Below are 47,538 nucleotides of genomic sequence, written 5' to 3' on the forward strand. Positions count from 1 at the left end.
AAAGCAGGCCCGATCCAAGTGCGGCCTTGATTTGCTCAGGGGTCATTTCGTGCGGGCCCTCCCTCAAACTCGACAAGACCTACTAAGCAAGTCATCACACGCATGTCAATATGTCATAATACAAGTCATCATATGAGATATCGAGATTTCCCTCGACCGCTGACCGAAGAAGAACTGCGTTGACGCCCAAAGCCGCGCGACTCTCAAACGAACGAGCGAACACCTGCCCCGATGAACGTTGCAATATAGATATATTATGTGTTAGCGGTCATCATATGACTTGCAGGTTAACACTCGCCGATAGCGTTGGCGCCAGCATGAGGGAGGACAGGCGATGGAACGACTTCTGATCACCGGCGCAGCGGGCCAGTTGGGCCGCGTCATGCGCCAAATGCTGGCCCCGATGGCAAGGACAATCCGCCTGTCAGACCGCGCACCGCTCGGTCCGCCGGGTGAAAACGAGGAATGCGTTCAGTGCGACCTGGCAGACCGCGGCGCCGTCGACGAGCTTGTCGCCGGCTGTGACGCGATCGTGCATCTGGGCGGCATCTCGGTCGAGCGCCCCTTCTCGGAAATCCTCGACGGCAACATTCTCGGCCTCTACAATCTCTATGAGGCGGCGCGCGCCAACAACAAGCCGCGCATCCTCTTTGCCAGCACCAACCACACGATCGGCTACTATCCGCAAGGCGAACGGCTCGGCCCGAACGTGCCCTATCGGCCCGACGGGCTCTACGGCGTATCGAAGTGCTTCGGCGAAGCGCTGGCGCGCATGTATTTCGAGAAGTTCGGCCAGGAGACTGCCCTGGTCCGCATCGGCTCCTGCCTGCCCGAGCCCGTCAACTACCGCATGCTCTCCACCTGGCTTTCCCATCAAGACTTCGTATCGCTCGTCGAGGCCGTCTTCCGTGTGCCGGTTCTCGGTTGCCCGGTCATCTGGGGCGCATCGGCCAACGACGCCGGCTGGTGGGACAATTCGCATGTTTCCTGGCTCGGCTGGCGCCCGAAGGACAATGCCGAGGTGTTCCGTCAGAAGATCGCTGAAAACACCCCCAAACCGCAGCCAGGGGATAGTCTCGTGCGTTATCAGGGCGGCGCCTTCGTCGATGATCCGATTTATTGAGATATCGCCCCTGGTTCCGGCGCATTGCAGCCAGCCATGGATTGCGCCCTCGATCGGCAATGGCGTATCCAGACACACAACATCCAAGTCGCAGAAACGGCCAAACCCATGAGCAACGTCACCGCCCCCGACACACCCGCCCCTCAAGGCAAGACGCTGGTGGCCAAGGTGACGGACGCCCTCAGCGGCCAGATTGGCACCGGGCATTACAAGCCGGGGGACCGCCTGCCTTCGGAAGCGCAGCTGACCCAGGAGTTCGGCGTGAGCCGCACAGTCGTGCGCGAAGCGATCGCGGCACTGCGCTCCGGCGGGCTTGTCGAAGCGCGGCACGGCATCGGCGTTTTCGTGCTGGAACCTGCACCTTCGACCCCTCTGCCGTTCCACGGCATCGATCTTGCACGCGTCTCCTCGCTGATTGAGATGCTGGAATTGCGAACCGCCGTCGAGGGTGATGCCGCAGCGCTTGCCGCCCTTCGCCGCTCACCGGCCCAGGAAGAAAAGATCGCCGAAGCCTTCGACAGCTTCTGTGCCAGTGCAGCGGAGGGACGGCCAACGGCGGAGGCCGATTTCAACTTCCATCTGGCAATCGCCCAGGCGACCAACAACCCGCGCTTCAGCGAGTTCCTCCAGATGCTGGGCACGGCGCTCATCCCCCGACGCGCGGTTTCAGAGAGCGGCGAGGAAACCGTTCTGGCGTCGGCGGAACTGTCGCGATTGATCGCGGAGCACGAGGCCATCCTCATCGCCATCCAGGATGGCGACGAAGACGGGGCACGCAGCGCCATGCGCCAGCACCTCAAGAACAGCCAGGTGCGCTACCGTTCGATGTTGCGCGCGGCCCGCTGAAGGAACCGGCCACGAGCCTGCTCAGGCGCGGCCAAGCCTGCGTATGTTGCCGACGAGTTCGCCAGCCAGACGAAGCGCCGCCGCCGTCGCACCGGCCATCTGCGGCATGATCAGCCATTCCAGCGTCCAGGCGGCTCCGGAGCGTTCCTGCTCGTGGACCAGCGCATGGTGCATGCCCGAAAGCTGGGTCGCGTTGAACCGCGCGAGCGCCACCAGAACTTCGGCTGCCACCGGGTTCTGCTTGTGCGGCATGGCCGACGAGCCGCCGCCGCCCGCAAGTTCGATCTCGTCGCCCTGCTGCGCCATCAAGGCGACGTCCTGACCGAACTTGCCGAGGCTGCCTGTGATCAGTGACAGCGCGTTGGCGAAATCCGCCACCTCCGAGCGCTGGCTATGCCATTGCGGAAAGTCGGCAAGGTCGAGTTCTTCGGCAAGCGTCGCGCGCACGTCGTCCGCGCGGTCCCCGAGCTTCTCCAGCGTGCCGGCGGCACCGCCGAACTGAACGGCGAAGAGATCGCGGTCCATGGCTTCCAGCCGGTCCTTGTGATCGAGCAGCGGCTCGATCCAGCTGCGCAGCCGGTCCGACACGGTGATCGGGATCGCCGCCTGCATGCGGGTGCGCCCCATAAGGATGCGCTCGCCCCATTCGTTGTCGCACTCCTCGAGCACCGTGACGATGCTGCCGAGCCGGACGGCGAAAAGCTCGGCGACCGCCTTCATCCGCAGCATCAGACTGGTGTCGATGACATCCTGGCTGGTGGCGCCATAATGCACATGGTCCGCCGCCTCGCCGCCGACGATCGCCCGCAACTGCCGCACAAGTTCCGGAACCACCACCCCATCGGCCGCCACCGCCCGCCGCAGCGCGCTGACATCGGGCGAGAAGGCACGGCAGGCCTCGGTGATCCGATCGGCAGCCTTGGCCGGGATGATGCCGTGCACGGCCTCGGCCCGCGCGAGCGCCGCCTCGAAGGCAAGCATCGCATGGATATCGGCGGAGGCCGAGAACTCGGCGGCAACCGCCTCATCCCCCAGCAACCCGGAGAGATAAGGGTGGTCGAAGGCGGAATAGGTCATGATTTCCCCGTTTCTGGTCGCGGATGCGGCTCGCCGAACGAAATGCCACCTGCTGCCCGAAGCGCCAACCGTGCGGCACTCCGTGTCCAGGCGTGACATTCCTGTTCAGATGTCGAGGAAGACGGTTTCCTTCTCACCCTGCAGGTGAATGTCGAAGACATAATTAGGCGCCGTTCCGGTCGCGACAAGCGTGGCGACGCGATGGCGATGCTCGATGCGCGCAAGCAGCGGGTCGGCGGCGTTGGCTTCCGCCTCGTCCGGGAAGTACATGCGGGTGTGAAGCCCCACATTGATGCCGCGCGCCACGATCCAGAAGGTGATGTGCGGTGCCATCTGCCGGTCGTGGCTGTAGGGAACCTGCCCAGGCTTGATCGTCTCGAAGGAAAAGACCCCGTCGTCGGCACCCGTTGAACAGCGCCCCCAGCCGGTGAAGTTGGCGTCCGCAGAACCGCGTATCTCGGTCGGAGAATTGTAGAGCCCGGTGGCGTCCGCCTGCCAGATCTCCACGAGCGCGTCCTTCAGCGGCGCGCCGGCGCCGTCGAAGACCCGTCCGGTGATGGTGATGCGCTCGCCACGCGTCTCGCCGTTCACCATCCGCGATCCGAGGTCGGCCTCGTAGACGCCGCCAATGCCGCAAAAGTTCGGGGTGAGTCCAATATGCACATAGGGACCGGCCGTCTGCGAGGGCGTTTCCTTGAGGTAGCCGAGTTGCTGGACCATCAGTTGCCCTCCATCCTGTTCTCGAACAGTGTCGAGCGGCGTCCCCGCAGCACGATGTCGAACTTGTAGGCACGCGCGTCGAAGGGGATCGTGTTTGCCCAGTCGAGCGGAGCGATCAATTGTTCGACCGCCTGGCGGTCCGGGATGGTGTTGACGATCGGACACTTCCAGATCATCGGATCGCCCTCGAAATACATCTGGGTGATCAGCCGCTGCGCGAAGCCGTGGCCGAAGACCGAGAAATGGATATGCGCCGGGCGCCAGTCGTTGACGCCGTTCGGCCAGGGATAGGGACCGGGCTTGATCGTACGGAAAGCGTAGCCCCCTTCCGCATCGGTGATCGTGCGGCCACATCCGCCGAAATTCGGATCGAGCGGCGCGAGATAGCTCTCCTTCTTGTGGCGATAGCGGCCGCCGGCATTGGCCTGCCAGAATTCGAGCAGCGCCCCGGGCACGGCGCGGCCGCGCTCGTCGAGCACCCGGCCATGCACGATGATGCGCTCGCCAATGGCGCTCTCGCCCGGCTTGGCAAAGTTGTGGATGAGGTCGTTGTCGAGTTCGCCGATGATCGAATGCCCGAAGACCGGGCCGGTGATCTCCGAAATCGTGCCGTCGAGCGAAAGCAGCGCCTTCTGCGGCGAGCGCAGCACCGAGGTCTTGTAGCCCGGCGTCAGCGCCGGTGCGTGCCATGCACGGTCGCGCGGGAAAAAGGCGCCCGTCTCCGGTCTTCCGTTGGTTCTGTCGGACATCGCTTCCTCCCGTCAGGCCGCCGTGCCGGCATCGATCTCGGCAAAGACCTGCTTGGCGATCTTGATCGCATGATTGGCCGCCGGCACGCCGGCATAGATCGCCACGTGCAGCAGAGCCTCGCAGATATCCTCGCGGGTGGCACCGGTATTGGCGGTCGCGCGCACATGCATGGCCACCTCGTCGTCCTGGCCGAGGGCGGCGAGGAGCGCGATCGTCACGATCGAGCGCTCGCGCTTCGTCCAGGTCGGCCGCGACCAGACATGCCCCCACGCCGCTTCGGTGATCAGTTCCTGGAAGGGGCGGTCGAATTCGGTGGAAACCGACTGCGTCCGATCCACGTGATTGTCGCCGAGCACGGCACGGCGTGTGGCCATGCCCTGGCGATAGCGGTCGGAGGGCGCAGAAGCGTCACTCATGGGTCCTGTCTCCATGCATTGCAATTTCGAAGAAGGCGCGAAGCACCGCAGTCAAGGCTTCCGGGTTTTCGACGCAGGGAATGTGACCGGCATCGCGGATGACTTCGTAGCGCGCGCCGGGAATGAGGCGGGCGGTGGCCAGCACCACATCCGGCGGCGTCGAGCCGTCCTGATCGCCGACAACGCAAAGCGTCGGCACGGCGATGCGCGCAGCCGCCTCGGTATAGTCGGCATCACGGATAGCGGCACAGGTGGCGACGTAACCGGTCACCGGCTGACGGACGAGCATGTTGCGGTAGCCGGAAAGGGCAGTGTTTTCCGGGCGACGAAAGGCGGGCGTGAACCAGCGCTCGAGCACGCTGTCGGCAATCGCCTCGATGCCCTTCTCCTCGACCGCTGCGATGCGCGCCGCCCAGCTCTCGGCCGTACCGATCTTGTGCGCCGTGTCGCAAAGGACGAGCGCCCGCACCAGATCCGGTCGCCGCTGGTAGAGCGACTGCGCAATCAGGCCGCCGACCGAAAGGCCGCAGATGATCGCCTGTTTGACCGAGAGCATGTCGAGCAGGCCGGCCAGGTCGTTGGCATGATCCTCGATCGCGTAAGGGGCCGGGCCGATATCCGAGAGACCGTGGCCGCGTTTGTCGTAGAGGACGATGGCGTAATCGCCGGCCAGCCGGACGATGACGTCGCGCCAGATGCGAAAATCCGTGCCGAGCGAATTGGCGAAAACCAGCACCGGACGGTCGCCGGTGGCGCCGATCACCTGATAGTGGATCGTGATGTCGTTGATGCGGGCAAACTGCACGGGCTCTCTCCTCCGCCACCAAATTGGATATTTAATCTGGTTAGGTAAAATGATATTTCATGGCATTTCATTAACTTGAGGGTTATGAATTCCATGATCGACGCCCGGGTCAAGTTTCGCCATCTACAGACATTTGTCGAGGTCTCCCGGCAGAAGAGCGTGATGAAGGCGGCCGAGCTGCTGCATGTCAGCCAGCCGGCCGTGACCAAGACGATCCGCGAACTCGAAGAGGTGCTTGGCGTCGCGGTCTTCGAGCGCGACGGGCGCGGCATCAAGATAACGCGCTACGGCGAGGTGTTCCTGCGCCACGCCGGTGCGGCGCTGACGGCGCTTCGGCAGGGGCTCGATTCCGTCTCGCAGGAACGGTCCGGCGACGGCGTTCCGGTCCGCATCGGAGCGCTGCCGACCGTCTCGACGCGGATCATGCCGCATGCCATGACGCTGTTTCTCAAGGAGGAGACCGGCGCCCGCATCAAGATCGTCACAGGCGAGAACGCAGTCCTCCTCGAACAGCTGCGCGTCGGCGATCTCGATCTGGTCGTCGGACGGCTTGCGGCACCGGAAAAGATGACCGGCTTTTCCTTCGAGCATCTCTACTCGGAACAGGTGGTCTTTGCCGTCAGGGCCGGACATCCGCTGCTTGCCGGCGCCCATTCCACCTTTGCGCGGCTCGCCGACTTCCCGGTCCTGATGCCGACACGCGCCTCGATCATCCGCCCCTTCGTCGAGCGCTTCCTGATCACAAATGGCATTGCCAGTCTGCCGAACCAGATCGAGACCGTGTCCGACGCCTTCGGCCGGGCCTTCGTGCGGGCGAGCGATGCGATCTGGATCATCTCCGCCGGCGTCGTCGCCGCCGATGTCGACGATGGCACGATCGCAATCCTGCCGATCGACACAAGTGAAACGAAAGGTCCTGTTGGCCTGACCATGCGCGCCGACGCGGTGCCGCCGCTCGCCCTCTCGCTTCTGATGCAGACCATTCGCGAGGCGGCAACCGCCGTCTCGGCCAAGCTCTAGGCGAGTGGTCGATCGGCGCTGCGCGGCAGGCGACGGCGAACCCGTCGCCTATCGATCGAACCGGCCGACCACACGCTTGCCATTATCTCGCAACGGCAACCGCTCCTACATTCATAATCCGGCTGTTGCTCAACAGACCAGCCGCCTGCACCAGCGGATAGCCGGCGGCTGCGATATCGGAATTGATCCGGTGGAGGTCGCGCACGAGGTCGATGAAGAGGGCATTGTCTCTCGCACCGGCCGCCGTCTCCGCATGCTCGCCGCCAAGATGCCGCCGGACGATTTCATCTTCGAGTTCGCGAAAACGGTCCTTTTGGGCCGCGAGCCGCGATGCGGCCGCAACATCCCTGGACGAGAGAGCCGCCGGCAGCAGTCTCAACGAGGCCACGATCACCTCCGAGAGCGCCTCGATCGCCGCGCGCTGGCTCGCCGAAAACTGGATGTCCTGTTTTATCTTTGCCCGAATGCGATCGGCGAGGCTCAGCTTGATGACGTCGCCCGCATGTTCGAGATTGCTCGCAAACAGCATGATCTCATGGGCCCTGCTCGTCTCTCCGGCCGGCAGCCCATCCTGGGTCAATTGTCCGAGATAGGCGTGCACCGACGCCATGTAGTTGCCGAGCCGCGCATCGACGGGCAACAGTTCCTTCAGGTTTTCGAGCCTGCCGGCCTGCAGGGACGTCAGCGCCATCCGGAACATGCGCTCCAGCAATTCGCTCATGCGGATCGTTTCGGTCGTCGCATTGCTGAGCGCGATTGCCGGCGTCTCCAGCGACATGCTGTCGAGATAGCGCGGGGACGCCAGGGGATCGGCGACGGTCGGCGCTGGTGGAACCAGCCGCTCCACAAGGCTGACGACGAAAGACGACAACGGCAGGAACACGGTCGCAACCAGAAGGTTGAAGGTGACGTGAAGGCCGACGGCGACGTGCAACGGATCGGTGGGTAGGCGGCCGGCAATATCCACGATCTGCCGCGCGAAGGGCAGCAGCGAAACGGCCAGAACACCGCGGCAGAAGAGATTGGCGATCGGCAGTTTGCGGGCGGGTGGCGGCTGGTCGAGCGTGGCACTGACCGCCGGAAGACCGCCGCCGAAATTGATCCCGAGGATGAGCGGGACGGCGCCGGCGACTTCGAGGCTGCCGTTCATCAGCAGCGAGGCGACGAGCAGGATGACGGCAAGCGTCGAATGAAACAGCCAGGCAAGCATCGCCCCGACGAAGAAACCGAGCACCGGTTCCGTCGCAACCGCCTGCAGGACGTCGTGGAAGAGCGTGGCTTCGCGCAAGGGCGCCGTCGCCGACACGATTACCTTCAGGGCCATCAGCATCAGGCCGAGGCCCATCAGGATGCGGCCGGCGTTTCGCGGCCGGAATTCATCGGACACGCTGAATGCGACATAGCCCGTCAGGAGAAACAGCGGAGCGAGCACGCCCGCCAGCGACGAGCCGGAGGCAAAGAGGCCGGAGACGAGCGCCGAGCCGATATCCGCCCCGAGCAGCACGGCAAGCCCGGTCTGGGCCGAGATTGCACCGGCCCCCGCGAGCCCGGCAACGATCAGCGCCATCGCCGTGGCGCTGCCGAGCACGGCGGTCGCAAGGACCCCGCCGCCGAAGGCGGTAAGCCGGTTCGACAGGCGCTGTTCGACAAAGCGCTGCAGCCGGTCGCCCCAACCGCGCATGACGCCGGTACGCACCATGCGAACGCCCCACAGAAGCAACGCCACGCCACCCAGAAGTTCCAGGATAACCAATGTTCCGGAGTTCATCTCATGCCCCTCGCCGCAAGTCTCAGTCGGCGACGAAATCGTCGGGTGCGACAGATCCGATGTTGTAGCCCTCGAGCTGCGCGGTCATGCTGCCGCGCCGCGGGAAATGCAGGATGGTCGCCGTCCCCGGCGTCACCGGAACGACGCGTGAGGGCGGAAGGTCGAGGAACTCGTGGCAGGCCGCGCGCACGACGCCGCCATGGGCAACGACGAGCAGGTCCCCTTCGGTGCGTGACATCCAGTCATGCACACCTTCGGCCACGCGGCCACGGAAAGCGCCCCAGGTTTCGCCGTTGGCCGGCGTGAAGGTGCCGGCGCGCCAGGCGGCATATTCCTCCGGCCGCTCGGCGATCAGGTCCGGCTTGCGCCGTCCCGTCCATTCGCCCATGTCCAATTCGCGGAAGCGCTCGTCAGTTGGCGCGTCCGGGTGACCGATGAGGGCGACCGTCTGCCGGGTGCGACCGAGGTCCGAGGCGATGATGCGAACCGGCTTCAACGCCTTGGCGTAAGGGCGAAAGCGCCTGACCTGCGCGACCCCGCGCTCGGACAGAAGCGAGTTGTCCTGTCCCTGAAGGCGTTGTTCGGCGTTCCACTGGGTCTCGCCGTGGCGCATGAGGATGAGCCTCATTGTTGGATCCTTTCTCCGGTGGCGGCGAAAACCGCATCGGGTGTGCGAATGAAGGAAAGGGGGATCGGCTCCCCCGGCGTGGCGGTGAAGTAGCTGTCGGCCATGGCGGTGATGCGCAGGTCGCCGACCATCGCGGTCACCATGGTTCGGCCCGCGATCGGGGCCGCTTCGGCAAACCGGGCCGTAAGCGACGGCGCTCCGGCGACCGCGCCGACGCTCACGTCTTCGGCGCGGTAGAGCAATTGCGCATCGTCGCGGCCGGCGGCCAGGGAAGCCGGCGCGAGCACCATATCGCCGAAGACGAGACCGTCGCCGGCGCGGTGCACCGGTATAAGGTTTGCCGGCGGCGTGCCGAGGAAGGTCGCAACGAAGGTGGTCTGCGGGTTGCGCAGGAGATCGATCGGTTTGCCGAACTGTTCGACGCGACCGTTGTTGAGCACGGCGACATGGGTCGCCATGGTCATCGCCTCGACCTGGTCGTGGGTGACGTAAACCGATGTCGCCCCGGTCGCCCGGTGAATGCGCATCAGTTCGCTGCGCATCTCGATACGCAGCTTGGCGTCGAGGTTCGACAGCGGCTCGTCGAACAGGAGGATGCTCGGTTGCGGCGCGATCGTGCGGGCGATCGCCACGCGCTGCTGCTGGCCGCCGGAGATCTCGGCTGGATACCGTTCGGCCAGCATGTCGATGCCGAGAAGCGCAAGCACTTCCCGCACACGCTGCTCGCGCTTGTCGCGCGGCCATCTGGCGACCTTCAGCGGCCAGGCGATATTGCCGGCGACCGTCATGTGCGGCCAGAGCGCATAGCTCTGGAACACGAGCCCGGCGTTGCGCTTGCCGGCGTCGGCAATGACGCCGCCCGCGCCGCTCGACACGGTTTGCCCGACGAAGGCGATTTCGCCCTCGCTCGGGCTTTCAAGCCCGGCCAGCATGCGCAGAAGGGTCGACTTGCCGCAGCCGGAGGGGCCGACGAGCACGAGGAAGGAACCCGCGGGTACCGAGATATTGACGTCCTTGACGGCGGCAAAGGCGCCAAAGCGTTTGACGAGACTGCGGATCTTGATGGCGTCCGCGGTGCCGGTTGCTAAGGCATTCATGGTGCTTTCCATTTCTGGACACGGTTCTGCAGGCTGTGGGCCACGAAGGAGGCAGCCAGGCAGACGACAAGGATGACGAGGGTGATGGCATTGGCGAACTGCATGAAGCCTTCCGCGGCATAGCGATAGGCGACCATGCTCAGCACCGGCGAGGTGGCGGTGAACAGCAGCACGACCAGCGAGAGGTCCCGCACCATCTTGACGAAGACGAGGATCGCGCCGGCAAAGAGGCCCCGGATCGCGAGCGGAAAGATGATCGCGAACAGGCGACGGAACAGTCCCGCACCCGTCAGCCTTGCACTTTCCTCGATGTCGGCGGAGATCTGGCCGAGCACTGAGCGTCCCGACTGCACGGCAAAGGGCAGATTGTGCGCCGATGCGGCAATGACGAGCAGCGCGAAGGTGCCGTAGAGCGAAGGCAGCGGCCCGATCGGCGCGCCGAACAGCGCGATATAGGCGGCGGCAAAGGCGATGCTCGGCACCAGGAGCGGCAGGAAGGCGAGCTGGCTCAGCAGCGTCGCGAGCAGGCTGCCGCGGCGCTGCACGATGGTATAGGCAAGCGCCAGACCGAGCAGCATCGTGGTGAAGGCGACGACCAGCCCGAGACGGATCGTGTTCCAGATCGCGTCGATCAGCACCGGATTGCGAAAGATACCCGCCTGTCCCTGCGCCATCTCGCCACCGCCCTCGCCGATCCAGAAGTGCAGCGTCCAGTTGGAAAAGAGCGCGCCGCTCTGCGGTGCCAGGCTCGATGCGGCCAGCACGAGGACCGGCAGCACCGTGGTCAGAAGCCCGATGACGACGGCGATGGCAAAGAGTGGCCAGCGCCAGGCGCCGAGCGGGAAGCGCTTGGTGCGCCCACCTTTGCCCGTCACGGTGATGAAGGCCTTGCGACCGGAGACGATACGATCGGAGAGCCAGAGAAACAGCGCCGAGACAGCGATGAGCAGCAGCGCAAGCACGAAGCCGCGTTCGTTCTGCCCGGTCTCGATCATCCCGAAGAGACGGGTAGAAAGCGTCTGCATGCGCACGGGCAGGCCGAGCAAGGCGGGGGCTGCGAAATTGGCGACGGCGCCGGCGAAGGTCAGCGACGCGGCGGCAATCAAGGCCGGCGTCACCACCGGCAGGATGATGCCGAAGAAGATGCGCGGGCGCTTGGCGCCGGCCATCTGGCCTGCCTCGACGAGATCGGCGCCGACCGAGCTCAAGGCGGCGGCGATGATCGTATAGGCGAGCGAATAATAGTGCGCGATCAGCACGATCGCCGTCGGGATCAGACCCCAGGCGAGCCAGTCGGGAATGGCAAGGCCGCTGGTCTCGAAGAATCCGGCCGAACCGCCGAGACGCGAATTGCGAAACAGCGTGCCCCAGGCAAGGGCTGCGGCAAAGCTCGGGATCATGTAGGGCAGCGACGCCATCAGGCCGAGGAAACGGCGGCCCGGGACGTCTGTCAGCACCACGAGCCAGGCAAGGAAGCCGCCGATGAGCAGGCAGCCGGCGCCGACGCTGAAGCCGAGGATCATGGTGTTGAGAAGCGGTCGCCACCAGAGATTGGCCGAGAGCGGGCTGGCAAGCACCGCCTTCCAGGCCGCGATGCCCTCGGGCGTCAGCGTGGTGAAGAGGATGCGCAAGAGCGGAGCGACGACCAGGATCGCGACGATGGCGACAAGAAGTGCCGGCAAGAGGAAGCCCGATCGGAGCAGCCGGCTGCCCGATGGTGCGGATATCGATAGGGATGTCATGTCAGGGCCTCGGCGTCTGTCGGCACGCCCGGTGTAGAGCATGCCGACAGACGGTTTCCGTTACTGGAGCGTGATGATCAGGTCGGCGATGCGTCCGCGCGCGGCGGCCGTCTTTGCCGGATCGATCGTCCAGGCCTTCAAGTCATCGAGCTTCACCGAGTCCGGATGGTGGGCGATGGTCTTGCGGGTCGCGTAGTCGCCGGGGACGTTGAAGGGCTCGAAGCCCGCCCCGCCGGTCGGCGTATCGTCGCCGAACATGAAGTCGATCAGCAACCGCGCGGCCGCCGGATGAGGCGCCTTGTCGGCGACCGTCAGCACCGCCGGAAACAGGATGCCGTTGGCCGGCTCGACATTGTTGGCGATCTGCAGCGCCCAGCCTTCTTTTTCGTTGTCACGACGGTCGGAATAGGTGCCGAAACCGACCGGTGGGTTCTTGGCGTTGACGTCACCCACCGACTTGTTGAGCACGTCGCTGTTGGGAACCAGGATCAGGTCGTTGGCGAAGAGGTCCTTGATGAACTGTTCACCGGCGCCCTGAAGATCGCCTTCGACGTCGATATCCTTGCCGAAATGCGCCTTGTAGGCGGCTGCCATCTCGTCCGGATGCAGCGCGATCTCGGTGAGGAGGTCGAGCAGTTCGCCACGCTGGCTCGGATCAACCATCAGCACCCTTCCCTGCCACTCCGGCTGTGTGAGTTGCCAGAGATTGCTGACGGGCGAACCGTCAGGAAAGGCCTTCTCGTTGTACATCAGCACCTTGGTCGAGAGGCGCTGCGTCAAAAGCGGCGCCTTATAGCGGTCCTCCAGTTCGTTCGCGACCCGCGGCGGCACGTAGTTCACGATCCGCTTTCCCTCCAGAAGCTTGGTGAACACGACAGGCGTATCGGCGATATAGAGCACGTCGACCGCATGCACGCCGGCCTGCTGTTCCGCTTCGATGCGGGCGATCTGCTTGGTGGAACTCATGTCGAGGCCGATGAGGTCGATGCCCGGATAGGCTTCCTCGAAGGCCTTTTCGATCTTGGCGATGCGGCTCGACAGCGAGAAGACGGTGACGCTTCCCTCCTTCTGTGCGAGCGGCAGCAGTTGCTGCGGCGTCAGGCCGTCGAGATCGGACGCCATCACCAAGGTTGGTAATGCGAAACATGCGGCAAGCGCGGCACTGGTCAGTTTTTTCAGCATTTCGTTCTCCTCCCTTTGTAGTTCCCCGCTAGAGCATCCGGCCTTCAAGTGGGATCACCTTCTGGCGTAAAGATGCACTAGAATCAAAGCATTAGTGTCCTTCGTGCGTATGAACGCGCAGCGCTCTAGTCGAAGTCGTTGAATAACTCCGACAGCTTCTCCAGCCTGCCGATCACCTGCCCCTGATGACGGCCGGCGATCGTGAGCACGATGGCGTTGACGATCGCAAACGGGATCGTCGGTGTCTGAAATTCGCTGCCCGAGCGCCCCCTCGGCGCTGCGAGCATCAGATCGGCGGCGGGCTCCATCAGCGGCCCGACCAGATCGGAAACGAGGATCGATTGCGCACCGACCCGCGTCGCGTGGCGCACCAGCGGACCGTAGCTTTGCGGCTGTTTGCGAAAGGCAAGCGCCACCACGAGGTCGCCCGCCTCCATGCCGACCAGGCGCTCGGCGATGTCCCGGCCGCGGCCCGTCAGCTGGATCGTGGTCATGCCGAAGCGGTCGAGGCGACGCTGCAGGAAACCGGCAACCGATTGCGCGTGCCCCTGCCCGAAGATGAAGACCCGGCGCGCCGAAAAGATCATGTCGGCGGCCCTGTCGATATCCGCCTGCTCGACCGAGCGGGCGAGCGTTTCGAGCGCGCTGATCTCGGCTGCGATCAGATCGGTCAGGTAGTCGCCATGCTCGACCTTCGAGACCGAGCGGCGCATGCGGTTGGCCGCGTCCTGATCGTCCAGCACCTCGCGCTGCAATTGCGCGCGGAGATCCGGAAAGCCCTTGTAGCCGAGCTTCTGCGCCAGCCGCGTGGCGGTCGCCTCATGCACGGAGGCGCGCTGGGAAAGCTGCGGGCCCGACAGGAACGCGGCCTCCGCCCGATTTTCCAGCATGGTCGTGATCAGCTTCTGATCCGCATCGGTAAGCCGCCTGGAATGCGTCTTAATGCGATCGAGTATCGTCATGACGTCCCCGCAAGTTCATTTGCAGGATCCATCGTTCCTGCAATTTTCCGTGCCGTCAATAATGACGGTGCAAGAATCTTTGCAAGGGGCTGCAATGGCCGATACGGCCTGGTTGCGGATGGGCTCCCCGCCCTGCAGGCCACCCGCCACAGGCCCCGACGAACCTACCTTCGCGCGCTTCGGGAAAGCGCATCTGCAATCTTTGCGGTTACCCGACAGATTCTTTGCAAAGCACCGCAAACCGACGCCGCCTGCCGTGGTTGCGCCGGGATGGCATGGGTCCTCGAACGATTGCTCCTCCGATTTCGGCGCCCTCTCCACGCAACCCACACACGGCCTCAACGAATCCTGTGCCTGCCGGTTGCACCGCTGATTGCAGAGAAACTCCGAGAACCACCATGAGCGATCCCCAAACGACAGACCTAGCCGTCGGCCCAATCCCGGGCAGCCGTCCCAAGAAAAGGGAATGGGCGATCGGAGGCTTCAACTGGCTTCTGACGAAGCACATGTTTCTGGCGGTGACAGCCACCATTGGTGTGCTGACGTCGGGATCGTTCATTTACATGTACGTCCTCTACCTGATGCACTCGGACGCGGTCCTCGAACCGGTCACCCTGGTGGAGCTTCTGGTGATGGCCGCGGTGCTCGCCGTCAGCCTCATCATCGCTGCGATCATCGGCGGTCGCCTCAGCCACCGGATCGTGAACGCGCTGGTGCTCATCCGCGATGCCGCAAAGGCGATTGCAATGGGAAACTTTTCTACCCGTGTGCCGGTTCGATCGCGACGACTGGGGGAGGTCGACGACGTGATCGACCATTTCAATCGCATGGCCGAGCTGCTGGAGAGCGCGGAGAAGGAGTTGCAGTACCAGAACAACGCCATCGCCCATGAACTGCGAACGCCGCTAACGGTGCTGCGCGGCCGCCTGCAAGGCATGCGCGATGGCCTCTTCGAACCAACCACCAAACTTTACGATGGCTTGATCGGCCAGATCGATCACCTGACCAGCATCGTCGAGGATCTTCGCATCCTGGCGCTCTCGAATGTGGGGCGGCTGGAGCTCCGCCTGGAGCCGGGCGACATGGGCGAGGAGGTCGAGACGGCCGTCGCCGCGATGCTCGGCGAGTTCGACAAGGCGGGGATGCCGGTATCGCTCGACCTCAGCCGGGCGCCGATGACGCTTGATCGCGCCAAGGTTCGACAGGCCCTGCTGGCGATCATGCACAATGCCACCCGCTATGCACCCGGCAGCCGGCTCTCCATCGTGGCGAAGATGAGGGGTTCGGAAGCCATCTTCCAATGCCAGGATAGGGGGGCCGGCATGTCCGATCTCGACATCGAGCACGCGTTTGATCGGTTCTGGCGCGCAGACGATTCCCGATCGCGTGCGAGCGGCGGCAGCGGCCTCGGCCTCTCGGTCGTTCGTGCGATCGCCGAAGCCCATGGCGGTTCGACCAGCGCGAAGCGAAACGAGTTCGGCGGCATGACCTTTGAAATCGCCTTGCCGACCGACTGCGGGAGCAAAGGCGCGCAAAGCGTACTCTCTCCATGAAACCCGGATGAACTCTGCGCGGAACCTGCAAGCAGATGAGGCAAACCGATCGCATTGAACGGGCCGGACCGGTCCGCGACAATAAAGGAAACGATCGATGACACTCAACTTCAAGACGGCCGCGCTTGCTCTGGGCGTTGCCGCAGCCGCTTCGACGGCGCAGGCCGCTGATTTCAGCAATTCGGGCGTCGACTTTGCCAATGTGGATCGTTGGACGGGGACCTATGCGGGTGGCCACATCGGCACCGGCTCCTCGAACCAGAAGGGCAGCAAGAACAAGATCAACGGCGGCGTCCAGGTCGGCTACAACCAGCAGTTCGGCCAGTTCGTGGTGGGCGGCGAGATCGAGGCGGCGCGCGCCGGTGGCCTGCAGTATCAGGTCGGCAAGGGCGGCGCCTTGCAGCAAACCTGGAGCGGCACCGCCCGCGCCAAGGCCGGCTACGCACTCGACAACGTCCTGCTCTACGGCACGGTCGGCGTCACCACCGCGCGCTTCGAGGGCAAGGGCACCGTGACCTCCGGCGATCGCTGGCACACGGGCTGGACCTATGGCGCCGGCGCCGAGATGGGGTTCACCGAAAACATCTCCGGCAAGGTCGAGTATAGCCAGACCCGCTTCAACGGCGTGGACTCCACGATCGGTGGCGTGAAGGGCTCGAACAATCTGGTCAATCACGCGATCAAGACGGGCCTGAATTTCCGTTTCTGATCTCGAATACGACCGGTTCTACCGTCCCCCTAGCACCGGTCGGGCGAGCTGCAACACCTCGCCAACCGGCGGCGCCTGCACCGGCGCCGCCACAATCAAAATCGGGCATGTCCCCCGAATGTCGGCCGAACCCGCCCCGGGCGAGCCAACGCCGAACGAGCCGCATCGGCGCCTTCGATCTCGGGCGCTCGCGAGCGCGTTTCAGGCGCCCTCGCCGACGAAGCTGCAGCCCAGTCTTTCCAGTTCTCGGTCAACCCAGGACCGGTCGATCTCGCCGAGCACCGTCGCATTCATCTGCTTGGCCTCGGCCTCGTGCTTGGCGCGGGTCGCCTTGAGAACCGTGTCGGCATCGGCCCTGGGTATGCACACGACGCCGTCGAAATCTCCCAGAATGAGGTCGCCCGGATTGATCACCATCCCGGCGATCGAGATCTGGAAGCCGATTTCGCCGGGACCGGTGCGGTAGGGTCCCCGGTGCGTCACGCCGATTGCGTAAAGCGGCAGGTCCTGGGCGCGAATGGCCTCGGCGTCGCGGATCGCGCCGTTGAGGACGAAGCCCGCGACCCCACGTTTTACCGCATGGGCCAGCATCAACTCGCCCATCAGCGCATTGGTGGTATCGCCGCCGGCATCGACGACGATGACGTCGCCGGGCTCGGCGATATCGATCGCCTTGTGCAGCATCAGGTTGTCGCCGGGGCAGGTCTTGACCGTGAGCGCCGGGCCGCAAAGCACGCCCCCGCCATGCATTGGGCGCAGCCGGTCGCCGCCGGCGACCAGCCGGGACATGCTGTCGGACACGTTGGCGACAGGCAAGGCGCGGAACGCCTCGATATAGGAGGGATCGACACGTTCCATGTCGTTCTTCACTCGGAAACCGATTGGCATATTTTGTTCTCTCCTCGGAACGGTTAGGCTGGCTGTTTGCGCAGGCCGAGGCTCTGCGGCGTTGCTAGGCTGAAGGCGTCGGGCGCTTCGCCGCCGAGCACGCTGATGATGTGCCGCGCGGCGATTTCCGCCATGGCCTTCGACGAGCCCTTGGTCACGCCGCCGATATGCGGCGTGGCGAGCAGGTCGGGCGCCGCCCACAACGGATTGTCGGCAGCCGGCGGTTCCGTGGCGAAGCTGTCGAGGGCGGCACCCGCGATGCGCTTGTCGCGCAAGGCGATGGCAAGCGCTGCCTCGTCGATGAGGCCGCCGCGCGCCGTGTTGACGATGAACGACGTCGGCTTCATCAACGAAAGGCGACGGGCGTCGATCAGGTGGCGCGTGTCGGCCGTCAGCGGGCAATGCAGGCTGACGATATCGGCACGGCGGACGAGGTCGTCCACGTCGCTGACGGTTTCGATGTTCGCCTCGGCGAGCCCCGCCGCCGCATGCGGATCGTAGACGATCACGTCCATGCCGAGCGCGCGGGCCATCGCAGCCGTCTCGCGTCCGATCGCGCCATAACCGACGAGCCCCATCACCGTGCCGATGATATCCCGCCCCATGAAGGTCGGCTTCGGCCAGCGGCCGTCCTTGACCGCTGCCGTCAGCGGGCCGATCTCCTTGAGCAAGGCGAGCGAAAGGGCGATCGCGTGTTCGGCGACCGCGCGTGCGTTCGACCCCATGGAACGCAATACCGGCACGCCCCGGTCAGCCGCCGCCTGGATGTCGACATTGTCGACGCCGACGCCATGCTTGACGATGACCTTCAGCTTCGGCGAGGCGGCGATCACCGCCTCGTTGATCTGGCCCTGGCGAACCATGATCGCGTCGATGCCGAGTTCGGCGGCACGCGCGGCGACGATGTCGGAGGCATCGTAAGGCGGCGAGAAGAAGACGTCGCAGTCATGCGCGTTGAGCAATTCGACCGCACTCTCGGCGATCGAATTGTGGGTCACGAGAATGCGCCATTTGCGGCGCTCCCCCATGGCGCTGGAAGGATTTGACACTGTTTTCTCCAATAGGCTTCCCCACGCTGGGGGTGCGGTCAATGTGAGGCGCGCGTCAGCAAGGCGCGGGCGCGCGTGACGATCGGCAGGTCGACAAACTTGCCCTCGAAGACAAAGGCACCGACGCCGTCCGCTGCGGCCGCATCTGCAGCCTCGATGAGGCGCCGGGCGCGGTCGATCTCGGCCTCGGACGGTGAAAAGCCGTCGTTCAGCAGGGCAACGACACTCGGGTGGATGCAGGTCGCGCCATCGAAGCCGAAGTCCTTGGCCTCCCTGATGGCTGCAGTCAGTGCCACCTTGTCGGCATAGTCGGCCGTGCTGCGCAGCAAGCCGAAGGACATGATCCCCGCCGCCTTAGCCGCATAATGGATCAGGAGCTTCGGAAGACGCAGAACCTCCGGCGTCGGCTGTGCCGCCATCGATGTGGCGAGGTCCTCGCCACCGGCCGAAAGTGCAAAGACCCGCGGCCCTGCCGCGATGGACGCGACATTCTGCAATCCGATCGGATCCTCGATCAGCGGCACAAAGCGCATCGGGCTGCGCTGCTTCGCGGTTTCGATCGGCGTTAGATGGCGGTCGAGCCGGTGCAGAAGCTCGGGCGAGGACACCTTCGGCACGTAGAGCGCGTCGGCGCCGGCTTCGCAGGCTGCCGCTGCGTCCGCGAGCATCGCGGCCTCGTCATGGGTGTTGATCCGGACGATGACGATGGCGCCGCGCTGCCCGACCATCGGCAGGTTCTTGCCGAGCGCCGCCCTTGCGGATTCCTTTTCGCTCGGCGCGACGGCGTCTTCGAGATCGACGATGATCGCATCGGCACCGCGTTCGTGCGCCTTTTCAAGGAACCGGGGCGAACTGCCGGGGACGTAAAGGAGCGAGCGCAGCCTCATTCGGTTCGTCCTCCCATGATCAGATCGATCTCGTCGGTCAACAGACCGGCTTCCGCGAGCACGTCACGCGTGTTTTCGCCAAGCGACGGCGCCGGATTGCGCCAGACGCCGGGCGTTCCCGACATCCGCGGCAGGATGTTGTGCATGGGCAAAGAACCGAAATCGCGATCCTCGACCTCGGTGAAAACCTCGCGCTCGACGAAGTGCGGATCGGAAAAGGCATCGGCGATGTTGTAGACGGGACCGACGGTCGCTCCCGCCTCCCGCATCACGTCGAGCGCGTCATCGCGATCGCGCGTCGCGAACCAGGCCCCCACCGCCTCGTCGACCAGCGGCCGGTTGAAAACCCGGTCGGTGTTGGTGGCAAAGCGCGGATCGTCGATCATGTCGGCCCGACCGATGATCTCGAAGATCCGCTTCGCCACGGCCTGGGTCGAGCCGGACAAGGCGACGAACTTGCCGTCCGCGCAGCGATAGACGTTCCTCGGCGAGGTCGTGTTCGAACCGCTGCCGACACGCTCCTTGATCTTGCCGGTGGTCTTGTAGATCGCCGCCTCAGGCCCAAGCACCGAGAACATCGGCTCAAGCAGGGAAAGATCAATGACCTGGCCGCGGGCAATGCCTCGCTCGCGGGCCAGAAGCGCCGTGCTGACGGCGGACGCGCCGTAGATGCCGGCGATCATATCGGCAAGCGCCAGCGGCGGCAGCACCGGCTCGCGATCCGGAAATCCGGTGCGCGCCGCAAAGCCGCTCATCGCTTCCACCAGCGTGCCGAAACCGGGAAGCTCCGCATAGGGACCGGTCTGGCCGAAGCCGGAAATGCGCACGATGATCAGATCGGGATTGCGCGCCAGAAGCTTCTCGGGCGCCAGTCCCATCTCTTCGAGCGTGCCCGGCCGAAAGTTCTCGATGAAGACATCGACCGTGTCGAGCAGCTTGAACAGCGCGTCCATCGCCGCCGGTTCGCGAAGGTTGAGCATCGCCGACCGCTTGTTGCGGCCGTAGGTCTTCCAGTAGAGCGAGCTTCCGCCGTCGCGCCAGTCGCGCAACGGATCGCCGGCCGGCGGCTCGACCTTGATAACGTCTGCGCCGAAATCGCCGAGCTGAAGCGACAGCATGTTTCCGGCAACGAGGCGGGACAGGTCAACGACACGAATGCCGTGGAGCGGCCCCTTTGCATCTGCATCGAAGCGCTTCGGTTCCCTGGTCATAGGATGATCCGTCCTCATGCGTCAGGCCTGCGGGCGGGATTGCGCGGAAAACAGGGTCGAGGCCTCCGGCGGCACATAGACAAAGACCTGGCTGTCGGCGATCTCCCGGCTCGTCTGCACGCGGAAGGTGCTGCCGGCGCCAACAAGCTCATACTGATAGACGGATCCGAGATAGGCGCCGCCCTGCACCGTCGCCTGCACGACGTTGTCGCCGGCGCCGCCGACGATCTGCAGGCGTTCCGGACGGACTGCCACGACCACCTTCTCGCCCGTGCCGCCGCCTGTACCGGCATTGGCGCGGATGACCGTTTGATCGTCCAGGCGGACGCTGGCAGCCCCGCCGCTGCCGCCAACCACGGTTCCGCTCAGGAAGTTCGAGGAACCGATGAAGTCCGCGACAAAGGCGTCGGCTGGCGTCTCATAAATCTCCTTCGGCGTACCGAGCTGCCGGATACGGCCGGTGTCCATGACCGCGATGCGGTCGGACACGGCAAGCGCCTCGGCCTGGTCGTGCGTGACGTAGACGGTCGTGACGCCAAGCCGTTCCTGCAGTTCGCGCAGCCAGACGCGCGCCCGCTCGCGCAGCTTGGCATCGAGGTTGGAGAGCGGTTCGTCGAGAAGCAGGAGGCCGGGGCGGTAGACCAGGGCACGCGCAAGCGCGACGCGCTGCTGTTGTCCGCCCGAAAGCTCAAACGGGTAGCGCTCGGCAAAGCGCGCCATCTCGACCAGTTCGAGCGCTTCCTTGATCCGCTCGTCCTGCTCGGCGCGCCCGATCTTTCGCAGTTTCAGCGGATAGGCGAGGTTCTGGGCGACCGACATATGCGGCCACAGCGCATAGCTCTGGAAAACGAGGCCGATGTTGCGCTGCTCGGGCGGCACGACCGTTCCGGTTTTGCCGTCGAAAAGCACGCGCTCGCCCATCCGGATTGCGCCGGAGGTTGCGTGATTGAGCCCGGAGATCGCAAACAGCGTGGTCGATTTTCCGCAGCCGGAAGGTCCTAGCAGCGTCAGGAACTCTCCCTTCGGGATCGTCAGCGAAACGTTGCTGACGGCCTTGTAGGAGCCGTAGCTGATGGAGAGGTCGTCGAGGATGAGATCAGCCATAGATCTTGGCTCCCAGTAGACGGCGCGCCATGAAGACGAACAAGGCCGTGATGATGACTTGGATGGTGGCCAGCGCGGAGACGGGTCCGTTGTCGCCCTGGGCGTAGAGCTGGAGCATGGTCGAGCCGATGATCTCGGATCCCGGCTGGTAGAGGAAAACCGCGGTGACGTATTCCTTGAAGAAGTGGATGAAGAGCAGCGCGAAGCTTGAAAACAGCGCCGGCTTCAGCAGCGGCAGGACGATGCGGGTAACGGTCGTCCACCAGTCGCCGCCGGAAATGCGGGACGCCCGGTCGAGTTCCTCGCCGATCTGCGACAGCGCCGGGGCGATCGCACCGAAACCGATCGGAATGTAGCGCACGACGAAGGCGGCGATGAGGATCCAGATCGTACCGCGGATCATGTCGAGGCCGGGAACCCAGATCACCGCATAGAAGAAGCCGAGACCGGCAATGATGCCCGGCAACGAGCGTGGGAACAGGGCCACATATTCCAGGGCACGGCGGAAGCGGTACTCGGAGCGCTTGGCCACGAGAGCGATCAGAACCACGCAGGCCGTGCCGATGATGCCGCCGAGGAACGAGATGACCACCGAATTGAGGATGGCCCTGATGTAGCCGGGCTGGCTGAAGATCAGCTCGAAATTGGCAAAGGTCAGCAGCTTCCAGAACGGAACCAGCGGCGTGAGGAAACTGACGCTCGCCCGCATGAAGATGCCAGCAAAGACGGCGACGATGGTGAAGAGCACGTAGGCGGCGACCGCCGCGAACGCGACCCATCGCCATTTCCCGAGGTCGACGAGCGACGGGCGCGAGGCCTTGCCGCGCACCGTCACGAAGCGGCCGCTGTCCTTCATCAGGCGGCCCTGCAGCCAGACGAGCAGGCCGACGATCACGAGCAGCATCACGGCGCCCGCGCCGACGATGCCGTAGTCGGATTGCACGGCGGCGTTGATGCCCTGGTCGTAGAGGAAGGTCGTCACCGTATGGATGCCGCTCGGGCCGCCGAAGACGAGCGGGATCGCCAGCATCTCGATGCCGATGACAAAATTCAGGACTGCGGAGTAGACCATAGCCGGGCGCATCATCGGAACGGTGATGTTAAGCAGCGCCTTCATCGGGCTGGCGCCTGCCGAACGGGCAGCGTCCTCGAGCTGCGCATCGGCCTTGGTGACGGCACCGATGCACATGAGATAGGCAAGCGGCGCCTGGCTGAGGCCAGCAACGATGCTCATGCCGGTCAGGCTGTAGAGGTTCCATGGGGTAAGCCCGGTCCCCGCCTTGACCGCAAGAGTGATGTAGCCGGACGGGCCGTACATCGTGAACCAACCGAAGGCCATCACGAGGTTGCTGACGAACAGCGGCCAGATCAGGATCTCTCCGATCCACTTGCGGCCGGGCAGATTGGTGCGACCGACGATGACCGCCATCACCGAACCGAACAGCTGCGCCACCACCATCGTCACGACGGCGAAGAAGAGCGTGTTGAGCACGATCTTGCCCATGCCGGCCTCGGTGAAGAGGCGAACGAAATTGCCGGCGGTCAGCGCGGCATCGGGCTTGTAGAGCGGCTGGTCCAGGAAGGCCTGGAGGATGATGGGCGCAATCGGCCCGATCACGAGGATCGTGGTCAGGATACTCACGGTCCAGAAGATTGCGGTCGATCGGTCACGCCCGGCGTGCGCTGGCGACCCTGCTGCGAGTTCGGTCATGGCAATAGTCCTCGAAGGCCGTCCGCATGCGCGAAAGACGGGCGTCAGGCTTCGTATTGTTAAGAAAAGGGGACAGGCCGCCGACCGGTATCGGTTCGCTCGACGGCCCTGCCCGTGGCCGTTAGTTGCCAGCCATCGCAGCGGTCCACTTAGTGGCAAAGCCCGCCGCGTCGTCGATCAGCGCCCGGTCGAAACCGACGGCGATGAGATTTTCCATGCCGACCTTCTCGGCGATCGCCTGGTAGGTGTAGCGAACCTCGGCTTCATCGACGTCTTCGCGATAGGGGGTCAGCCCGCCCTTGCCGATCTGGGTCTGGCCGTTGCGGCTGAGCAGATAGTCGACGAACAGTTTTGCCGAATTCGGGTTGGCGGCTTCGTTCGGAATGCCGAGGCCGCGCAGCATGACCGGGGTGCCGTCGTCCGGGAAGGCAAAGCCGAGGATCTCGCCACCGGGCTGTTCCAGGCGCGGGAAAATCGTGATGCCCGAGACGGCGATGCCGACGAGATATTCGCCCGTGGCAATCTTCTCGTTCATCGGGCCGCCGGAGACTTCGCCGCGGATCATCGGTCCGATCTGGCGCAGTTCCTTCCAGCCTTCGTCACCCTTGACCTGTAGGGTCTTCCACCAGGCGGCGAGGCCGAAGGAATTGCGCGCCGCGTCATAGGTGGTGATCTTGCCGTCGAAGCTTGCCTTGTCGGCGGCCGCCGCCTTGACGAGCGACGAGAAGCCGGTCGGGCGCTGGCCTTCGGGAAGCAGGGCGGCATTGTAGGTGATGACGAGCGGATCCGCCGACATCACGAAGATGCCCGGATAGGGATTGGCGAAACCTGGCAGGCGCTCGATTTCCGGGCTCGGATAGTCGAGCATGCGGCCCTCGGTGCCGTAGCGTGCCCAGCGGTCGTTGGCGCCCGACACCAGGACATCGGCGGTGCGCGCGCCGCTGCCGGCCTCGGCCTCCCAGCGCGTGTGCACCGTGCCGGATCCAAGGTCCAGCGTCTCGACCTTGATCCACGGATAGAGTTCGTTGAAGCCCTTGATTACCGGCTGCCAGTTGTTGTCGGCCATGTTGGAATAGACGACGAGCCCGGCTTCCTTGCGCGATGCGTCGACGAGCTGGGCGTAGTCGGCCGGGTAATAGTCCGGCAGCTTCGGCTCCTGCGCGTAAGCGCCGGTCGAGAACGCTGCCGATGCCGCGACGAGCCAGCCGGCCAGTTCTCTTTTCATATAGGTCATTACTTCCTCCCGTGGGTTTTCCCGTTCTTCATCACGCGGCGCGAAAGCTCCTCACTTGCGCGGCGCGCAGCCTCGACCGTCGCCTTGGTGACGCGTTCGAGATTGTTGGCGATCCGCTCGCGCGGACCTGAAATATTGACGACGGCAAGGATGCGGCCCTCCGGATCGACGATCGGCGCGGCCACACCGGCAGCACCCTCGACACGTCCGTAGAGATTGGCGACATGGCCGTCGCTGCGCGCGGCACTGACGCGCTCGGCGATTGCGTCCGGATCGTCCTCGCGTGCGACGTCGCCGCGCAGATAGGCTTCGAGGTCGCCGTCGTTCAGCCCGGAAAGCAGCATGAGACCGCTGGCGACGTAGTGCGCAACGCGCGGCGCAGCGATGTCGCGGTCGTAGCGGATCTCCCGCATCGGCAGGATCTTGTTGAGGTAGCGGACCTGGCGGTCATCGGTGAGAACGGCGATGAAGCCCGTCTCTTCGATCGCACCGACCGTCTCGCGAAGGATGGGCTCGGCCACCCGCAGGATCGTGCCCCAGCCATTGTTGTCCGCCGACGGCTCGCCGGGCAGGCGGATCAGCAGATAGCGACCATCGGCCTGCCGGGTGACGTACCCGCCCTCAACCAGCGTCCTCAAAAGAAGCAGCGTGCTGCTCTTCGGCAGTTCAAGCGCCTGAACGACCTCCGCCAGGGTGGAGGCCTCGCCACGCGATGCGAGCCACTCGATCAGATCAAGGATTCTTTCCGCGCCGCGACCGCTCATTCAAATTTCCTCTTGTTCAATATATTGAACGTGTGCTATATTGTGAATGCTACGGAAGCGACTCGCCTTTGTCAAGGCGCTCGCCGGCGTCATCCCGTTTCGTGAACATGTGAGGCTGCCAGGACGCCGTCCCCGAACCCGCGGCCATCCGACCCGATCTCACGGCCCAATGCCGCAAACGCGTCTCACCGGGGCGGCATGCCGCGTTGGAACTCGCAACCCACGCGCGGAAAGATCGCGGTCACCGGCAGGTGGACCGAGCAGCATGCAAGGACGTGGCTGAGTGGAGAGGATGAAGCAGGGGGCGGAACCGGGAGCCGCCCGTTGCGCGGGACACCGGCATCATGAAACGCCTCTAGCGGCGGCCGCGTGCCAGAATGCTGACGATCGCCTCTGCTGTCTGTTCTGCTGTCAAAGAAGTGGTATCGAGCGTTTCGAGCCCAAGGCTCCGGTACTCGGCAGCGTCCGAAAGCGCAGAGCCGATTGCCGCATCTTCCTCGCCGCGATGCGTGAGCCTTCTCGTCCGCTCGCTGTCGCTACAATCAAGCAGGAGCCATTGGCCGTCGGGCCAACCCGAAAGTTCATCCGGCGTACAGACGCCAAGCAGGATGACACGGGCGGGATCCGCGATCTCGACCGCCCTCCTGACGAGCGCCGCATAGGGCGACCATGTCGCCTCGGTCTCGCTGATATCGCAGCCGGCAAGCAACCCGGCCGGCTCCATCAACGCGTCCCAATCTACGATCACCGACTGGGGAAGCAGGTGGCGCAAATGCGCGACGACGGCCGTTTTGCCGGATCCCGGCGCGCCGAGGACATACCGCATCTTGCCTTCTCTCATGGCCATTTCGCCGCCTCGGGTCGTCGGCGGCTGCGCGCAAGGCGCACCGTTCCGTACCCGCTGCGCTCCGCACCAGGGAGTTGCAGATATAGTCACCCGAACACGGCGATCAACGCCCGGCGCAGCTGTCGGCTGCCGCCGGGCGGTCAATGTCGCGGTCATTCATCCCCCCCCATGGGGCCACTGAAGTCCGAGAACTTCAACGCCCCAAGCGCAACCGAACGAACGCTCGCCTAAAGGACCGGATTGGCGGCGAGCGCAGATCGGGTGGGTTACTCCTCGATGTCGACCTTGTCGAAGCGATGCGAGCCCAGGGGCTCCATCACGTAGTTCTTCACCTTCTTCGACATCGGCAGCACGACGGTGGAATGGGCGATCGGAACCCAGGGCGCCTGATCGCTGATGATCGCCTGGGCCTCTTCGTAGAGCTTCGTCCGCTCGCCCTGGTCCGCACTGGTCCGCGCCTTTTGGAAGATCTCGTCGAGCGGCTTGTAGCACCAGTTGGCATTGTTGGCGCCGCCGACGCCGGCGCAGCTGAAGAAGTAGCTGAGCAGGTTGTCCGGATCGCCGTTGTCGCTGGTGCCGCCGAGAATGACTGCGCCATCACGCGCCTCGTCGCGCACCTTCTTCAGGTACTCGCCCCATTCATAGGAGACGATCTCGACGCCGATGCCGACCTTGGCGAGGTCCGACTGCATCAGTTCCGCGGCGCGCCGGGCGTTCGGCATATAAGGGCGGCTGACCGGCATCGCCCAGATCTTCATCTTCAGATCCTTGACGCCGGCCTCGTCGAGAAGCTTCTTTGCCGCCTCCGGATCGTAGCTGTAGCCCTCGATCGAGCCGTTATAGCCCCACATCGTCGGCGGCAGCACGCTCTTGGCGACCTGTCCCATGCCCTGGTAGACGGAATCGACGATCGCCTTGCGGTCGATCGCCATGTTGATGGCGCGGCGCACCTCCAGCTTGTCGAACGGCGCGACCAGCGTGTTCATCGCCAGATAGGAAACGTTGAGCCCCGGCTGCTCCATGACGTTGAGATCAGGATTTTCCTTCAGCTTGGCGATATCGGCCGGCGCCGGATATGGAGCGATGTGGCATTCGCCCGCCTGAAGCTTCTGCATACGGGTGGTCGGATCGGTGGTGATCGCGAAGATGAGGTTGTCGATCTTCGGCGCACCGTCCCAATAGTCGGCATTTGCGACAAAGCGGATCGCCGCGTCCTGCTGGTAGTCGACGAAGCGGAACGGTCCGGTGCCGACCGGCTTGCGGTCGAGATCCTGGCGCCGCCCCTCCGCCGCCAGCTTGTCGGCATATTCCTTCGACACGATCGAGCCGAAGTTCAGCGCGAGTTTCGACGGCAGCGACGCATCCGGCTGATTCAGCACGAACTTGACGGTGTTGTCATCGACCTTGACGATCTCCTTGATCGCCGCCGGCATCTCCATCGCGTTGAACATTTCCCAGTTCGCGCCGGCGAAATAGCTGTGCCACGGATCGTCCTTGTCCATCTGGCGGTTGAAGGTGAACAGCACGTCGTCGGCATTGAAATCGCGCGTCGGCGTGAAATCGTCCGTCGTCTGGAACTTCACCCCCGTGCGCAGCTTCAGCGTATATTCGAGATTGTCGGCGGAAATGGTCCAGCTTTCGGCAAGGCCTGGGACGACATTGGTGGTGCCGGGCTCGAATTCTGTGAGGCGGTCATAGACCGTCTCGGCCGACGCGTCCCAGGTGCTGTTAGCCGAGTACAGTGCCGCGTCGAAGCCTTCCGGCGCACCTTCCGAGCAATAGACAAGCGTTTTTGCCATGGCCGGCGTCAGTGCCGCGCCCGAAAGCATGGTTGCTGCAAAGAGCGAGACAAGGGTGCTGCGCGTCCGCGCGAATTTCATGTTCATTGGTCTGTCCTCCCTAAAGGAATGGAATGCGATGTGCCGGCAGTTGCGCCGGAAAGATCAGTCGGCCTTGCCGGCGGTGGTGCCGAGGCCGCGGCCGGGCGTCCAGACCGGGTCCGGCTTGGTCCAGAGCACGTCGTTGCGGATCAGCTTCACCAGCTCGCTCGCCTGCAGGTCGAGGAAGCGTTCGCCCTTCTCGGCGGTCGCGCTGCGCGGATCGCCCCAGGTGCCGGTGACCGGCGCGCGCTCGGAGAACGAGTAGAAACGCGACACGTCGGCCGGCACGTCGACAGGGTGCTGCTGGTTGCCGAAGGCCTGGCCGAACATCTCGGTCTTCACCGCGTCCGGCACGATCGCCAGCATGACCGAGGCCTCGCCTTCGCAGGCATGGTGGGCGCCGGTGTCGACCTCGAAGATCTTTGACGCATCCTCGGGCGCCAGCATCCAGGGCGTCGTGGCGACGATCGGCATGGCGAACTCGACCGCCAGTTCGCGCACGGCGACGGCGAGCGGGTCCATGTTGCCGCCGTGACCGTTGACGATGAACAGGCGCTGGAAACCGAGCGTCTTCAGCGAACGGACGATGCAGCGGATGAGGCGGCTCAGCGTATCGTAGTCGAGCGTGATCGTGCCGCCGAAGGGCAGATGATGTTCGCTCATGCCGGTCCACAAGCCCGGAAGAACGGCGACCGGAATGTCATCGGCAACCAGCCGGGCGGCGCGGATCGCAGCTGCGGACGCGCTCGCCGTGTCGGTGATGACGGGCAGGTGTGGGCCGTGCTGCTCCAGCGAGCCGATCGGCAGGATCGCAAGCGCGCCCGGCTTGCCGGCAATTTCGCGCAGGCTCGGCGCGGTCATGCGCGCCCATTCAACTTCCTTGGTCATGTCAGGCCTCTTTCATGTCTTCAAAGCAAAATCTGTTCGCCGCCACGCCAACGGCATGCGCCTATGTCTGGCGTCCCCTGGCATCGACCCGCAGCGTCACCGCCCGCCCATCGGAGTGCCGCAGGGTGGCGGTGTCGAATTGCGCGACGACGGCGCAGGAATGATTGGGAAAGATGCGGACGCGGCTGCCGATTGCGGGCGCCATGTCGGTGAAACGGACAAAGCCGTGCTCCCCGGAAAGGCGGCGGGCGATCGCAAGGCTCTTGTGGGTCTTGATATGAGGGCGCAACGTGACACCTGAGGCAGCGGCCCGCGCCTGCCTGCCGCGCAGATTGCGCATCAGCCGATCTTTATCAATTTCGACAAAGGGCGTCGGCAGGTCGGCGGGGTCCGGACGACGAAAGGCGTCGAGCAGCGTTGGGTCAGTCAATCTCATCTCCGGCAAGCGGCGGGATCGCAAAAGGGCAGCCCCGATTGGCAAGCGCCGCCCGAAGGCGGCGGCTACAAATTTGCACAGTCGGAAATATCAAGCAAATTATTTTTCCTATAAGAAAATTATATCTCTCAAACTATCGCAACTGCGCATCAAATGAGACAGACGGCCCCGCACCGCGCCGCAGGTTACGGCCGGTAGGCGCGGATCTCGCATGTGTTCTACGCCTCTACGTCTGCGCCAGGTGACACCTGACATGGCGAGCGCTCTCGCTCAGGCGCCGCAGCACCTGGCTGGCCTCACAGCCGCCGCCGATCCGGTCGCACCTCTGCTTGTAGAAGCAGCCCTCCGGCAGATTGCGGTTGTTGGGAAGCTCGCCGGCGCGCACCTGGGCAATGTCCGGCAGCGGGCTTTCGAAACTCGGAGCCGCGGCCAGAAGCGTCTGGGTGTAGGGGTGACGAGGATTGCGCAACACCGCGTCGGCCGGGCCGGATTCGACGATCTGGCCGAGATACATCACCGCGACATCGTCGCAGAAGTGCCGCACCAGCGCGACGTCATGTGAAATCAGGAGATAGGTGAGCCCGCGCTCGCGCTGCAGCTTCAAAAGCAGGTTGATGATCTGCGCCTGCACCGAGACATCGAGCGCCGATGTCGGCTCGTCGAGCACCATCAGCTCCGGGTCCGTGCTGATCGCGCGGGCAATGGCGATGCGCTGGCGTTGGCCGCCTGAAAACTCGTGCGGCAGGCGGTCGAGATGTTCCGGACGGAGCCCGACGGCAACGGCCAGCTCCTCCGCCTTCTCATGCAGTTCGGCCCTGCTGTGCCCACCGCGGATATGCAGCGGCTCGCTGATCAGCCGCCAGACCGGCAGGCGCCGATCGAGCGAGGATTGCGGGTCCTGAAAGACGATCTGCATCTTCTGTCGAAGGGCGCGCTTCTGTTTGCCCTGGGCTTTCTGAAAATCCTCGCCGTCGATCGCCACCCTGCCCTCTTCGTAAGGCGCAAGCCCGATGATCGCCTGGGCGAGCGTACTCTTGCCGCATCCGGACTCGCCGACGATGCCGAGGCTCTTGCCGGCGCGGACCTCAAGCGTCACGCCATTGACCGCATGCACGTAAGACGTGGGCCTGCCGAGCCAGTTGCGGGAGGCCGGGAAGCGGACATGCAGGTCGGAGACCTCGAGCACCGGTCGGGCCATGGTACCAACGCCTTCGATCATTGCCGGCCTCCCCGTTCTACAAGTTCCGTCGCGCCACCGCGGCGCCAGCAGGCCACCTGCTGGCCGCCGGGCCCCGCCAGTTGCGGAGACTGGGATCGACATTGGTCGACCGCTTCCTTGCATCGCGGCTGGAAGTAGCAGCCGGCCGGTGGGCTGAGGAGGTTCGGCACGACACCGGGGATCGCTTCGAGTTCCTGCTTCGGCGCCACCCGCTCCGGCAAGCAGCGCAACAGCGCCTGGGTATAGGGGTGCTGCGGCGTCTCGAGCACGGTCCGCGTCGCGCCATGCTCGACGATCCGCCCGGCATACATCACGTAAAGCCTGTCGCAGAGCTGCGAGACGACGGCGACATTGTGCGAGATGAAGATGACCGAAGTGCCTGTGCGGCGCGCCCGGTTCTGGATCAGCCGCAGGATCACCGCCTGGACGGTGACGTCGAGCGCCGTCGTCGGCTCGTCCGCAATAATGAGACCGGGATTGCAAGAGAAGGCCATGGCGATCAGCACCCGTTGCCGCATGCCGCCGGAGAGCTCGAACGGGTAAAGATTCATGACCCGCTCAGGCTCGCCGATCAGCATGTCGGCCAGAATATCCCGAGCGACGCGCCTCGCCTCTGCCAGGCCTATCTCCTCGTGGCGTATGATGACGTCGGTGAGTTGTTTGCCGATCCGGATCGTCGGATTGAGGGCGTTCATCGGCTCCTGGAAGATGGTGGAAACCACCTTGCCGCGCAGGTCCTGCAACTGATCGTCGTCCATGGAAAGCGTGCTGTGGCCAAAGAGCCTGACGGTGCCACCGGTGATGCGGTAGCGCCCCCTAGGCAGAAGCCCTGTCGCGGCCATGGTCGTCACCGACTTGCCGCAGCCGGATTCGCCGACAATGCCGACGATCTCGGCCTTGCCCACGTTGATCGTGACGTCGTCGAGCGCCTTGATGGCACCGCTGAAGGTTGGAAACTCCAGCGACAGATTGTTGATGGCCAGCGCCTGGCCGCGTGGTTCTGCCGTTCCGGTCATCATCATCTGCCCCTCAAGCGCGGGTCGAGCATGTCGCGAATGCCGTCGCCGACGAGATTGCACCCCATAGCCGTGATCAGGATGGCAAGGCCCGGGAAGGTCGCGTACCACCATTGATCGAGCATGTAGCTGCGACCGCTGCTGACCAGCGCACCCCATTCGGCGGTGGGCGGCTGGGCGCCAAGGCCGATAAAGCTGAGGGCGGCCGCGATCAGCACGACGCCGCCAAGATCGAGCGTTGCCTGGACGATGATCGGCGACATCGCGTTCGGCAGGATATGCCAGCGCAGGATGTAGAAAGGCGAGGCGCCGAAGGTGCGCGCCGCTTTCACGAAGACCTGCTCGCGCAGCGAAAGCGTCTGGCCGCGGGCCAGGCGCACATAAGCGGGGATGCGTACGATCGCGACCGCGAGCATGGAATTGAACAGGCTCGGACCAAGGGCTGCGGCCAGCGCCATGGCGAGCACTAGCGCCGGCAGGGCGAGAACGACGTCCATCAGCCGCATGATGGCGGTGTCGACCCGGCCGCCGACGACGCCAGAGAAGCAGCCGATCAGCACTCCGACCGACATCGAGATCAGGACGATCATGAAGGCGGCGCCACAGGACGCCCGCGCCCCGTAGATCACCCGCGAGAACAGGTCGCGGCCGACCTCGTCCGTGCCGAACCAGTGGACAGCACTCGGCGGCAACAGGCGCGCCGTCAGCGACACCTTGTCCGGATTGTAGGGTGCTATGACGGGTGCGGCGATGATCATCACGAGGACGAGCAGGATGATCGCGACGCCCACCAGCGTCAGCGGGCTGCGGCGGCTGAGGTACCAGAGATAACGCAGCCGCTCGGAGAAGGGCTTGGCCCTGCGGATCGCTGCGTTCGACGCAACAGGCTCTGTCGGCATGACGGCGGACATGATCAGACCTCCCTGATCTGCGGGTCGGCGAGCATGTAGGCGAGATCGACCAGGAGGTTGATCAGCACATAGCCGATGGATGCGACGATGGTGAAACCCATGATGGCGGGGAAATCGAGCGTCTGGATCGAGGTCACAACATAGGTTCCCATGCCCGGCCAGGCGAAGATCGTCTCGGTCAGCACCGCGCCATAGAGAAGATCGCCGAGCGCGAGCCCCAGCAGAGTGATCGAGGGGATGAGCGCGTTTCTGAGCGCATAGTTGAAAATGATCATGCCCTTGCGCAGCCCGCTGGCGCGGGCGGTGCGGATATAATCCTCCTGCAGCACGTCGAGCATCGAGGCGCGGATCTGGCGGGTGATCACGCCCATATTGGCAAAGGCCAGCACGAAGCCCGGCAGGATGATGTGGTAAAGCGCGCTGCGGAATGCGTCGAAACGGCCCTGCAACAGCGAGTCGATCAGCAGGAAGCCGGTGATGCGCTCAGGCGCCACTATGCCCATGGCCAGGCGCCCACTGCCGGGCAGGATCTGGAATTTCGCATAGAACACATAGATCAGGATCAGGCCGAACCAGAAGACTGGCATCGAGATGCCGCAGACCGAGACCGTGCGTGCCACCTGATCAATTGGACCATCCTTGTAGACGGCCGAGAGCACACCGAGCGGCACGCCGAGACAGATCGCGATGAAAAGCGCGACCACGCCGAGCTCCAGCGTCGCCGGCAGGAAGGTGCGGATATCGGCGGCAACCGGGCGGTTGGTCCTGAGCGACGTGCCGAGATCACCCTGCAGCAGATTGCCGATATAGATGGTGAACTGTTCAACGACCGGCCGGTCGAGACCCAGGTTGCGCCGGACATTTTCAAGTGTCTCGGCGCTTGCCCGGTCGCCAGCGATCATGCGCGCCGGATCGCCGGGAATGAGATGCGAGATCGTGAACGTGATGACCGCAACCCCGAGCACGACGAAGAGCAAGAGGATCAGGCGCGGAAGAATGATGCGGGTGATTGCCATGGACGTCAGCCCTTCCGGCACGGGAACCCCGGCCTAGCTTGGGAAACGGTGAACTCCTGCCGCCGTCGCCCTGAGGCCAGCGGCAGGTTTTCCGGGAAACGAGGTCAGCCAAGCGCAGCTTGACCGTTCCTCCTCATTCCGTTTTCGACATCGTTCCGAAGTTGTAGACCTGGATCAGCATCGGATTGTAGACATAGCCCTTCACCGCGGCGCGGCGGGCGAAGATGTCATTCTTCTCCATGATGTAGAGGTACGGCGCGTCGTCAGTCGAAAGCTTCTGCGCCTCGATGTAGAGAGCCTTGCGCTTTGCTTCGTCGACGATCGAAGCTGCCTCTTGGACGAGACCCGTCACCTTGCTGTTGTTGTAGAAGGAACGGTTGCCCGGACCGCCCATCTTACCGGCGTCGAACCAGTAGTTCATGAACATGTAGGGGTCGGCGAAATCAGGCGTCCAGGCGCCGGGCGCCATGTCGAACTTGCCGTTGGCGACCAACTCGCGCTTCGTCGTGTCGGCGACCGCCTGCAGATCGAGCTTGACGCCGATTTCTGCGAGAGAGGCTTGCAATGCGAGACCGACCGGCTCCCAGGCAGGATCGGCCTGAGAGAAGGTATAGGTCAAATGGATGTCGCCCTTGCCGGATTCGGCAAGCAACGCCTTGGCCTTCTCGATGTCGTAGCTGTACTGGAAACCCTGCGGATCATGGCCCCACATGCCGCTCGGTACCGCGCCGCGCATCTGCTTGGCCTGACCGAGCATGATGCCGTCAATGATCCCCTGATAATCAACCGCGTAGGAGATCGCCTGGCGCACCTTGGCGTCGTCAAGCGGCGGCTGGCGATTGTTCATGTAGATGTAGTTCACATACATGCTGGGATTGCTCTCGACGACGACGGAGGCATCCTTCTGCAGCGCTTCTGCCTGATCGAGCGGGATCTGTTCGATGATGTCGGCATCACCGTTGGTCAGTTGCAGGCGACGGGCAGAGACGTCGCCGACGATGCGGATGACGACTTGCTTCAGTGCCGGCTGGCTGCCCGAGTAGTGTTCGTTGCGGTCGAGCACGATGCTCTGGTTGCGCTCCCAGGAGGCGATGCGATAGGGCCCGCTGCCGGCCGAATGTTCGGCAAGCCAGGCCTTCGCCATGTCGCCGTCCTTCTCATGCTCCATCACCTTGGGATTGACGATCGCAGCGCCGGAGACGGCAAGCGTCGAGATGAAAGGCGCAAACGGCGCGGTCAGGTGAAATCTCACGGTCTGCGGGTCGACGACTTCGACCTCCTTCAGCACCGGGAACGCATCGGACGGGCCAGCCTTCAGCTTCATCAGCCGATCGAAGCTGAACTTTACGGCCGCGGCATCGACCGGCGAGCCGTCATCGAACTTGTGGCCCGCCGCGATCTTGAAGGTCCAGACGAGGCCGGCATCGTCGGCAGTCCAGCTTTCGGCGAGTTCCGGGCCGACTTCGGTCGACCCGCTCTTGTAGGCGACCAGTCGCTCGTAGGCGGCGTAGATCAGTGTGTAACCGCTGTTGCTGATCTCAATGCCCGGATCGGCCGTCGGCGGATCTTCCGCGCGTGCCAGCACCAGCACGTCCTGCGCAGCAAGGGCGCCGGAAAGCGGCGTCGATGCCAGAAGCAATGCAATGCCGATCGATTTCCACTTGGAACCGTTCATCTCGTAGTCCTCCCCAGAACTGCGGCGTGCGATGCCGTCCCGGCACCCACCGCTGTGCTAGACTAGGAAACGATTTTCCTAAGTGCAATATTTTTTCTTATCGTATTTGTTTTTTAGTTTCGATCAGCTTTTGAGCTTGATCGTCTGCGCGTTTGCCAGCGTGGAAACCAGCTCGGTTTCCGGGGTCGAGCAAACACAGAGAATTTGCGCCGGCTCTTCGCTGACGCTCAGATAGGCGTGCCCCATCATCGCGTCGAAGTAGCAGGAATCGCCCTTCTTCAGCCGAAGGGGCGCGTAGATCTCGGTGTGGAGTTCCAATTCGCCGTCGAGGACGTAGAAGAATTCCTCGCCCTTGTGCCGGATCAGCGGCCCGAACTCCTCGAGCGTGCGCGCCCGTGCCATCGCCAGGATCGGGACCATCGACTTCTTGGAAATCTCCGTGCAAACATAGAGATAGTCGTAGTTCTGCGTGACGATCTCCCGACCGTCTCCGGATTTGGTATAGGTGCGCCGCCCGAGCATGCTAGGGGTGTCTTCCGCGCCCGTCATAGTCCCGAACAGCTCGACGATGTCGACCTTCAGGCCCTGGGCAAGCTGGATCAACCGGTCGTAGGTCAGCTGCATCTGGTTGTTCTCGACCTTGGACAGGGTCGAGACCGCAAGCCCGGTCATGGAGCTGACTTCGGCCAAGGTCCAGCGGTTGCGATTGCGAATATCCTTGAGGATCTCGCCGAGGCTGGATTTCGCGTCGGTCATCGTTGGCGTCTCCATTTGCCTGCAGCCATCGAAGTGCTCGCCGGGTTTCGCCCGCCCGCGACACAGAATCCGATTGGCATGATAGGAAAACCATTTCCTATAATACGTGACCGAAAGCAACATCGTGTTCTCGGCAATCCTTGCCCCACAACTGGTTGCAGCCTCTTGTTGCCTCCTATTCGGCGAACGGGTTGTCGACCTTTGGCCAATAGGGGCGCGTCAGCTTGGTGAAGGCCAGATCCTCGAAGGTCGGCTGCAAGGCGCCTGGCGCGCTGACATAGAGAATGTCGCGCGCAATGGGTTCGAAGCCGGCACGGAAGTGGTTGCTGGACTTCACCACCACGACCTTCTTTTTCGCCGGATCGAGCCCGAGCGCCGTCATGCATTCCGGATGAAAGGTCTGGGTGCGCACGGTGTTGAGCACGATGTCGACGCTGCCGGCAGACACCCAGACGGCATCGCCGATGCCAAGCGGCGTCGGCCCGAAGCGCTGGGTGATGCCCGAGGCCACGCGCCTGACCGTTACCGTCAGGTCGAGCGGGTCGCCGGAGGCCGGCCCCACCTTGCCGCCAATCCTCAGCGCCAATGTGGCGCCCTCTCCCGCCTCGCGGCACATGCGCACTGCAATCGGATCCCAGTAGAGGCAGGAGGCCACATCCTCGATGCCACGCTCTATGATGCGGCGCAGGATGAACGTCGAATCTCCAGGCGCCCCGCCGCCTGCATTGTCGGAGACATCGGCGATTACGATCGGGCCGCTCGTAGCGTCAACCGCCCGGTCGAGGGCTTCGTCAATGCCGAGATAATCTCCGCGCATCTCTTCGCGCGCCTCGAAGATCTCCCGGCCGAAAGATCGCGCCGTGCGCGCGGCCTTTTCCGGATCGTTGTCGGTCACCACAAGCATCTTGGCGCCGACATCTTCCACGTCGCCCCAAGGGAAGCCGTGGCCGAAGGAAACCGAGAGTACACCATCCTGCCCTTCCATCGCCTTCATACGGTCGACGATGCCGCGCAGCGGCGCGCGATGCGGGTGGAAGGTGTTGATCATACGGCAATCATAGAAGCCCATGGTCGGCCGCACTTGGCCGGCGAGTGTGCGCTCCATCATCCGGAACAGCTGTTCGGCAACCTCCTCAATGTCCGTATGCGGATATTCCTTGTAGGTGGCGATCATGGTCGCACTGGCAACCATGCGTTCGGTGATATGGCAATGGAGATCGAGTTCGGCCGCAACTGGCACATCGGGCCCGACCACTTCCCGAACTTGCGCAAGCAGATCGCCTTCGACGTCATCGTAGCCATCGGCGACGCAGGCGCCGTGCAGGGCGAGCATCACGGCATCAACCGGCAGAGCGGCCTTGAGATCGTCGAGGATGGTGGCGCGGAAACTCTCATAGACCGCCCGCGTTGTCCTGCCGCCGGGCTCGGCCACGGCGCACAGGCTCTCGACCACGTCCCAGCCCTTATTCTGCGCGGCGTTGCGCCAGACGAACATTTGCGAAGAGCAGCAGTTGAGCGGCTTGCCGGTGGCGTCGCCATAGGCGATCAGGTTTTCGCGGAAGGCCTCGATGCCGGTCTGCATGGGCGAGAAGGTGTTGGTCTCCGTATCCAGCCCCGCGATGAAAAGTTTCATTTTCGCCTCCCGCCCACCAAGAAAGATATTTTCTAATCATAAAACTATGTTTATCGTCGGAAAGTCAAATGCATTATCCGCGCTTGCGCGGCTGACCGGGGAGGCAGGAATGCGCATCTATATTTCCGCTGACATCGAGGGGATCGTCGGGGTCGTGAGCCGCGACCAGCTGATGCCCGAAGGTTTCGAGTACGAAAACGCCCGGCGCTGGATGACGGACACCGTGGTTCACGCCTGCGAAGCTGCGCATGAGGAAGGTGTAGAAGAGGTCATCCTCAGCGATTCCCACGGAAATGGCGAGAGCATCCTGATCGACCGCCTGCCGGACTATGTGCAGGTCGTGCGCAGCTGGCCGCGGCCGCTGATGATGATGCAGGGCGTCGAACTCGGTTCCTTCGTCGGCGCGATGCTTCTCGGCTACCACGCCGGCGCAAGCCATGCGAGCGGCGTGCTGTCGCACACGATCGGCGGCACCGCCTTTGCTGAGGTGCGCATCAACGGCACCGTCATGCCGGAGGCCGGCATCAACGCCGCCATCGCCGGACATTTCGGGGTGCCGGTGCTGCTCGCATCCGGTGACAACGTCGCCTTGGAGGAAATCAAGGAGCGGATCGGCGATATCGTGACGGTGCCGGTGAAGCAGGTCTACAGCACGCAATCGGCCATCACCCTGACGCCTGCCGTCGCCCATCGCCGGATCCGCGAGGGCGTCAAGAAGGCATTGTCGAGGGCCGGTTCGGCAAAGCCGTTCAAGCTGGAGAACCCGGTCCTTGAGATCGTCTTCCGCAACCGCCTTCCCGCCGAATACCTCTCCTATCTCAAGAGCGTCGAACGCACCGACGGCTACACGATCCGCTACCAGGGCGACGACATGGTCGACGTCTCGCGTTTCATCCAATTCGTGGTCGGCTACAATTCCCGCCTCACCTTCTGACGAGCATTTCCGCGGAACCAATCCATGACCACCTCAATCGTCCTCGGCGCCGGCATGGTCGGCGTTTCCACCGCGCTCGCCTTGCAGGAGGTCGGGCACCAGGTTGTGCTGATCGACCGCAAGGCGCCGGGCCGGGAAACCAGTTACGGCAATGCCGGCATCATCCAGACCGAGGCCGTCGAACCCTATGCCTTTCCGCGCTCCCTGGCCGAGATCGTCAGGGTGGCGCTGAAGCGCGGCAACGATACGGACTTTCGGCTCGCCGACATGCCGCGGCTGGCGGGGCCGCTCTGGCGCTATTTCACGCAATCGGCGCCTGCGCCCTATGCGAGAACCGTCGCGGCCTATTCGAAGCTGGCGCTGCGGGCGAGCGATGATCACGCGCGCTTCGTCGAGCCGGCCAATGCCGGCGACCTGATCGTCCGCGAGGGCTGGCGCGCGGTCTACCGTTCGCCGGCAAAGCTCGACGCGGCCATCGCCACCGCCGAGCGCCTGAAACGGGAGTACGGCGTGCCGTCTAAGGCGCTCACGTCAGACGAACTTGCGGCGAGCGAGCCGGCGCTCAAAAGCCGGTTGGCAGGTGCGGTCCACTGGACCTCGCCCTGGACCTGCCGCGACCCGGGCGATCTGGTTTCGCGCTACGCAGCGCTCTTCGTCGCCCGCGGCGGGAAGGTCGCCCAAGGCGAAGCCATGTCGTTGCAGCAGACCGGCACCGGCTGGCGGGTGCTGTCGGAGGGTGGCGATATCACGGCTGAAAACGCGGTCGTCGCCCTCGGGCCCTGGTCGCCGATGCTTTTGGCGCGGTTCGGCTATCGTGTCCCCATGGTGTTAAAGCGCGGCTACCACTGGCACTTCGGCGGCAAGGACGGCCCACGCATTTCGATGCTGGACATCGACAGCTCCGCCCTGATCGCCCCCATGAACGCCGGGTGGCGGGTCTTGACCGGCGCGCACCTGGCGCCACTCGGCGCCGCGCCGGCATCGCGACAGATACGGCATGCCGTCACCGCCGCACGCACGCTTTTTGCGCTGCGCGACCCCATCGAAGCGGCGCCATGGTCGGGCACCCGTCCCTGCATGCCCGACATGCTTCCCGTCGTCGGGCCCAGCCGTCACAAGGGCCTGTGGTTTCACTTCGGCCATGGGCACCAGGGCTTCACCCTCGGGCCGACGACAGCACTTCTGCTGGCGGAGCAGGCTGCCGGGCGCGCTGGCAATCCGCTCGCCCTGCCCCTGTTGCCGTCGACCCGAGACTGGGCATAGCGGAACGCTAAAGCCCGGTTATTGCCGCACGGTCGAAAACGTGCGGTCGGCGAGCCGCGGCAGCATGAACCGGAAGGCGACGCTGCGGGCGCTTTGGAACAGGATGAGCGCAATCCACAATCCGTCATTGCCAAAGACCGGCTGCAGGACCGCCCAGGCAGCAAAATAGATCACCAGCGAAGCGACCATCAGGTTTCGCATCTGCTTCGACCAGGTGGCGCCGATATAGACGCCGTCCATCTGGAAGGCGACGATGCCGAAGATCGGAAGGGCCGCGACATAGGGCAGGTAGGCGTGCGCAAGGGCTGACACGCTTTCCGACGGAGCGGTGATGCCGATCACCCAGTCACCGGCGATAAAGAGACAGAGCGCGACGAGCCCGGCAAAGACGAAGCCCCATACCGTGGTCAAACCAACGGCACGGTCGAACGCCGGCCGATAGCGTGCGCCGACAGCCCGGCCTGCCAGCTGCTCGGCCGCCGTTGCCACCCCGTCGAGAAAGGCGACGCCGAAGAAATAGAAGCGCAGCAGGATCGTATTGGCCGCAAGGATTTCGATGCCGAGCATGCCGCTCTGGCGGGTGAAGAAGGACAAACCGATCAAAAGCGCGAAGGAGCGGATCATCATGTCGCCATTGACCGAAAAGGCGCGGCGGAAGGCCGTCAGATCCGGAAGGTTCCACGCTGTCCGGTCGGTCTTTGCCCAGATGAGATAAAGCCCCGCCACAGCCGTGACGGCTTCGGCAACCAGCGAGGCGGCCGCAACGCCCGCCACACCCCAGCCGAGACCGAGGACCCAGTGCACGCTCAGGCCGGCATTGAGCGCATTGAGCAGGGTTTGCAGGATCATGCCCCAGAGCGCATCGCCACGCCCGATGATCCAGCCGAAGACGACGAAGTTGAAGAGGACGAAGGGCGCCGACCACACCCGCCAGGCAAAATAGGTGGCGGCCGCTTCGGCCACCTTGCCTTCCGCGCCCATGGCGGCAAGGCCTAGGGCGCCGATCGGCTTTTGAAGAACCAGCAGTGCCAGGCCCGCCACGAGTGCGATGATAAGGCCGCTTGCGAGCATGCGCTGTTCTTCGCGCCGGTCACCGGCACCGAGCGCCTGGGCCGTAAAGCCCGTGGTCGCGCCGCGCAGGAAGTTGAAGGTGACGAAGATGACGTCGAAGATGACGGTCGACAGCGCCACGCCGCCGATCAGGGTCTCGTCGCGCAACTGGCCGATGACGCCGGTTGCGACGAGCCCGACAAGCGGGCTCGACAGATAGGCGATCATCATAGGCAACGCGATGCGAAGCACGTCGCGATGCGCGATGTCGAAGGGACGGACCGTGACCGCAGCGTGATCGGAAGCGTGTTTCACTCAATCCAGCCGGTGTGGTTCGCCGAGCGTATGCATCAGCCGATTGGCCCAGCCGAAGATCGCAACCGCGTGGATAAGGTCGAGGATCTGCAGGTCGTCGAGGCCGATCTCGCGCAGATGGTAAAACTGGTAGGCGCCGACATTGTCGGGATGCGCCGTCAGGTCGACGCCGAAATTGAACAGCGCCTGCTCGAATTCAGGCAGGTTCGCGTCAAGGCCACTGCCATAGATCTCGTCCACCACCTCCGGCCGCTTTTCGAGCTGGATGTAGCGCGCCGCATGGACCGAGGCGCAATAGATGCAGCGGTTGACGAAGGATGCGGCAAGCGCGCCGATCTCCCGGCCACCGCGCGACAGCCCACCCTCGCTATACATGATGTCGTTGAAGAGCGGCGTGCGCTCCTTCAGGGTTTCCGGCTCGTTGGCGAGAACCAGCACATAGTCCGAGATCTTCTTGTTGGACGGCGTGATCTTCAGCGCGTCGAGCTGTTCGGGTGTGGCGGTCTCGACATCGACCGGCTTGACATAGGGCTTCCAGTCGAGCGCTTCGACGGTGAATTCGTGCACGGCTTGCGACATGTCAGTTATCCCTCAGCATCTTGAGGCCGGCCACCACCAGCACCTGATAGTTCACGAAGGCGATCAGGCCGGCGAGCGTGACGATGTCCCGGTCGTCGAGACCTGCGGCCAGCAGCTTCTCGACATTGGCGCGCGTCGCCTCCTTCGGCGAAAGCGTGACCAGATCGACATGGGCGAGGATCGCCTGAAGGCGCGGATCGGCACCCTCGGCGCCATTGCCAGGACCGGCAACCGACACCAGGGCGGCGCCCTCCTCCTCGCGTTCAAGCAAGGCCCGGAAATGCGCAGAGAGCTCCTGGGACTTCCAGAGTGCCGCCATGCGCGCGGCAAGGGCTGCTCGGAGCGCATAGGAGAAGTTGCGCGGATCGGTTGGGCGAAGGGCAGCCTGATAGCTCGTCTGGCTCAAGTGCTTCAGCTTCGCCCGCTGTTCGCGCAGCGCCTGCAGGTCGGGAAAGCGATCGAGCCCGAGAACCGTGTCGATCGCGTCAGTTGTCGATGGAGAGGTCATTGGTTTTCCTGTCATCTGAAATGCGCAAGGTTCAGGCCGTCTTCTGCGCCGGCGTCGGCGCGTCGGCATCCACCCATTCGGTCCCGTCGAGCTCCGGCTTTTCGTAGGCGATCAGCGCTTCCCAATGGTAGTCGACATCCCGAATGAAGAGCGAAGCCGCGACCCCGCGCGCGAGCCACAGAGCGCCCTCGCTGATGGCGGGGATGTCGCCGCTGACCTTGCCGACGCTGACGGAGGCGCCGTAGTTGAAGCAATGGATGTCCTTCAGCCACGGGGCTGTTCCCGGCTCCTTCTCGGTGAAGGAGAAGTCTCCGTTCAGCCAGGGGAAACGCCCGAGCCCGGGGTTCTCTTCGCCCGGTGGCGGCGCGTAGCGGTCATCCCAGCAGGCGATCTGGTCCTGATAGGGGGCAAGCTCGCTGCGGCTCAGCGGATCGATCGAGAACCCAGTGCCGAGGATGACGAAGTCGGTGCGGAAGATGCGGCCGTTCGTCGTGGTGATGACGACCTCGCCGCCCTCTTGCCTCATCGAGCGGATACCGCAATCGAAGTGGAAGTAGGCGTTCGAATGCTGGCTGACGCGCAGCGTCGAATTGTGCGGCGCCGGCGTCTGCTGCTTGGCGGCATAGTCCATCAGCCGCCAGCGCCATTCCGGCGAAATCTCGGCAAAACCTGCGGTGACGCCATAGGAGCCGATGCCCATCAGCTTGTTGACCGTCGGCATCTCCTTGCGGCGGGCGAGAAGGCGGACTTCCCCTGCCCCCTGCTCCAGGGCCTCGGCAGCATTGTCGACCGCCGAAGCGCCGACGCCGATGACGACGACCCGTTTGCCCTTCAGGCGATCGAAGTCGATCTCGTCGGCCGAATGCGCCCAGGAGGTATGCCGCTCCATGGTCTTGACGAAATCCGGAATGGTCGGCTCGCCGAGCCCGTCGCGACCGGTTGCCATCACCAGCTTGCGGGTGATGATCGCAGGCTTCGCTCCGCCGGCGATTTCAAGTTCCAGCAGCCCATCGGCGCGCGGCACGACGCGGGTGACGTGCGTGTCGTTTTCGACCGGGATGTCCATGACATCGCGATACCAGCGCAGGTAATCCATCCACATCGGGCGCGGGATGCGGAAGAGCTCCTCCCATTCCGCTTCACCTTGCAGCGCGGTGAACCAGGCGCGGAAGCTGAGCGAGGCAACGCCAAGCGCCGGGCCGAGAAGGATTTTCGGCGAGCGCAGCGTCTCCATGCGCGCATAGGTGACCCAAGGGCCTTCGAACCCCTTGGGCGCGCGGTCGACGATGCGCAGATTGGCGATGCCGGCGCGCGTGAGCGCATGCCAGGCAACAAGCCCGCACATGCCGCCGCCGATCACGACCACGTCGCTGACGTCCTCGCCCGCCGCCGTTGTCACCGGCTTCGACCAGTTGGCCGGCGGATAGTTGAGATAGCTCAGATCCTGCCTTACCCGCGCATTGAGCGCGGCAAGCCGTTGCTGCTTTTGACTGTCGGTCATCCCCGATCTCCCTTCACTTCGCCAGCAGGACGGCATCGCGGTCGCGCCACCCCACCCAGACGTCGTCCCCTTCGATATGCGAAAGCGCCACCGGATCGATCTGCGCCACCAAGGTGCTGCCATTATCGAGAACGACGGTCAGCGACGTGTGGGCACCCTTGAAGACGCGCTGGTCGATGCGCCCTTTCATCGACGGGCGGTCTTCGGGCTTGCGCGACAGGCAGAAAACCGCCTCCGGACGCAGCGCAACCGTGGCATCGTCTCCCGGGATCGGCGACGTGCCGTTCACATCCGCATGCACGACATTCCCGCGCCACTCGACGGCGGCGATCCCGCCCGCAACCGATGCGACCGTGCCTTCGAGGAAATTGCTCTGGCCGATGAAGTTCGCAACGAAACGGCTGCGCGGCCGGGCGTAGAGCTCGTCCGGTCCGCCCATCTGCTCGATCCTGCCCTTGTTCATCACGACGATGACGTCGGACATGGTGAGTGCTTCTTCCTGGTCATGGGTGACGAAGATGAAGGTCTTGCCGGTCTTCTTCTGGATCGACTTCAGCTCGATCTGCATCTGCTGGCGCAGCTTCGCATCGAGCGCCGAAAGCGGCTCATCGAGCAAGAGCACGTTCGGATCGGGCGCCAGCGCCCGCATCAGCGCCACGCGCTGGCGCTGCCCGCCCGAAAGCTGCGCCGGCATGCGCTCGGCATGATCCTGGAGGGAGACGAGGGCAAGGAGGTCGCTGACCCGCTTGTGGATCGCCGCACTCTCCATGCCCTTCAATTCCAGGCCGAAGGCGATGTTGCGGCCGACCGTCAGGTGCGGGAAGAGCGCGTAGTCCTGGAAGACGATGTTGACGTTGCGCCTGTTCGGCGGAAGGTGCGAGATCGGCTTGCCCTCGAGGTAGATCTCCCCCGACGTCGGGCTGTCGAAGCCGCCGAGCATGCGCAGCGTCGTCGACTTGCCGCAGCCGGACGGGCCGAGCAGCGTGACGAACTGGCCGGGCGCGATCGCAAGATCGAGATCATCGACGGCAGTCAGCGCCCCATAGGACTTGTTGACGTTCTTGAAATGGACGACAGGCTGCATTGCGTCAGCTCCTGGAACGGCGGGTGATATGCTCGGCATAGATGCCGACGGCGGTGGTGACGACGAGCACGATGGTCGCCATGGCGTTGATTTCCGGCGACATGCCGCCTTGCACCTTGGCGAAGATCAGCATGGGCAGGGTCGGCTGGTAGCCGCCGAGGAAGAAGGTACGGACGAAGTCGTCGATGCTGGTCAGCACGCAGAAGATCATGCCGCCGAAGAGCGCCGGCATCAGATAGGGGATGGTGACGCGCAGGAAAGCGATGAAGGGATCCGCGCCGAGATCGCGCGCGGCATCGACGAGATTGGCCGGCATCGACCGCAGCCGCGTCAGCACCATGATGACGACGAAGGGTACGGCATGAACCGTATGAGCGAGGATGATCGCGAAGGTTCCGGTCGGAATGTCCACCGCCCGGATGAAGATGCGCATCGAGATGGCGTTGATCAGCCCCGGCACGACGGCCGGAAGGCAGGCGAGCGCAAAGATCACCGCCTTGCCCCAGATGTTTTCCGCCGAAACGAGAAGCGCAATCCAGACGCCGATGATCGTTGCCGAGACGGTGGTGGCAAGCGCTATGCCGATCGAATAGAGCGAGGCTTCGAGGAACTGCTTGTCCTGGATCACCTTGCCGTACCAGGCGAGCGTCCAGTTGCCGATCGGGAAAGCGATGAAGTTCGCATCCTTGAAACTCATCGCCATCATCAGCGCCAGTGGCAAGACCAGATAGACGGCGAAGATCCAGTAGGAAGCGCCTAGCGCGGTTTTCGGAAGGTCGTTGAAATAGGTTCGCATCGTTCCGTCCTCACATCAGCCGGACGGAGCGGCCGCCGACCACCCGCATGAACAGCCCGACGGTTGTCAGCGACACCACGAGCATGATCATCGAGAAGGCGGCACCCTCCGGCCACTTGTCGTTCGACCCGTGGAAGAGGGTCGCGATAACCTCGGGAAAGATGACCGAGTTGGGCCCGCCGAGCAGCAGCGGTGCTGCGAAGACGCCGACGGCCGTCAGGTAGACGAGGCTGCAGCCGGAAACGATGCCGTCCTTGGAGAGTGGCAGAATGACCCGGCGGAACCGCTGGAAGGGCCCGGCCCCGAGGTCGGCCGCCGCCTGGATCAGCGGCGTCGGGATCTTTTCGATTGCCGAATAGAGCGGCAGCAGCATGTAGAGCGCGAGCAGGTAGATGACGCCGAAGCTCAGGGAGAAGAACGTGTAGAGCATCGGAATCGGCCGGTCGATGAAACCTAACTCGCGCAGCAGCACGTTGAGCGCCCCGCGGTTGGCAAGCAGCATGATGACCGAGAAGGTACGGATCAGCTCACCGGCCCAGAAGGGGATCAGGAGCAGCAGCAGGGCCCGCATCCGGTTCTTCGGCTGTACGATCTTCGCGACGTAATAGGCAACGGGATAGACGATCACCAGCGTCGAGATCGTGACAACAGCGGCAAAGATCAGGCTGCGCACGAAGGGCAGAAAATAGAGCCGGTCGGAAAAGAACAGCGCGTAGTTCGAAAGCGTGTATTCGCTGCTTTTGTCCGGCTGCGGCGGGTAGTTGGCAAGAAGGCTGATATTGGCCATCTGCAGGATCGGACCGATGTGCAGCATGGCGATCCAGACAAGCGGCACGCCCGCGAGCACGGCGAGACGCACGCGCCGGCTTTCGACGAGCAGTCCGATCGTATGGCGGTATAGACCTGAGCGCGCCGCCCTGCCGACCCATCCGGCATAGCGCGGTACCGTCGACAAACCGACGGATGGCGGTTGTGTTGTCGTATCCAGCATTCTCTTTGTTCCCGGCTCTGAAAGAGTCCATTTTTTGACGGGCGACCGGCCTCAGCCGATCGCCCGCATTTCGAGAGGTCAGGCCGACTTGATCTCGGCGGTCGCCTTGTCGATCATCTCGTTCTTCATGTCGCGGTTGACCGAGCTGAAGAACTGGATGCGTTCGACCTGCTCGGGCGGCAGCGACAGCGCGGCGCGCTCCTTGTCGTCAAGCACCTTGTCGACGCCATCGAAGGCCGACGAGAAGCCGGACTGGCGGGTCATCGCAGCACCAATCTCCGGCGATGACAGGATGGCGTCGAGGAAGGTGTAGGCCGCGTCGGCGTTCGGCGCGTTGTTGACGATGTTGAACGAATAGAGGAAGCCGAAGGTGCCTTCCTTCGGCACCGAGATCTCGATCGGGTGGCCGTCCATGACGAGCTTGGCGGCCGGTCCCGACCAGGCCTGCGCGAGATAGATGTCCTCGTTGACGAACATCTGCTGCAGCTCGGAGCCGGCGTCGTAGTATTTGCGGACCTTGTCCTTGTGCTGAATGAGGAAGTCGCGGGCCTGGTTCGTGGCGGCCTGCGCAACATCGGGCTTGTCGCCATAGGTCACGTAGTCGCCGTCGTTGCCCTGGTAGCGCATCACGATCGAGAGGAAGTCGCTGACGATATAGGAGGTCAGGTTCTTGTTTTCCTCGTCGAACATGATCTCCCAGCTGTCGGAGGCCTTGGCGTATTCGGTGTTGCGCACCAGCCCCTCGAAGCCAGCAAGGAGCGGCACGCCGAAGGTCTTGCCGTCGACGGTGAGCTGCGGCGCGCCCTTGTAGGCGGCGGCGAGCTTGCCCCAGTTCTTCAGCCGCCCGGTGTCGAGCGTCGAGAGCAGGTTCGATTTCATGAACTGCGACAGACGATGGCCGGTGACGGTCACGATATCGGTGGAAGGTGCGGCACCCTCGGCGGTCAAGAGGTTGTACTGCTTGCCCTGGTCGTCGGTCAGGCGGATGCGCACC

Annotated in this window: 45 protein-coding genes; 7 read left to right on the plus strand and 38 right to left on the minus strand. The window is 64.0% G+C overall.

Annotation, left to right across the window (positions count from 1 at the left end; translation table 11 throughout):
* The first annotated feature begins 334 nt into the window (after positions 1-334).
* A complete protein-coding gene (locus L981_RS10275; RefSeq protein ID WP_043614853.1) occupies positions 335-1,123 on the plus strand; it encodes an NAD(P)-dependent oxidoreductase in 789 nt (262 codons plus the stop codon).
* A gap of 108 nt (positions 1,124-1,231) precedes the next feature.
* On the plus strand, positions 1,232-1,969 hold the full coding sequence (locus tag L981_RS10280) for a FadR/GntR family transcriptional regulator (RefSeq protein ID WP_043614941.1): 738 nt from the start codon (positions 1,232-1,234) through the stop codon (positions 1,967-1,969).
* 21 nt (positions 1,970-1,990) lie between these two features.
* Here L981_RS10280 and L981_RS10285 read toward each other — a convergent pair whose 3' ends face one another.
* The 5 genes from L981_RS10285 to pcaD all read right to left on the minus strand — a co-directional run bounded on the left by L981_RS10285 (position 1,991) and on the right by pcaD (position 5,737).
* Complete coding sequence (locus tag L981_RS10285) at positions 1,991-3,046, minus strand: 3-carboxy-cis,cis-muconate cycloisomerase (RefSeq protein ID WP_043614855.1); 1,056 nt, start codon at positions 3,044-3,046, stop codon at positions 1,991-1,993.
* 105 nt (positions 3,047-3,151) lie between these two features.
* Positions 3,152-3,766: a protocatechuate 3,4-dioxygenase subunit alpha gene (gene pcaG, locus L981_RS10290; protein WP_043614858.1), complete on the minus strand. Its 615-nt coding sequence runs from the start codon at positions 3,764-3,766 to the stop codon at positions 3,152-3,154.
* Positions 3,766-4,515 carry a protocatechuate 3,4-dioxygenase subunit beta gene (pcaH, locus tag L981_RS10295; protein ID WP_043614860.1) on the minus strand — a complete coding sequence of 250 codons (750 nt, stop codon included), beginning with the start codon at positions 4,513-4,515 and terminating at the stop codon, positions 3,766-3,768. Before pcaH ends, pcaG begins: the two co-directional genes overlap by 1 nt.
* A 12-nt stretch (positions 4,516-4,527) precedes the next feature.
* Complete coding sequence (gene pcaC, locus L981_RS10300; RefSeq protein WP_034801802.1) at positions 4,528-4,932, minus strand: 4-carboxymuconolactone decarboxylase; 405 nt, start codon at positions 4,930-4,932, stop codon at positions 4,528-4,530.
* Complete coding sequence (pcaD, locus tag L981_RS10305; protein WP_043614862.1) at positions 4,925-5,737, minus strand: 3-oxoadipate enol-lactonase; 813 nt, start codon at positions 5,735-5,737, stop codon at positions 4,925-4,927. The genes pcaC and pcaD overlap by 8 nt, the downstream gene beginning before the upstream one ends.
* Before the next feature lie 93 nt (positions 5,738-5,830).
* Here pcaD and pcaQ point away from each other — a divergent pair, with 93 nt between their 5' ends.
* Positions 5,831-6,757: a pca operon transcription factor PcaQ gene (gene pcaQ / locus L981_RS10310; protein WP_034801846.1), complete on the plus strand. Its 927-nt coding sequence runs from the start codon at positions 5,831-5,833 to the stop codon at positions 6,755-6,757.
* An 82-nt stretch (positions 6,758-6,839) separates the two neighbouring features.
* Here the strand turns inward: pcaQ and L981_RS10315 are convergent, their stop codons facing one another.
* The 6 genes from L981_RS10315 to L981_RS10340 form a co-directional block, all read right to left on the minus strand.
* Entirely contained in the window at positions 6,840-8,525 is a 1,686-nt protein-coding gene (locus tag L981_RS10315) for a Na/Pi cotransporter family protein (RefSeq protein WP_082005964.1), read from the minus strand.
* Between the two features lie 22 nt (positions 8,526-8,547).
* A complete protein-coding gene (locus L981_RS10320; RefSeq protein WP_034801808.1) occupies positions 8,548-9,153 on the minus strand; it encodes a histidine phosphatase family protein in 606 nt (201 codons plus the stop codon).
* Positions 9,150-10,250: an ABC transporter ATP-binding protein gene (locus tag L981_RS10325; RefSeq protein WP_043614866.1), complete on the minus strand. Its 1,101-nt coding sequence runs from the start codon at positions 10,248-10,250 to the stop codon at positions 9,150-9,152. Before L981_RS10325 ends, L981_RS10320 begins: the two co-directional genes overlap by 4 nt.
* Complete coding sequence (locus L981_RS10330; protein WP_082005965.1) at positions 10,247-11,992, minus strand: iron ABC transporter permease; 1,746 nt, start codon at positions 11,990-11,992, stop codon at positions 10,247-10,249. The genes L981_RS10325 and L981_RS10330 overlap by 4 nt, the downstream gene beginning before the upstream one ends.
* Positions 11,993-12,052: 60 nt before the next feature.
* Complete coding sequence (locus L981_RS10335; protein WP_043614870.1) at positions 12,053-13,174, minus strand: ABC transporter substrate-binding protein; 1,122 nt, start codon at positions 13,172-13,174, stop codon at positions 12,053-12,055.
* Positions 13,175-13,299: 125 nt separating this feature from the next.
* Complete coding sequence (locus tag L981_RS10340; RefSeq protein WP_043614872.1) at positions 13,300-14,136, minus strand: MurR/RpiR family transcriptional regulator; 837 nt, start codon at positions 14,134-14,136, stop codon at positions 13,300-13,302.
* 398 nt (positions 14,137-14,534) lie between these two features.
* On the opposite strand from L981_RS10340, the gene L981_RS10345 reads away from it, so the two are divergent.
* Both L981_RS10345 and L981_RS10350 read left to right on the plus strand, forming a co-directional pair.
* Positions 14,535-15,689, plus strand: coding sequence for an ATP-binding protein (locus L981_RS10345; protein ID WP_052201713.1), 1,155 nt, complete (start codon positions 14,535-14,537; stop codon positions 15,687-15,689).
* 97 nt (positions 15,690-15,786) lie between these two features.
* Positions 15,787-16,398: an outer membrane protein gene (locus tag L981_RS10350; protein WP_043614875.1), complete on the plus strand. Its 612-nt coding sequence runs from the start codon at positions 15,787-15,789 to the stop codon at positions 16,396-16,398.
* A gap of 201 nt (positions 16,399-16,599) precedes the next feature.
* On the opposite strand, the gene L981_RS10355 is transcribed toward L981_RS10350, so the two are convergent.
* From L981_RS10355 to L981_RS10445, 19 genes are all read right to left on the minus strand, one after another.
* Entirely contained in the window at positions 16,600-17,286 is a 687-nt protein-coding gene (locus L981_RS10355) for an RraA family protein (protein WP_043614878.1), read from the minus strand.
* A gap of 23 nt (positions 17,287-17,309) precedes the next feature.
* Positions 17,310-18,335 carry a hydroxyacid dehydrogenase gene (locus tag L981_RS10360; RefSeq protein ID WP_245281614.1) on the minus strand — a complete coding sequence of 342 codons (1,026 nt, stop codon included), beginning with the start codon at positions 18,333-18,335 and terminating at the stop codon, positions 17,310-17,312.
* A 38-nt stretch (positions 18,336-18,373) separates the two neighbouring features.
* On the minus strand, positions 18,374-19,222 hold the full coding sequence (locus L981_RS10365) for a CoA ester lyase (RefSeq protein ID WP_043614885.1): 849 nt from the start codon (positions 19,220-19,222) through the stop codon (positions 18,374-18,376).
* The gene (locus tag L981_RS10370) at positions 19,219-20,433 is read right to left on the minus strand and encodes a CaiB/BaiF CoA-transferase family protein (RefSeq protein WP_043614888.1); all 1,215 of its coding nucleotides are present in this window, start codon (positions 20,431-20,433) and stop codon (positions 19,219-19,221) included. The genes L981_RS10365 and L981_RS10370 overlap by 4 nt, the downstream gene beginning before the upstream one ends.
* A 21-nt stretch (positions 20,434-20,454) precedes the next feature.
* A complete protein-coding gene (locus tag L981_RS10375; protein WP_043614890.1) occupies positions 20,455-21,537 on the minus strand; it encodes an ABC transporter ATP-binding protein in 1,083 nt (360 codons plus the stop codon).
* Positions 21,530-23,248 carry an iron ABC transporter permease gene (locus L981_RS10380; RefSeq protein WP_043614892.1) on the minus strand — a complete coding sequence of 573 codons (1,719 nt, stop codon included), beginning with the start codon at positions 23,246-23,248 and terminating at the stop codon, positions 21,530-21,532. Before L981_RS10380 ends, L981_RS10375 begins: the two co-directional genes overlap by 8 nt.
* 121 nt (positions 23,249-23,369) lie before the next feature.
* Entirely contained in the window at positions 23,370-24,482 is a 1,113-nt protein-coding gene (locus tag L981_RS10385; RefSeq protein WP_052201714.1) for an ABC transporter substrate-binding protein, read from the minus strand.
* Positions 24,482-25,246, minus strand: coding sequence for an IclR family transcriptional regulator (locus L981_RS10390; RefSeq protein WP_043614895.1), 765 nt, complete (start codon positions 25,244-25,246; stop codon positions 24,482-24,484). Before L981_RS10390 ends, L981_RS10385 begins: the two co-directional genes overlap by 1 nt.
* A 355-nt stretch (positions 25,247-25,601) precedes the next feature.
* Complete coding sequence (locus L981_RS10395; RefSeq protein ID WP_156134036.1) at positions 25,602-26,249, minus strand: AAA family ATPase; 648 nt, start codon at positions 26,247-26,249, stop codon at positions 25,602-25,604.
* Positions 26,250-26,359: 110 nt separating this feature from the next.
* Positions 26,360-27,973 (minus strand): ABC transporter substrate-binding protein, encoded by a 1,614-nt coding sequence (locus L981_RS10400; protein ID WP_043614953.1) that lies wholly within the window; start codon positions 27,971-27,973, stop codon positions 26,360-26,362.
* Positions 27,974-28,036: 63 nt separating this feature from the next.
* A complete protein-coding gene (locus tag L981_RS10405; protein WP_043614898.1) occupies positions 28,037-28,861 on the minus strand; it encodes a creatininase family protein in 825 nt (274 codons plus the stop codon).
* Between the two features lie 61 nt (positions 28,862-28,922).
* Positions 28,923-29,291 (minus strand): hypothetical protein, encoded by a 369-nt coding sequence (locus L981_RS10410; protein WP_043614901.1) that lies wholly within the window; start codon positions 29,289-29,291, stop codon positions 28,923-28,925.
* A 232-nt stretch (positions 29,292-29,523) separates the two neighbouring features.
* Complete coding sequence (locus L981_RS10415; protein WP_043614904.1) at positions 29,524-30,516, minus strand: ABC transporter ATP-binding protein; 993 nt, start codon at positions 30,514-30,516, stop codon at positions 29,524-29,526.
* Positions 30,513-31,532, minus strand: a complete 1,020-nt coding sequence (locus L981_RS10420; RefSeq protein ID WP_052201720.1) for an ABC transporter ATP-binding protein — start codon at positions 31,530-31,532, stop codon at positions 30,513-30,515. The genes L981_RS10415 and L981_RS10420 overlap by 4 nt, the downstream gene beginning before the upstream one ends.
* A 2-nt stretch (positions 31,533-31,534) precedes the next feature.
* The gene (gene ddpC / locus L981_RS10425) at positions 31,535-32,443 is read right to left on the minus strand and encodes a D,D-dipeptide ABC transporter permease (RefSeq protein WP_052201716.1); all 909 of its coding nucleotides are present in this window, start codon (positions 32,441-32,443) and stop codon (positions 31,535-31,537) included.
* Between the two features lie 2 nt (positions 32,444-32,445).
* The gene (locus L981_RS10430) at positions 32,446-33,459 is read right to left on the minus strand and encodes an ABC transporter permease (RefSeq protein WP_043614907.1); all 1,014 of its coding nucleotides are present in this window, start codon (positions 33,457-33,459) and stop codon (positions 32,446-32,448) included.
* 133 nt (positions 33,460-33,592) lie between these two features.
* Positions 33,593-35,134 (minus strand): ABC transporter substrate-binding protein, encoded by a 1,542-nt coding sequence (locus L981_RS10435; protein ID WP_043614910.1) that lies wholly within the window; start codon positions 35,132-35,134, stop codon positions 33,593-33,595.
* 123 nt (positions 35,135-35,257) lie between these two features.
* The gene (locus tag L981_RS10440) at positions 35,258-35,890 is read right to left on the minus strand and encodes a helix-turn-helix domain-containing protein (protein ID WP_043614913.1); all 633 of its coding nucleotides are present in this window, start codon (positions 35,888-35,890) and stop codon (positions 35,258-35,260) included.
* A 175-nt stretch (positions 35,891-36,065) separates the two neighbouring features.
* The gene (locus L981_RS10445) at positions 36,066-37,523 is read right to left on the minus strand and encodes a M81 family metallopeptidase (RefSeq protein WP_043614915.1); all 1,458 of its coding nucleotides are present in this window, start codon (positions 37,521-37,523) and stop codon (positions 36,066-36,068) included.
* Between the two features lie 109 nt (positions 37,524-37,632).
* Here L981_RS10445 and L981_RS10450 point away from each other — a divergent pair, with 109 nt between their 5' ends.
* Both L981_RS10450 and L981_RS10455 read left to right on the plus strand, forming a co-directional pair.
* Positions 37,633-38,457 (plus strand): M55 family metallopeptidase, encoded by an 825-nt coding sequence (locus L981_RS10450; RefSeq protein ID WP_052201717.1) that lies wholly within the window; start codon positions 37,633-37,635, stop codon positions 38,455-38,457.
* Positions 38,458-38,481: 24 nt separating this feature from the next.
* The gene (locus tag L981_RS10455) at positions 38,482-39,720 is read left to right on the plus strand and encodes an FAD-binding oxidoreductase (protein ID WP_043614918.1); all 1,239 of its coding nucleotides are present in this window, start codon (positions 38,482-38,484) and stop codon (positions 39,718-39,720) included.
* A gap of 18 nt (positions 39,721-39,738) precedes the next feature.
* On the opposite strand, the gene L981_RS10460 is transcribed toward L981_RS10455, so the two are convergent.
* From L981_RS10460 to L981_RS10495, 8 genes are all read right to left on the minus strand, one after another.
* Positions 39,739-41,085, minus strand: coding sequence for an MATE family efflux transporter (locus L981_RS10460; RefSeq protein ID WP_043614921.1), 1,347 nt, complete (start codon positions 41,083-41,085; stop codon positions 39,739-39,741).
* A complete protein-coding gene (locus L981_RS10465; protein WP_043614924.1) occupies positions 41,086-41,664 on the minus strand; it encodes a peroxidase-related enzyme in 579 nt (192 codons plus the stop codon).
* Between the two features lies 1 nt (position 41,665).
* On the minus strand, positions 41,666-42,172 hold the full coding sequence (locus L981_RS10470; protein ID WP_043614927.1) for a CMD domain-containing protein: 507 nt from the start codon (positions 42,170-42,172) through the stop codon (positions 41,666-41,668).
* A gap of 31 nt (positions 42,173-42,203) precedes the next feature.
* Complete coding sequence (locus L981_RS10475; RefSeq protein WP_043614930.1) at positions 42,204-43,673, minus strand: NAD(P)-binding domain-containing protein; 1,470 nt, start codon at positions 43,671-43,673, stop codon at positions 42,204-42,206.
* A 13-nt stretch (positions 43,674-43,686) separates the two neighbouring features.
* Positions 43,687-44,757 (minus strand): ABC transporter ATP-binding protein, encoded by a 1,071-nt coding sequence (locus L981_RS10480; protein ID WP_043614933.1) that lies wholly within the window; start codon positions 44,755-44,757, stop codon positions 43,687-43,689.
* Positions 44,758-44,761: 4 nt separating this feature from the next.
* Positions 44,762-45,553, minus strand: coding sequence for an ABC transporter permease (locus L981_RS10485; RefSeq protein ID WP_043614936.1), 792 nt, complete (start codon positions 45,551-45,553; stop codon positions 44,762-44,764).
* A gap of 10 nt (positions 45,554-45,563) precedes the next feature.
* Positions 45,564-46,544 (minus strand): ABC transporter permease, encoded by a 981-nt coding sequence (locus L981_RS10490; RefSeq protein ID WP_052201718.1) that lies wholly within the window; start codon positions 46,542-46,544, stop codon positions 45,564-45,566.
* A 78-nt stretch (positions 46,545-46,622) separates the two neighbouring features.
* The coding region (locus L981_RS10495) for an extracellular solute-binding protein (RefSeq protein ID WP_043614938.1) at positions 46,623-47,538 on the minus strand (916 nt) is incomplete at its 5' end.

Source organism: Ensifer sp. ZNC0028 (assembly GCF_000799055.1).
Classification (GTDB): Bacteria; Pseudomonadota; Alphaproteobacteria; order Rhizobiales; family Rhizobiaceae; genus Ensifer.

Bases quoted from the DNA above. Each gene is read 5' to 3' on its own strand.
- L981_RS10415 (WP_043614904.1), bottom strand. From the start codon at position 30,516: ATGATCGAAGGCGTTGGTACCATGGCCCGACCGGTGCTCGAGGTCTCC.
- L981_RS10280 (WP_043614941.1), top strand. From the start codon at position 1,232: ATGAGCAACGTCACCGCCCCCGACACACCCGCCCCTCAAGGCAAGACG.
- pcaC (WP_034801802.1), bottom strand. From the start codon at position 4,932: ATGAGTGACGCTTCTGCGCCCTCCGACCGCTATCGCCAGGGCATGGCC.
- L981_RS10365 (WP_043614885.1), bottom strand. From the start codon at position 19,222: ATGAGGCTGCGCTCGCTCCTTTACGTCCCCGGCAGTTCGCCCCGGTTC.
- L981_RS10275 (WP_043614853.1), top strand. From the start codon at position 335: ATGGAACGACTTCTGATCACCGGCGCAGCGGGCCAGTTGGGCCGCGTC.
- L981_RS10435 (WP_043614910.1), bottom strand. From the start codon at position 35,134: ATGAACGGTTCCAAGTGGAAATCGATCGGCATTGCATTGCTTCTGGCA.
- L981_RS10445 (WP_043614915.1), bottom strand. From the start codon at position 37,523: ATGAAACTTTTCATCGCGGGGCTGGATACGGAGACCAACACCTTCTCG.
- ddpC (WP_052201716.1), bottom strand. From the start codon at position 32,443: ATGTCCGCCGTCATGCCGACAGAGCCTGTTGCGTCGAACGCAGCGATC.
- L981_RS10440 (WP_043614913.1), bottom strand. From the start codon at position 35,890: ATGACCGACGCGAAATCCAGCCTCGGCGAGATCCTCAAGGATATTCGC.
- L981_RS10325 (WP_043614866.1), bottom strand. From the start codon at position 10,250: ATGAATGCCTTAGCAACCGGCACCGCGGACGCCATCAAGATCCGCAGT.
- L981_RS10395 (WP_156134036.1), bottom strand. From the start codon at position 26,249: ATGACCGCGACATTGACCGCCCGGCGGCAGCCGACAGCTGCGCCGGGC.
- L981_RS10320 (WP_034801808.1), bottom strand. From the start codon at position 9,153: ATGAGGCTCATCCTCATGCGCCACGGCGAGACCCAGTGGAACGCCGAA.
- pcaG (WP_043614858.1), bottom strand. From the start codon at position 3,766: ATGGTCCAGCAACTCGGCTACCTCAAGGAAACGCCCTCGCAGACGGCC.
- L981_RS10490 (WP_052201718.1), bottom strand. From the start codon at position 46,544: ATGCTGGATACGACAACACAACCGCCATCCGTCGGTTTGTCGACGGTA.
- pcaH (WP_043614860.1), bottom strand. From the start codon at position 4,515: ATGTCCGACAGAACCAACGGAAGACCGGAGACGGGCGCCTTTTTCCCG.
- L981_RS10405 (WP_043614898.1), bottom strand. From the start codon at position 28,861: ATGACCAAGGAAGTTGAATGGGCGCGCATGACCGCGCCGAGCCTGCGC.
- pcaQ (WP_034801846.1), top strand. From the start codon at position 5,831: ATGATCGACGCCCGGGTCAAGTTTCGCCATCTACAGACATTTGTCGAG.
- L981_RS10350 (WP_043614875.1), top strand. From the start codon at position 15,787: ATGACACTCAACTTCAAGACGGCCGCGCTTGCTCTGGGCGTTGCCGCA.
- L981_RS10315 (WP_082005964.1), bottom strand. From the start codon at position 8,525: ATGAACTCCGGAACATTGGTTATCCTGGAACTTCTGGGTGGCGTGGCG.
- L981_RS10335 (WP_043614870.1), bottom strand. From the start codon at position 13,174: ATGCTGAAAAAACTGACCAGTGCCGCGCTTGCCGCATGTTTCGCATTA.
- L981_RS10480 (WP_043614933.1), bottom strand. From the start codon at position 44,757: ATGCAGCCTGTCGTCCATTTCAAGAACGTCAACAAGTCCTATGGGGCG.
- L981_RS10390 (WP_043614895.1), bottom strand. From the start codon at position 25,246: ATGAGCGGTCGCGGCGCGGAAAGAATCCTTGATCTGATCGAGTGGCTC.
- L981_RS10385 (WP_052201714.1), bottom strand. From the start codon at position 24,482: ATGACCTATATGAAAAGAGAACTGGCCGGCTGGCTCGTCGCGGCATCG.
- L981_RS10345 (WP_052201713.1), top strand. From the start codon at position 14,535: ATGAGCGATCCCCAAACGACAGACCTAGCCGTCGGCCCAATCCCGGGC.
- L981_RS10465 (WP_043614924.1), bottom strand. From the start codon at position 41,664: ATGTCGCAAGCCGTGCACGAATTCACCGTCGAAGCGCTCGACTGGAAG.
- L981_RS10340 (WP_043614872.1), bottom strand. From the start codon at position 14,136: ATGACGATACTCGATCGCATTAAGACGCATTCCAGGCGGCTTACCGAT.
- L981_RS10375 (WP_043614890.1), bottom strand. From the start codon at position 21,537: ATGGCTGATCTCATCCTCGACGACCTCTCCATCAGCTACGGCTCCTAC.
- L981_RS10370 (WP_043614888.1), bottom strand. From the start codon at position 20,433: ATGACCAGGGAACCGAAGCGCTTCGATGCAGATGCAAAGGGGCCGCTC.
- L981_RS10450 (WP_052201717.1), top strand. From the start codon at position 37,633: ATGCGCATCTATATTTCCGCTGACATCGAGGGGATCGTCGGGGTCGTG.
- L981_RS10475 (WP_043614930.1), bottom strand. From the start codon at position 43,673: ATGACCGACAGTCAAAAGCAGCAACGGCTTGCCGCGCTCAATGCGCGG.
- L981_RS10380 (WP_043614892.1), bottom strand. From the start codon at position 23,248: ATGACCGAACTCGCAGCAGGGTCGCCAGCGCACGCCGGGCGTGACCGA.
- L981_RS10420 (WP_052201720.1), bottom strand. From the start codon at position 31,532: ATGACCGGAACGGCAGAACCACGCGGCCAGGCGCTGGCCATCAACAAT.
- L981_RS10330 (WP_082005965.1), bottom strand. From the start codon at position 11,992: ATGACATCCCTATCGATATCCGCACCATCGGGCAGCCGGCTGCTCCGA.
- L981_RS10355 (WP_043614878.1), bottom strand. From the start codon at position 17,286: ATGCCAATCGGTTTCCGAGTGAAGAACGACATGGAACGTGTCGATCCC.
- L981_RS10470 (WP_043614927.1), bottom strand. From the start codon at position 42,172: ATGACCTCTCCATCGACAACTGACGCGATCGACACGGTTCTCGGGCTC.
- L981_RS10485 (WP_043614936.1), bottom strand. From the start codon at position 45,553: ATGCGAACCTATTTCAACGACCTTCCGAAAACCGCGCTAGGCGCTTCC.
- L981_RS10285 (WP_043614855.1), bottom strand. From the start codon at position 3,046: ATGACCTATTCCGCCTTCGACCACCCTTATCTCTCCGGGTTGCTGGGG.
- L981_RS10455 (WP_043614918.1), top strand. From the start codon at position 38,482: ATGACCACCTCAATCGTCCTCGGCGCCGGCATGGTCGGCGTTTCCACC.
- L981_RS10430 (WP_043614907.1), bottom strand. From the start codon at position 33,459: ATGGCAATCACCCGCATCATTCTTCCGCGCCTGATCCTCTTGCTCTTC.
- L981_RS10400 (WP_043614953.1), bottom strand. From the start codon at position 27,973: ATGAAATTCGCGCGGACGCGCAGCACCCTTGTCTCGCTCTTTGCAGCA.